This window comes from Brevundimonas sp. 374, from assembly GCF_900102995.1.
GTDB lineage: Bacteria > Pseudomonadota > Alphaproteobacteria > Caulobacterales > Caulobacteraceae > Brevundimonas > Brevundimonas vesicularis_C.
This window is the reverse complement of record NZ_FNKT01000008.1, coordinates 1-54,795: the sequence shown is the minus strand read 5'-3', so window position 1 is coordinate 54,795 and position 54,795 is coordinate 1. Positions and strand designations below refer to the sequence as shown.

The 54,795-nt window shown below is 66.0% G+C and carries 55 protein-coding genes, 4 tRNA genes and 3 rRNA genes (1 of these 62 only partly in view); 31 read left to right on the top strand and 31 right to left on the bottom strand.

The genetic code is table 11. The annotated features are described in order from the left end of the window. A protein-coding gene (locus BLR19_RS14230; protein ID WP_066625151.1) for a sensor histidine kinase crosses the window boundary here: on the top strand, positions 1-102 show its final stretch. 1,371 nt of this gene lie to the left of the window's left edge; only the last 102 of its 1,473 coding nucleotides appear in the window; its start codon lies beyond the left edge, outside the window; it ends in the stop codon at positions 100-102. Positions 103-106: 4 nt separating this feature from the next. Here BLR19_RS14230 and BLR19_RS14225 read toward each other — a convergent pair whose 3' ends face one another. Both BLR19_RS14225 and BLR19_RS14220 read right to left on the bottom strand, forming a co-directional pair. Continuing rightward, positions 107-1,198, bottom strand: a complete 1,092-nt coding sequence (locus BLR19_RS14225; protein ID WP_066553790.1) for an NAD(P)-dependent alcohol dehydrogenase — start codon at positions 1,196-1,198, stop codon at positions 107-109. Between the two features lie 66 nt (positions 1,199-1,264). Continuing rightward, positions 1,265-1,528 (bottom strand): hypothetical protein, encoded by a 264-nt coding sequence (locus BLR19_RS14220; protein WP_091752379.1) that lies wholly within the window; start codon positions 1,526-1,528, stop codon positions 1,265-1,267. Positions 1,529-1,674: 146 nt separating this feature from the next. On the opposite strand from BLR19_RS14220, the gene BLR19_RS14215 reads away from it, so the two are divergent. Next, positions 1,675-2,178 (top strand): hypothetical protein, encoded by a 504-nt coding sequence (locus tag BLR19_RS14215; RefSeq protein WP_091752426.1) that lies wholly within the window; start codon positions 1,675-1,677, stop codon positions 2,176-2,178. A 6-nt stretch (positions 2,179-2,184) separates the two neighbouring features. On the opposite strand, the gene BLR19_RS14210 is transcribed toward BLR19_RS14215, so the two are convergent. Continuing rightward, positions 2,185-2,820, bottom strand: a complete 636-nt coding sequence (locus BLR19_RS14210; protein ID WP_091752376.1) for a glutathione S-transferase family protein — start codon at positions 2,818-2,820, stop codon at positions 2,185-2,187. 312 nt (positions 2,821-3,132) lie between these two features. Here BLR19_RS14210 and BLR19_RS14205 point away from each other — a divergent pair, with 312 nt between their 5' ends. Continuing rightward, a complete protein-coding gene (locus tag BLR19_RS14205; protein ID WP_055809387.1) occupies positions 3,133-3,549 on the top strand; it encodes an ester cyclase in 417 nt (138 codons plus the stop codon). A gap of 22 nt (positions 3,550-3,571) precedes the next feature. Here BLR19_RS14205 and BLR19_RS14200 read toward each other — a convergent pair whose 3' ends face one another. Together BLR19_RS14200 and BLR19_RS14195 are read right to left on the bottom strand one after the other, a co-directional pair. Then, positions 3,572-4,621 (bottom strand): ribonucleotide-diphosphate reductase subunit beta, encoded by a 1,050-nt coding sequence (locus BLR19_RS14200; protein WP_091752373.1) that lies wholly within the window; start codon positions 4,619-4,621, stop codon positions 3,572-3,574. Between the two features lie 173 nt (positions 4,622-4,794). After that, positions 4,795-6,918 (bottom strand): response regulator, encoded by a 2,124-nt coding sequence (locus BLR19_RS14195; protein ID WP_255366702.1) that lies wholly within the window; start codon positions 6,916-6,918, stop codon positions 4,795-4,797. Positions 6,919-7,050: 132 nt separating this feature from the next. Between BLR19_RS14195 and BLR19_RS14190 the strand changes: the two genes are divergently transcribed. The 6 genes from BLR19_RS14190 (at position 7,051) to BLR19_RS14165 (ending at position 11,376) form a co-directional block, all read left to right on the top strand. Then, the gene (locus BLR19_RS14190) at positions 7,051-7,839 is read left to right on the top strand and encodes a nucleotidyltransferase family protein (RefSeq protein WP_055754649.1); all 789 of its coding nucleotides are present in this window, start codon (positions 7,051-7,053) and stop codon (positions 7,837-7,839) included. Positions 7,840-7,852: 13 nt separating this feature from the next. Next, positions 7,853-8,626, top strand: coding sequence for a metallophosphoesterase family protein (locus BLR19_RS14185; RefSeq protein ID WP_176758363.1), 774 nt, complete (start codon positions 7,853-7,855; stop codon positions 8,624-8,626). Between the two features lie 79 nt (positions 8,627-8,705). Then, the gene (locus BLR19_RS14180; RefSeq protein WP_091752367.1) at positions 8,706-9,167 is read left to right on the top strand and encodes a hypothetical protein; all 462 of its coding nucleotides are present in this window, start codon (positions 8,706-8,708) and stop codon (positions 9,165-9,167) included. A gap of 80 nt (positions 9,168-9,247) precedes the next feature. Next, complete coding sequence (locus BLR19_RS14175) at positions 9,248-9,874, top strand: hypothetical protein (protein ID WP_091752363.1); 627 nt, start codon at positions 9,248-9,250, stop codon at positions 9,872-9,874. A gap of 197 nt (positions 9,875-10,071) precedes the next feature. Then, a complete protein-coding gene (locus BLR19_RS14170) occupies positions 10,072-10,704 on the top strand; it encodes a LysE family translocator (RefSeq protein ID WP_091752360.1) in 633 nt (210 codons plus the stop codon). 99 nt (positions 10,705-10,803) lie between these two features. Beyond that, complete coding sequence (locus BLR19_RS14165) at positions 10,804-11,376, top strand: CC0125/CC1285 family lipoprotein (RefSeq protein ID WP_091752421.1); 573 nt, start codon at positions 10,804-10,806, stop codon at positions 11,374-11,376. A 43-nt stretch (positions 11,377-11,419) separates the two neighbouring features. Here the strand turns inward: BLR19_RS14165 and BLR19_RS14160 are convergent, their stop codons facing one another. Then, entirely contained in the window at positions 11,420-12,187 is a 768-nt protein-coding gene (locus BLR19_RS14160) for a DUF6065 family protein (protein ID WP_156146787.1), read from the bottom strand. A 37-nt stretch (positions 12,188-12,224) separates the two neighbouring features. On the opposite strand from BLR19_RS14160, the gene BLR19_RS14155 reads away from it, so the two are divergent. Further along, positions 12,225-12,737, top strand: a complete 513-nt coding sequence (locus BLR19_RS14155; protein WP_091752357.1) for a prolyl-tRNA synthetase associated domain-containing protein — start codon at positions 12,225-12,227, stop codon at positions 12,735-12,737. 129 nt (positions 12,738-12,866) lie between these two features. Here the strand turns inward: BLR19_RS14155 and BLR19_RS14150 are convergent, their stop codons facing one another. After that, the gene (locus BLR19_RS14150) at positions 12,867-13,385 is read right to left on the bottom strand and encodes a hypothetical protein (protein WP_091752354.1); all 519 of its coding nucleotides are present in this window, start codon (positions 13,383-13,385) and stop codon (positions 12,867-12,869) included. A 317-nt stretch (positions 13,386-13,702) separates the two neighbouring features. Between BLR19_RS14150 and trxA the strand changes: the two genes are divergently transcribed. The 7 genes from trxA to BLR19_RS14115 all read left to right on the top strand — a co-directional run bounded on the left by trxA (position 13,703) and on the right by BLR19_RS14115 (position 21,685). Further along, entirely contained in the window at positions 13,703-14,608 is a 906-nt protein-coding gene (trxA, locus tag BLR19_RS14145; protein ID WP_091752351.1) for a thioredoxin, read from the top strand. 55 nt (positions 14,609-14,663) lie between these two features. Then, entirely contained in the window at positions 14,664-15,320 is a 657-nt protein-coding gene (locus BLR19_RS14140) for an LON peptidase substrate-binding domain-containing protein (protein WP_026108391.1), read from the top strand. Positions 15,321-15,345: 25 nt separating this feature from the next. Beyond that, the gene (locus BLR19_RS14135; protein WP_017505027.1) at positions 15,346-15,540 is read left to right on the top strand and encodes a Trm112 family protein; all 195 of its coding nucleotides are present in this window, start codon (positions 15,346-15,348) and stop codon (positions 15,538-15,540) included. Positions 15,541-15,631: 91 nt separating this feature from the next. Continuing rightward, positions 15,632-16,588: a glutathione synthase gene (gene gshB / locus BLR19_RS14130; RefSeq protein WP_091752348.1), complete on the top strand. Its 957-nt coding sequence runs from the start codon at positions 15,632-15,634 to the stop codon at positions 16,586-16,588. A gap of 60 nt (positions 16,589-16,648) precedes the next feature. Further along, positions 16,649-18,265, top strand: a complete 1,617-nt coding sequence (locus BLR19_RS14125; RefSeq protein ID WP_091752345.1) for a YifB family Mg chelatase-like AAA ATPase — start codon at positions 16,649-16,651, stop codon at positions 18,263-18,265. A 71-nt stretch (positions 18,266-18,336) separates the two neighbouring features. Next, positions 18,337-19,875, top strand: a complete 1,539-nt coding sequence (locus tag BLR19_RS14120; protein ID WP_091752342.1) for a response regulator — start codon at positions 18,337-18,339, stop codon at positions 19,873-19,875. 43 nt (positions 19,876-19,918) lie between these two features. Next, positions 19,919-21,685, top strand: a complete 1,767-nt coding sequence (locus tag BLR19_RS14115) for an AmpG family muropeptide MFS transporter (protein ID WP_091752339.1) — start codon at positions 19,919-19,921, stop codon at positions 21,683-21,685. 4 nt (positions 21,686-21,689) lie between these two features. On the opposite strand, the gene BLR19_RS14110 is transcribed toward BLR19_RS14115, so the two are convergent. Continuing rightward, on the bottom strand, positions 21,690-22,121 hold the full coding sequence (locus tag BLR19_RS14110; RefSeq protein ID WP_255366700.1) for a YidB family protein: 432 nt from the start codon (positions 22,119-22,121) through the stop codon (positions 21,690-21,692). A 67-nt stretch (positions 22,122-22,188) separates the two neighbouring features. Continuing rightward, entirely contained in the window at positions 22,189-22,326 is a 138-nt protein-coding gene (locus BLR19_RS14105; protein WP_039247129.1) for an entericidin A/B family lipoprotein, read from the bottom strand. A gap of 190 nt (positions 22,327-22,516) precedes the next feature. Between BLR19_RS14105 and BLR19_RS14100 the strand changes: the two genes are divergently transcribed. From BLR19_RS14100 to rplS, 4 genes are read left to right on the top strand one after another with little or no spacing between them, the layout of a single operon-like run. After that, on the top strand, positions 22,517-24,352 hold the full coding sequence (locus BLR19_RS14100; RefSeq protein ID WP_091752334.1) for a DUF885 domain-containing protein: 1,836 nt from the start codon (positions 22,517-22,519) through the stop codon (positions 24,350-24,352). Continuing rightward, positions 24,349-24,759, top strand: a complete 411-nt coding sequence (locus BLR19_RS14095; RefSeq protein ID WP_091752331.1) for a GNAT family N-acetyltransferase — start codon at positions 24,349-24,351, stop codon at positions 24,757-24,759. Before BLR19_RS14100 ends, BLR19_RS14095 begins: the two co-directional genes overlap by 4 nt. 38 nt (positions 24,760-24,797) lie before the next feature. Then, positions 24,798-25,523 (top strand): tRNA (guanosine(37)-N1)-methyltransferase TrmD, encoded by a 726-nt coding sequence (gene trmD, locus BLR19_RS14090; RefSeq protein ID WP_091752329.1) that lies wholly within the window; start codon positions 24,798-24,800, stop codon positions 25,521-25,523. Between the two features lies 1 nt (position 25,524). Beyond that, on the top strand, positions 25,525-25,947 hold the full coding sequence (rplS, locus tag BLR19_RS14085; RefSeq protein WP_017505017.1) for a 50S ribosomal protein L19: 423 nt from the start codon (positions 25,525-25,527) through the stop codon (positions 25,945-25,947). A gap of 114 nt (positions 25,948-26,061) precedes the next feature. On the opposite strand, the gene BLR19_RS14080 is transcribed toward rplS, so the two are convergent. From BLR19_RS14080 to trmB, 12 genes are all read right to left on the bottom strand, one after another. Next, positions 26,062-26,547: a PA2169 family four-helix-bundle protein gene (locus BLR19_RS14080; protein WP_091752418.1), complete on the bottom strand. Its 486-nt coding sequence runs from the start codon at positions 26,545-26,547 to the stop codon at positions 26,062-26,064. A gap of 73 nt (positions 26,548-26,620) precedes the next feature. Then, positions 26,621-27,418 carry a tryptophan 2,3-dioxygenase gene (locus BLR19_RS14075; protein ID WP_091752326.1) on the bottom strand — a complete coding sequence of 266 codons (798 nt, stop codon included), beginning with the start codon at positions 27,416-27,418 and terminating at the stop codon, positions 26,621-26,623. Between the two features lie 36 nt (positions 27,419-27,454). Continuing rightward, complete coding sequence (locus tag BLR19_RS14070; protein WP_017505014.1) at positions 27,455-27,985, bottom strand: CHAP domain-containing protein; 531 nt, start codon at positions 27,983-27,985, stop codon at positions 27,455-27,457. 36 nt (positions 27,986-28,021) lie between these two features. Then, positions 28,022-29,176, bottom strand: coding sequence for an acyltransferase family protein (locus tag BLR19_RS14065; protein ID WP_091752323.1), 1,155 nt, complete (start codon positions 29,174-29,176; stop codon positions 28,022-28,024). 66 nt (positions 29,177-29,242) lie between these two features. After that, a complete protein-coding gene (locus tag BLR19_RS14060) occupies positions 29,243-30,721 on the bottom strand; it encodes a carotenoid oxygenase family protein (protein ID WP_091752415.1) in 1,479 nt (492 codons plus the stop codon). A 23-nt stretch (positions 30,722-30,744) separates the two neighbouring features. Further along, positions 30,745-31,170 (bottom strand): DUF2141 domain-containing protein, encoded by a 426-nt coding sequence (locus BLR19_RS14055; protein WP_091752320.1) that lies wholly within the window; start codon positions 31,168-31,170, stop codon positions 30,745-30,747. A gap of 244 nt (positions 31,171-31,414) precedes the next feature. Beyond that, the gene (gene infB / locus BLR19_RS14050; protein WP_091752317.1) at positions 31,415-34,447 is read right to left on the bottom strand and encodes a translation initiation factor IF-2; all 3,033 of its coding nucleotides are present in this window, start codon (positions 34,445-34,447) and stop codon (positions 31,415-31,417) included. Between the two features lie 108 nt (positions 34,448-34,555). Further along, on the bottom strand, positions 34,556-35,215 hold the full coding sequence (locus tag BLR19_RS14045) for an RNA-binding protein (RefSeq protein WP_091752314.1): 660 nt from the start codon (positions 35,213-35,215) through the stop codon (positions 34,556-34,558). 18 nt (positions 35,216-35,233) lie between these two features. Continuing rightward, a complete protein-coding gene (gene nusA, locus BLR19_RS14040) occupies positions 35,234-36,967 on the bottom strand; it encodes a transcription termination factor NusA (RefSeq protein WP_066553711.1) in 1,734 nt (577 codons plus the stop codon). Beyond that, the gene (gene rimP, locus BLR19_RS14035) at positions 36,967-37,566 is read right to left on the bottom strand and encodes a ribosome maturation factor RimP (protein ID WP_066555243.1); all 600 of its coding nucleotides are present in this window, start codon (positions 37,564-37,566) and stop codon (positions 36,967-36,969) included. Before rimP ends, nusA begins: the two co-directional genes overlap by 1 nt. A gap of 140 nt (positions 37,567-37,706) precedes the next feature. Beyond that, positions 37,707-38,201: a DUF1993 domain-containing protein gene (locus BLR19_RS14030; protein WP_066553704.1), complete on the bottom strand. Its 495-nt coding sequence runs from the start codon at positions 38,199-38,201 to the stop codon at positions 37,707-37,709. Between the two features lie 35 nt (positions 38,202-38,236). Beyond that, positions 38,237-38,953, bottom strand: coding sequence for a tRNA (guanosine(46)-N7)-methyltransferase TrmB (gene trmB, locus BLR19_RS14025; protein WP_091752311.1), 717 nt, complete (start codon positions 38,951-38,953; stop codon positions 38,237-38,239). A 136-nt stretch (positions 38,954-39,089) separates the two neighbouring features. On the opposite strand from trmB, the gene BLR19_RS14020 reads away from it, so the two are divergent. From BLR19_RS14020 to arfB, 4 genes are all read left to right on the top strand, one after another. After that, the gene (locus BLR19_RS14020) at positions 39,090-40,568 is read left to right on the top strand and encodes an amidohydrolase (RefSeq protein ID WP_091752308.1); all 1,479 of its coding nucleotides are present in this window, start codon (positions 39,090-39,092) and stop codon (positions 40,566-40,568) included. Beyond that, positions 40,568-41,908 (top strand): amidohydrolase family protein, encoded by a 1,341-nt coding sequence (locus BLR19_RS14015; RefSeq protein WP_091752305.1) that lies wholly within the window; start codon positions 40,568-40,570, stop codon positions 41,906-41,908. Before BLR19_RS14020 ends, BLR19_RS14015 begins: the two co-directional genes overlap by 1 nt. 83 nt (positions 41,909-41,991) lie before the next feature. Continuing rightward, positions 41,992-42,450: a YaiI/YqxD family protein gene (locus BLR19_RS14010; protein ID WP_091752301.1), complete on the top strand. Its 459-nt coding sequence runs from the start codon at positions 41,992-41,994 to the stop codon at positions 42,448-42,450. Further along, positions 42,447-42,851 (top strand): alternative ribosome rescue aminoacyl-tRNA hydrolase ArfB, encoded by a 405-nt coding sequence (gene arfB, locus BLR19_RS14005; protein ID WP_017505001.1) that lies wholly within the window; start codon positions 42,447-42,449, stop codon positions 42,849-42,851. The genes BLR19_RS14010 and arfB overlap by 4 nt, the downstream gene beginning before the upstream one ends. Positions 42,852-42,854: 3 nt before the next feature. Here the strand turns inward: arfB and BLR19_RS14000 are convergent, their stop codons facing one another. The 4 genes from BLR19_RS14000 to BLR19_RS13985 are packed head-to-tail and all read right to left on the bottom strand — an operon-like array spanning position 42,855 to position 46,452. Further along, positions 42,855-43,313 (bottom strand): hypothetical protein, encoded by a 459-nt coding sequence (locus BLR19_RS14000; RefSeq protein WP_255366694.1) that lies wholly within the window; start codon positions 43,311-43,313, stop codon positions 42,855-42,857. Positions 43,314-43,342: 29 nt separating this feature from the next. Continuing rightward, positions 43,343-44,923, bottom strand: coding sequence for a 2-polyprenylphenol 6-hydroxylase (ubiB, locus tag BLR19_RS13995; protein ID WP_066553687.1), 1,581 nt, complete (start codon positions 44,921-44,923; stop codon positions 43,343-43,345). Next, on the bottom strand, positions 44,911-45,699 hold the full coding sequence (locus BLR19_RS13990; RefSeq protein ID WP_066553684.1) for a class I SAM-dependent methyltransferase: 789 nt from the start codon (positions 45,697-45,699) through the stop codon (positions 44,911-44,913). The genes ubiB and BLR19_RS13990 overlap by 13 nt, the downstream gene beginning before the upstream one ends. A gap of 51 nt (positions 45,700-45,750) precedes the next feature. Continuing rightward, entirely contained in the window at positions 45,751-46,452 is a 702-nt protein-coding gene (locus BLR19_RS13985) for a Crp/Fnr family transcriptional regulator (RefSeq protein ID WP_055754686.1), read from the bottom strand. Between the two features lie 157 nt (positions 46,453-46,609). Between BLR19_RS13985 and BLR19_RS13980 the strand changes: the two genes are divergently transcribed. From BLR19_RS13980 to BLR19_RS13960, 6 genes are all read left to right on the top strand, one after another. Further along, a complete protein-coding gene (locus BLR19_RS13980; RefSeq protein WP_017504996.1) occupies positions 46,610-46,915 on the top strand; it encodes a 4a-hydroxytetrahydrobiopterin dehydratase in 306 nt (101 codons plus the stop codon). Beyond that, positions 46,912-47,709 (top strand): SDR family oxidoreductase, encoded by a 798-nt coding sequence (locus BLR19_RS13975; RefSeq protein ID WP_091752295.1) that lies wholly within the window; start codon positions 46,912-46,914, stop codon positions 47,707-47,709. Before BLR19_RS13980 ends, BLR19_RS13975 begins: the two co-directional genes overlap by 4 nt. Before the next feature lie 175 nt (positions 47,710-47,884). Next, positions 47,885-47,961, top strand: a tRNA-Arg gene (locus BLR19_RS13970). A 155-nt stretch (positions 47,962-48,116) separates the two neighbouring features. Then, positions 48,117-50,150 carry a TonB-dependent receptor gene (locus BLR19_RS13965; protein ID WP_218119435.1) on the top strand — a complete coding sequence of 678 codons (2,034 nt, stop codon included), beginning with the start codon at positions 48,117-48,119 and terminating at the stop codon, positions 50,148-50,150. Between the two features lie 90 nt (positions 50,151-50,240). Continuing rightward, positions 50,241-50,402 (top strand): hypothetical protein, encoded by a 162-nt coding sequence (locus tag BLR19_RS14910; RefSeq protein WP_176758362.1) that lies wholly within the window; start codon positions 50,241-50,243, stop codon positions 50,400-50,402. A gap of 145 nt (positions 50,403-50,547) precedes the next feature. After that, positions 50,548-50,748, top strand: coding sequence for a helix-hairpin-helix domain-containing protein (locus tag BLR19_RS13960; RefSeq protein WP_091752290.1), 201 nt, complete (start codon positions 50,548-50,550; stop codon positions 50,746-50,748). A gap of 187 nt (positions 50,749-50,935) precedes the next feature. On the opposite strand, the gene BLR19_RS13955 is transcribed toward BLR19_RS13960, so the two are convergent. The 6 genes from BLR19_RS13955 to BLR19_RS13930 form a co-directional block, all read right to left on the bottom strand. Continuing rightward, positions 50,936-51,012: transfer RNA gene (locus BLR19_RS13955), tRNA-Met, on the bottom strand. 87 nt (positions 51,013-51,099) lie between these two features. Then, a 5S ribosomal RNA gene (rrf, locus tag BLR19_RS13950) occupies positions 51,100-51,214 on the bottom strand. Positions 51,215-51,301: 87 nt separating this feature from the next. Beyond that, a 23S ribosomal RNA gene (locus tag BLR19_RS13945) occupies positions 51,302-54,082 on the bottom strand. A gap of 199 nt (positions 54,083-54,281) precedes the next feature. Further along, a tRNA-Ala gene (locus BLR19_RS13940) sits at positions 54,282-54,357 on the bottom strand. Positions 54,358-54,441: 84 nt separating this feature from the next. Further along, positions 54,442-54,518, bottom strand: a tRNA-Ile gene (locus tag BLR19_RS13935). Between the two features lie 181 nt (positions 54,519-54,699). Continuing rightward, positions 54,700-54,795, bottom strand: a 16S ribosomal RNA gene (locus tag BLR19_RS13930); the annotation flags it as partial.

The window sequence follows — 54,795 nt, the reverse complement described above, 5'->3', positions numbered from 1 at the left end:
CTGACCATCTCGCGCGAGCTGGCCGCCCTTCACGGCGGCGACCTGCGGCTGGTCGAGACCGACGGAACAGGCGCAGCCTTCGAACTGCGCCTGCCCGGATAGGCGATCAGGCCGCCTTCAGGGTCGCCATGTCGATGACGTAGCGGTAGCGCGCCTCGCCGTTCTCGATCTTCACATAGGCGTCGTTGATCTCGGCGATGTCGATCATTTCGACCTCGGGGGCCACGCCGTTGGCGGCGCAGAAGTCCAGCACGTCCTGGGTTTCCTGAAGATTGCCGATCAAGGATCCGCCGACGGTCTGGCGTTTGAAGGCCAGTTTGGAGTTATCGACCCCGTCCACGACATCGAGATTGCCCACGACGATGAAGGCCGCATCGCGCTTCATCAGGTCCAGCAGGGCGCCGATCTCGTGCTTCTCGGGCACGGTGGACAGGATGAAGTCGAACGTTCCCGCCAGGGGCGCAAGGGCCGTCTTGTCCGTCTCGATATGGGCCGCGTCGGCGCCCAGCCGCTTGGCGTCCTCGATCTTCTCGGGCGTCGAAGTCAGGACGGTCACTTCCGCCCCCAGAGCCTTGGCCAGCTTGGCCGCCATATGGCCCAGACCGCCAAAGCCCAGGACGGCGACCTTGTCCCCCGCCTTGACGCCCCAGTGTTTCAGCGGCGACCAGGTGGTCACGCCGGCGCACAAAATGGGCGCAGCCGCCTTGGGGTCCAGGCCTTCGGGGATTCGCAACACGAAGTCCTCCGGCACGACCACCACATCGGAATAGCCGCCGTAGGTATTGTCCCGGCCGTACATGTTGGCGCCGTCTTCGGTCTCGGTCGCCGGCGTCATGGGACCGTTATAGGTCGCCAACCAGCTGTTCGGACCCTCGCAGTAGTTTTGATCGCCGGCGCTGCAGGCCTCGCATTGGCGGCAGCTGTCGATCATGCAGCCGACGCCGACCAGATCGCCTTCCTTGAAGCGCGAGGTCTCGGCGCCCGCCTGTTTGACCCGCCCGACGATCTCGTGGCCCGGCACGCACGGATAGACCGTGTTGGCCCATTCGTTTTTGACCTGGTGGATGTCGGAGTGGCAGACGCCGGCGTAAAGAACCTCGATCACCAGCTCGTTGGGCTTGGGATCGTCGCGCTCGAACGTCATGGGCTCGAGCTTCGACCGGGCGGTCTTTGCGCCGTAACCGATTGATTGGAACATGAAAGTCTCCGGGGGCAAGGGGATGTTGCCGCAATCCCCCGCGCTCGAAGACGTTCCAGCGTCGCCCTATTCCAGACCGTCGTCCGACACGACGAAGGGCCGATTCTCCGCCTTGGCCTGGGCCGCCAGCTCCTCCTGAACCAGATGCCAGCGCCGCAGCCGCTCATAGTCGATGGCGTGCTCGGGCGAGGCGTCCAGCCAGTGACGGAAGTCCTCGATCTGAAGCCGGGCGTCCGCGGCGGTCGTATCGGGCAGGGCCGGCACGTTCGGCAACTGGCGCGCGACCTCCGCGGGAATGGGGAAGTCGCCGGACGCGGTGCTCAGGATCATCGGTCTTCTCGGATAGGCTGCGGTCTGGAGAGATCGACCATGACGCGAAGCCGAGCCTTTCGCCACCTTTTCATCGCTGCGGCGTTGTGCAGCAGGATCACAATGGCCAAGCTGCGCAGAACGCCACGGCCTCGGGAGAGACAGTCATGATCGTTCGCACCGCCGCCATCGCCGCCGCCCTGCTGGTCGCCGCCCAGACCGCGCCCGTCGCCGCCCAGACGACGACGGCGCCGGCGACCGCCGACCCCTATCGCGATCAGCGCGCCCTGCCCGACCCGGCCGATCCCGCCAGCCGCGACGCCCTGCTGAAGGCGCGGGGCGAGGCCTATCATCGCGCAAGCGACGCCCAGCAAACCGAAGAGGAACTGCGCACCACCCGCGCTCTGAACGACGAGATCGCCGCCCAGAACGCCTTGGCCGACAAGACCGACGCCGCCAACCGTCTGGACTACGACGCCGCCCTGGCCCGTCATCAGATCGAGGTCAGCCAGGCCGAGGAACAGGCGCGCGCCGCCGCCGAGACCGCGCGGCTGGCGCAGGAGAAATACGACCGCGACTACACCGCCTGGCAGGAACAGGTGCGACTGTGCCGCACGGGCTTCCGCCCCGCCTGCACCGCCCGACCGGCGTGGGTCGCGCCGGCGCAGTAAACGTCATCAGTCCGCCTTGGCTTTCGCTTCGGCGATCAGGGCGTCGTCGATTTCGCGGGCGCGAACAGCGGCCGGTCGCGTCGTGATCCGTTCGGCATAGGCCGCGAAGGCCGGCCGTTCGGGCAGGCTCTTGAACATCAGCCCCCAGGCGATCTGGCTGCCGACATAGACATCGGCGGCGCTGAACCCCTCGCCAAGGATCCACGGACTGCGATCCAGCGCATGTTCCAGCCCGTCGATCGCCTGATCGAACGAGCCGTAGCCGACCATGGCCGACTTCTCGGGCGGCGGCAGTTGGCCCAGCGACTTGGCGGTCACCGCCGCCTCGACCGGTCCGGCGGAGAAGAACATCCAGCGATAATAAAGGCCGCGCAGCGGATCGTCCGTCGACGGCGCCAGGCCGGCTTCAGGAAAGGCGTCGGCCAGATAGGCGCAGATGGCGGCGCATTCGGTCACGACGACGCCGCGATGGGCGATGGCCGGCACCTTTCCCATCGGATTGATCGCCAGATAGTCCGGCGACTTCATCGCCGCATAGTCGACCACGACGGTGCGATAGGGTTGGCCTGCCTCCTCAAGCATCCAGCGAACGATGCGTCCGCGCGACATGGGGTTGGTGTAGAAGACGATCTCTTCGCTCATGGGGTGCTCTCCCTTTCGAGAGAGCCTACGCCCGAAATGGGAGATGTGTCAGCCCGCGGCCAGGCTCATGTCGCGCCGCGCCATCATGCGATCGAACGCGCCCCAGACGCCCTCGACACCGCGCCAGCCCGGAGCAATATGATCGCGACTACGCCCCTTGGCAGGAACAGGCGCGGCTATGCCGGTCGGGCCTCTGCAAGGCCTCATCGCGCGACCGGCCTGGATCCGGCCAGCGCAATAAACCGTGCCGGCTGAAACCATAGAGGGATCGGGCGGTTGTCTCTATCGAACCCCAAGCGAAAGAGACCCTTCATGGCCGATGCCACCGCCAATATCGCCGCAACCAAACGCTTCGGCGAGATCGTCAACACGGGCGCTCTGGACGCCTTTCCCGAGGTCGTGGCGGAGGCTTGCGTCGACAACGATCCCGCACCGGGTCAGGGACCGGGGCCCGAAGGCTTCAAGGCCTTCTTCACCGAGATGCGGACCGCCTTCCCCGACCTGAAGGTCGAACCTCAGACCATGCTCAGCGAAGGCGATCAGGTGGCCTTCGCCTACACCCTGACCGGCACGCACAAGGGCGACTTCCAGGGCGTAGCCGCTACGGGCAAGTCCATCGAGGTTCGCGGGATGCAGATCGGCCGGTTCGAGGAGGGCAAGATGGTCGAACGTTGGGGCAGCTCCGACGAGCTGGGCATCCTCAAACAGATCGGCGCGGCCCCCGTCTGAGGCCGCGCCCCTGGTCGCGGGTTCAGCCCGCGACCAAGCTCATGTCGCGGCGCGCCATCATGCGGTCGAACTCGGTCCAGACGCCGTCGGCGCCGTGCCAGTTTCCTTGCGTCGCCGCCTTGGAATATTCGGTGGCGCGGGCCTCGAAGAAGTTGGCGTGTTCGACGCCCGACAGCAGCGACTGCAGCCAGGGCAGCGGGTTTTCCGTCACCCCATAGACTTCCGGCAGCTTCAGCTGACGCAGGCGCCAGTCGGCGATGAAGCGGATGTACTGCTTGATGTCGTCCGGCGTCATGCCCTGGACCGAGCCCATCTCGAAGGCCAGGTCGATGAACTTGTCCTCCATGCTCACCACCGTCTTGCAGCAGTCGACGATGTCGTCCGCGACCGACTTGGTGACGGCGCCCGTCTCCTTGTTGAAGGCGTGGTACAGCTTGATGATGCCTTCGCAGTGCAGGCTCTCGTCGCGCACCGACCAGGACACGATCTGGCCCATGCCCTTCATCTTGTTCTGGCGCGGGAAGTTCATCAGCATGGCGAAGGACGCGAACAGTTGAACGCCTTCCGAGAAGCCGCCGAACATGGCCAGAGTCCGGCAGATGTCGGCGTCTGAATCGACCCCGAACTGGCCCATGTAGTCGTGCTTGTCCCGCATGGCCTCGTATTCCATGAAGGCGCCGAACTCGCTCTCGGGCATGCCGATGGTCTCGAGCAGCAGGGCGTAGGCCGCGATATGGATCGTCTCCATATTGCCGAAGGCGGCCAGCATCATCTTGACCTCGGTCGGTTTGAAGACCCGACCGTAGCGTTCCATGTAGTTGTCCTGAACCTCTATGTCCGCCTGGGTGAAGAAGCGGAAGATTTGGGTCAGCAGGTTGCGTTCGCCGTCGTTCAGGGTCGAGGCCCAGTCCTTGACGTCCTCGCCCAGCGGCACCTCTTCGGGCATCCAGTGGACCTGCTGCTGCTTCTTCCACATGTCGAACGCCCACGGATAGCGGAACGGCTTGTAGGCGGCCGACGGGGTCAGAAGACCGGCGCGCTCGGGGAGGATGATCGGAGTGATGGCGTTCATCGAACTGGACCTGAGGGCGATTCTGAAGACGCGTTCACCATGCGGTTTGAAGACGTCGGCGCCAAGTCAAAATAGGTCTATGTTGCGATCACAATTTATCGCGACCGCTAGATGTTGTGTCCGTGCCGCACATTCCTGGGGACGGGCCTGGGGATGAAGCCGCGCCCGACGGCTCAGGCGGCTTGGGCGTCCAGTCGCGACGCAGCGGCTCTCAGCGTCTCGTCGATGGCGGCATAAAGCTTGGCCTGGGTCACCGGTTTGGCCAGATGACCGTCCATGCCGGCGGACAGGCACCGTGCGGCGTCTTCGGGCATGGCCTCGGCGGTGACCGCCAGGATCGGCGTCTGGCTGGCGGGATCGGCCAGGGCGCGGATCGCGCGAGTGGCGGCCAAGCCATCCATCACCGGCATGCGCACATCCATCAGGATCAGGTCGAAAGCTTCGGCCGAGGCGGCGTTCACCGCCTCGCGCCCGTCGCAGGCCTCGGCGGTGTCGCAGTCGGCGGCCTGCAGCATGATGCGCAGCAGATCCCGATTGGCCGGGTGGTCGTCGACGATCAGAACCTTCATGCGACGGCTGTCCAGCGGCGCGCCGCTCTCCGTCTCCACCGGAACCACGACCGGCGCCTCGATCTCCACGGTGAAGGTCGAGCCCTGCCACTGCACACTTTCGACGGCGATCGTTCCGTTCAGCCGCTCGGCGTGGCTCTTGGCCAGGGCCAGGCCGACGCCCGCCCCCTCATGCGCGCGGCTGGTGGAGGCGTCCGCCTGTTCGAACAGGCGGAACACGCCGGCCAGGGTCTCGGCATCCATGCCGCAGCCGGTGTCCGACACGGCGATCCGCAGCCGGTCATCGGTCCGATCGACCATGACGCCCACGCCTCCGTGCGAGGTGAATTTCGAGGCGTTCAGAGTCAGATGATGCAGAATCTGGCGAAGCCGCCGCATGTCGGTCAGCACCCAGCCCTCGGCCTCCGGCGCAATGTGCAGGTCGAACGTCAGGCCGCGGACCTCGGCCCACTCGCGCGCCGGCGCCACGGCGTCCTGGATCAAGGCGCGCAGATCGGCGGGCTTCAGCACGACCTCGTCGCCTCCGCGCGAAATCTCCAGCAAGTCCTCGACCAGACGCAGCATGGATTCGCCGCACTGGCGCACCGCATTGACCTGCCGATGGCCCTCGGCGTCCAGACTGGTGGAGCGCGACAACAGGTCGGCATAGCCGGTGACCCCGGTCAGGGGGGTTCGCATCTCGTGGCTCATCAAGGCCAGGAAGCGCGACTTCGCCTCATCGGCGCGCTTGGCCCGGGCCAGGGCGTCCAGCGCCGCCGCCGTGCGCGTCCGCAGACGCGCCGTCAGACGCCGACGCTCGGTCGACAGGGTGGTGATGGGCAGGACAGACCCGACGACGCACAGCAGGAACAGATGAAACACGTTCATCTGGCGCATCACCTCAGGCAGGGCGGCGAGAACCGGATCGGGCGGCAGGCGGGTCAGCACGACCGGCCCATGGCCGCCCAGCGTGGCGGCGCCGCCGATGGCCGCGACCAGCACCACCGCGCAGGCGGTGGTAGGCGGACCGAGCCGGAAGGCCAGAAGAATCAGCGGCGGAAGCACCGCGAACATCACCGGCGCCGACGACTGGGTAAACACCCACAGCGTGACGCCGCCGACCAGAACCAGCAGGGCGGCCGCCTCCGTCATCGTGGCCTGGGCGTCGTCCCTGAAACGATGGTTGCGCGCCAGCAGCAACAGGGACGGCGTGACGATCATCATCGCCAGCAGCTCCATGTCGAACAGGTGGTGCATCCGGAACGCCAGCGTGCCCGGCACCTTCCAGCTCATCAGCACCGCGACCGCGCCCGCCAGCAGGGTGCTGATCAAGACGGCCGGTACGGCGGCGAAGACGGCGAAACGGAACAGACGCCAAGGCCGGCGCATATCCAGCGCGGCCCCGCAAAAACGGCGCGCCAGCACGGCGGCGATGCAAACCTGCGTCAGGTTCAGGGCGACATTGGTGAACATCATCACGCCGGGGTCGCCGCGCACGATGTTGCTGGCGAGGTTGATCGCGGCGCAGGCGAGCATGACGCCGATGGCCTGGCGACGATGAAGCTGAAGGACGGCGGCCAGAAGCACCGCGTTGGCGGGCCACAGAACCGTGGCGCCGAAGGCATGCATGCTCCACTGAGCGACCGACAGACACAGGGCGAACAAGGCCACATAGGCGTAGGGCGACGGCCCAGCCGCGCGGCCGGCCTCGTGACGGAAAAACCGCCAGCGCCCGCCTTCTGCGTTCACCCACTTCAGCCCCATAACGGAACAGTGACACGCAGGGGTTAAGGATCCCGTAGCGGCCCACCTAGGTAGGATTGCGGAACCGCCGTTCAGCGTCGCCGTTTACTCGCCCTTGCCAGCAAAGGGCCCCAGCCGATGTCAGACGTGATCGCCGAACCGACCTTCGAGCCGCCGGCGGACGCCCTGGCCTTCTATGAAGAGAGCCTGCGCCTGCTGAAGGAAAGCGGCATCCCCTTCCTGCTTTCGGGCACCTATGCGGTAACGGCCTACACCGGCATCCGGCGTCCGACCAAGGATTTGGACGTCTTCTGCAAGCCTGGCGACTACCCCCGCATCCTGGCCTTCTTCCAGAAGCACGGCTACCGAACCGACGTCGAGGACGAGCGCTGGATCGCCAAGGTCTGGAAGGACGAGAAACACTTCTTCGACGTCATCTTCGCCATGTCCAACGGCACCATCGCCGTGTCCGACAGCTGGTTCAGCGAGGACCGGATCACCGTCTATGGCCATCAGGTCCAGATCACCCCGCCTACGGCCCTGATCCTGTCCAAGGTCTTCATTCAGGACCGCTATCGCTATGACGGGGCCGATGTGAACCACGTCATCCTGAAACAGTCCGACGCCATCGACTGGAAGAGCCTGCTGGACCAGATGGACCTGTATTGGGAAGTGCTGGCCGCCCATCTGCTGAACTTCCGCTTCGCCTATCCGACCGAGCGCGACCGGATTCCGCGCTGGCTGATGGAAGAGTTGGTCCAGCGACTGACGGCCCAGATCGATCTGCCGGCGCCGCGCGTGAAGGTCTGTCGCGGCCGGCTGTTCAGCCCGCGCGACTATGTCGCCGACGTCGCCGAATGGGGCTTCGGCGACGTGGTGGGCAAGGGGCTGGAGGAACGCCACGACCCCGTCAACCTGGGCCACTGAAAGGTAAGCCGCCATGACCGACGCCGTCCCCGATCCCCAGACGACCCAACCCGGCCTGGAGCCCGGCCCCGCCAAGACACTGCGCGTCGCCGCCGTCGGCGACCTTCACGTCGGCGAAACCACAGAGCATCGCTACCGCGACCTGTTCGAGCGGGTGTCGGACGACGCCGATGTCCTGTGCCTGTGCGGCGACCTGACCAACTACGGCAAGACGCCCGAGGTCGAGCGGCTGCTTGAGGATCTCAAGCTTTGCAAAATCCCGATGGTCGGCGTGCTGGGCAACCATGAGCACGAGTGCGGCCAGCCCGAGGTCGTCACCAAGATGCTGACCGACGCCGGGGTCAAGATGCTCACCGGCGAGGCCTATGAGATCGACGGCGTCGGCTTTGCGGGCGGCAAGGGGTTCGTCGGCGGCTTCGGCCGTTACATGCTCTCCTCGTTTGGCGAGGCCTCGATCAAGCGTTTCGTGCAGGAGGCGGTCGAGGACGCCAATCTGATCGAAAACTCGATCCGCATGCTGCGCACCGAACGCTCGGTCGTGCTGCTGCACTATGCGCCCGTGGTCGAGACGGTGATGGGCGAGCCGCCCGAAATCCACGCCTTCCTGGGTTCGTCGCGCCTGGCCGAAACCATCGACCGCTATGACAATGTTCGCCTGATCGTTCACGGTCACGCCCATCGCGGCGGACCGGAGGGACGCACCACCAAGGGCACGCCCGTCTATAATGTCGCCCTGCCGGTGCTGAAGACCCTGGGCGACAAGCCTTATCGGGTCTTTGAAATCTGACCGGACTGTAGGAGGGTGCGGCCGGGGCTGGGATGCAGCCTCGTTCGGGGCCGCAAGGCGGCCCATCGTGGAGTTTCCGATGCGCCTTCTGTCTTCCGCCGCGGCCGTCGCCGTCCTGGCCCTGACCACCCCCGCCTTCGCCGCCGGTCAGACCGCCGCCCCTGCCCCTGCGCCCCAAGCCGCTGCGGCGCCTGAACCGGCCGAAGAGGCGGACAGTCCCGAGGAAGCCGCCTTCGAGGCCAAGGCGGAAGCCTTCGGCCAAGTCATGGAGACGATGGCCAGCGAGATGCAGGCCGCCGCAGCTCAGGCCGACAAGACCAAGGCCAAGGCCGACCTGGACGCCATCCAAGCCAAATATCAGCCCCAGGTCGACGCCTTCGCCGAAGATGTCCAGACGTTCGCCGTCAGCAGCGGCCAGGCGACGCCCGAACAACTCGCGCCTGCGATCCAGCAGATCAAGGGCATCCCTGCTGATGTCCGAGGCAAGATCGACGCCGCTGTTGCAGCCCCTGCCGCCTCTGCGCCGGCGACGCCGCAGTAAGCCAAGCCTTACCGCGATTTCACTTGAGACGGGGCGGCTGAGGGCGGAGTTTGCGCGGGTCATTCAACGGGAGCCGTCCCATGATCCGCCTGCTCAGCCTGACCGCCGCCCTTGCGCTCGCGCCCGTGTCCTCCGCCCTGGCGCAGACCCCGGGGCCTGCGCCCACGCCGGCTCCGGCTCCGGCTTCCGCTGAAGCCGCCGAAGCCCGCATGGAAGCCGCCGCCGAGGCCTTCGAAGCGCGCATGGAGACCTTTGGCGAACGCGCCGAGGCGATTTCCGAAGACGAGAGCCTGAGCGAGGCCGAACGCGGCCGTCGCATCGCCGCCCTGTGGTCGGACTATGCGCCCGATGTCGCCGCCTTCACCGCCGAGACCACGGAACACGCCACCGAAATGGCCGCCCAGGCCCTGAAGGACATCGACGTCGACGCCATTGTCGCTGAGGCGCTGAATGACCCCGAGGTCAAACAGGCGATGGAAGAGGGAATGCAGAAGGGCGTCGTCACCGCAGAAGGCATCGCCCGCAACAGCGCCTGGACCAATCCGACGCCCGAGCAGATGGAGACCTACAGCCTGGTCGCCCAATACGCCCTGGACCAGGCCGCCGACGCCGTCGTCGAGGACGAAGCGGCCGACGAGGTTCCCGAAGCGCCCGAGGCGCCTGAGGCCCCCGAACCGCCCGCTCCGCCGGCTCGTCCGGCTGCCTAACATCCTTGTCCCCTCCCCATGAAATGGGGAGGGGGACCGCGCAGCGGTGGAGGGGTTCTTTGATCCCTACGGACGCCGATGAATGGGTGAAGAACCCCTCCGTCACGGCGCGAAGACGCGACGCGCCACCTCCCCACGACGTGGGGAGAAGACAGAGTTTCTTGACCGCGCTCGACTAAGCAGCGACATCGCGCCGCATGTCCGCCCTGCCCGTCGATCCGCACCTCTATTCGACCTTCCTCGGCGTCATGGCGGTGATGGCGATCACGCCCGGCCCCGCCAATCTGTTCGCCGTCGCGACCGGCGTTGAAAAGGGTCGCGCCTCCGCCCTGATCGGCGTGCTGGGCATGAATGCCGCGACCCTGGTGTGGTTCGGCGCCGCGGCCCTGGGTCTGGGCGCTCTGGTGAAGGCCTTTCCCGCCGCCTTCAAGGTCATCGCCGTCCTGGGCGCGCTTTATGTCGCGTGGCTGGGGATCAAGGCGCTGCGCGGCGCCTTCGCCACCGCCGCCGATCCCGATGAGGTCGTCGTCAAAAAAGGCCGCAGCGCCCTGATCGACGGGTTCGCCGTCCAGATCGCAAACCCCAAGGCCATCCTGTTTTTCACCGCCGTTCTGCCGCCCTTCATCGACGTGAACCGCCCGGTCGCGCCGCAGATGGCGATGTTCGCCATGGCGGCCATCGGCATGGATATGGTGTCGATGAGCAGCTACGCCCTGTCGGGCGCCGCCTTGTCGCGACGCATGCAGCAACCGCGCTTTCGAAAGGGCTTCGGCGTCTTTGTCGGCCTGCTGCTGATGGTCGCCGCCGTGCTGATCGTTCTTCGGCTCTAGACGCCGCGACGCTTCGTCATACAGTGGTCGGGAACGCCTTCGTTCATGCTCCGTTCAGCCGTCAGAGCGCCCGAATGGGCGATCAAGGAGTTTGATGTCATGAAAACCCTCCCCTTCAAGACCTTGGCGGTGACCGTCGCCGCCGGTCTGGCCTTGGCGGCCTGCGCCACCGCCACCCCGTATCAACCCGCAGGCTTCAACGGCCAGCGCGGGGGCTATGCCGAGCAGCGCCTGGAGAACAACCGTTTCCGGGTCAGCTTCTCGGGCAATTCGCTGACGTCGCGCGAACAGGTCGAACAGTCGCTGCTGCTGCGTTCGGCCGAGCTGACGGTCGAGAGCGGTTACGACTGGTTCTCCACCATCAACCGCGCCACCGACCGCGACACCCGCTTCGTCGGCACGCCCGATCCGTTCTATTCGGGCTATAACCGCTTCTACAGCCCCTACTGGGGTCCGTCGTGGCGCTACTACCGCAGCGGCTTCTGGAGCCCGTGGGACCGTTACGGTCCGTGGGGCGTCAATGACTTCGACGTCCGCCAGGTCGACCGCTTCGAGGCCAATGCCGAAATCGTTCTGGGCCGCGGCCCCAAACCCGCCAACGACCCTAACGCCTTCGACGCCCGCGAGGTGATCCAGAATCTGGGTCCGCAGGTCACCCGCCCGGCGGCTTGATGATAAAAGCCCCTCTCCACGGCGTGGAGAGGGGCTTTTTCTTTCATCCCACGCGCGGCGACTTCAGCCGGCGCTTGTTGGAGTGGGTCGCCGGCGCCGTGCCCAGATCCTCCGGCACTTCGCCCTTGAAATAGTAGCGCTGCCACGCCTCCTTGGCCGCATCCGGATCGCCGCCGGCCAGACGCTGGTTGAAGTCGGTGCGGGCGCGGTTCCAGGCCTCGAACTGACCCTTCATCACCGGGTTGGATTCCAGGGTGCGGATGATCGGCTGGAACTGCTCGACCTTCTTGTGCTCGATCAGATTGATGAAGCAGAAGGGCTCGCCCTTCTCGAAGGTGATCCGCCCCGGTCGGGTGAAGATCCAGTTCATCGTGAAGGGGAAGGGCAGCCAGTCCGTCTCGATCAGGCCGACCAACGGTTGGATGCCGTCCTTCACATGGTTGGGCGACCCCGAACACATCATCCCCCAGCCGGGCGGCGTGCGGAACAGATATTGCGGATGCATGGTCAGCACCCCGCGCGAGAAGTGCGAGGTGACGAAATGGGCCAGATCGTGCTGGGGCCGATCCGGCGTAATAACGATGTCTTCCTGGCGCGGACCGCCGTTCCACTCGGCCGAGAAGCCGAAGGGGCACAGGATCTCCCACCCCGTGGTGTTGGCCATGTTCAGCGGCAGACAGCGATAGGGGTGGCGACTGATGAAGGCGTCCATCCAGTTGCGCGACTGGCGGCCGGGGACCAGGTCCGGCGGCCGGGCCGTCATCGGATAGCATTCCAGTTCCAGAGGGCGCGTGTTGACGGTATCGACCATGACCATGTCCTAACGCCCGAAACCCGACGGCTCAACCATGACTGACGCACCCGCTTTCGACCGCGAGACCCTGACCGTCTGGCTGAAGGCGAACGGCGTCGATCACCTCACCCACGACCACCCGGCCGTCTTTCGCGTCGAGGAAGGGCTGGACCTCAAGGCCGACCTGCCCGGCGCCCACACCAAGAACCTGTTCCTCAAGGATCACAAAGGCCGGCTGTGGCTGATCTCGGCGCGTCAGGACACGGTCATCGACCTGAAACGCGCCGCCGCCGTCATGGGGTCGGGCCGCCTGTCGTTCGGCAATGAGACCCTGATGTGGGAAACGCTGGGCGTCCGCCCCGGCTCGGTCACGGCGCTGGGCCTGATCAACGACATCGACCGCCGCGTCACCTTCGTCCTGGACCGGCGCCTGTGGGACGCCGACATCGTCAACTTCCACCCCCTGACCAATACGGCGACCACCGCCCTGGATCAGTCGGCCTTCCGGCGAGTGCTGGCGCTGCTGGAGCGGGAGCCGATCGTTGTGGATTTCGAGGCGCTGTGCTGATCGAAGGCACCGTGTCGCCTCCGCATTTGGATCTCTTGATGTAGCCTTCGGTTGGAAAGGCCATGACGCTCTTAGACATTCAAGCGTCCGCTCAGAGAGATTTGGATCATCTAGGGGCCGAGGGGGGCATCAGGCGGGAGGCACGTCCTTCTCAGACCAAGCCCTGCATTCTCGGAGCAGGCGGTTCCTCTTTGCGCCAGACGACACCACTTCCGCCGAAACGCACGCCGCCAGCGCGATGACAGCGTAGAATCCGACTTCGACGGAGACCCCGGAGCGGATCGTTGAATAGACCCCCATCAACCCGCATACCGTGCAAAGAAGGCTCGCGATCGCATACGCGTATGTTGACCACTGAAACCGATAGCCGGCTGGATGCAGCGTCTTGGTCTCCCAGTCTCTAAATGCTTTCAAATCGACCTCGGTAAAGCGAAACTCGATCGATCCGAGATGATAGACGCCGTCTGTATACAGCCAGTGCATGTAAGCGCCGATCATGAGCACGATAGCTGCCGTGTAGAGAGGCGCTCCAGGTGCCGAGGCTGCTGCATCATCACCAAAAACCAGGGCCGCCGCAGGCAGAGCCCCTATCGCCCCCAGGACGGACTGAATTCTCTGCCCCTCTAACGCCTTCCATTCCATGCTCACTGTATTCCCTCCATCCGTTATCGGTGGACCAGTGATCGTTCGGTTCGACTTAGACGTCCAGCTACAGAGTTCCCGCTAACCAACCATCGGTAGAAGCGCCTACCCCGCTTGACGATCCGCGCCGCCGCCCCATCTCGTGGATCACTGTCAACGGGCAGACGAGCAGCGGGGGAAGTCAGACGAATTAGACGAATTAGACGGTGTTTTTCACGACTGCCGTCTGAAATCCCGGCGCGACCTTTTCCCGGCTTGATGCCGACGCATCCCGACGCCATCTGAACCGTTGAACCTGACCGATCTCTGCGCGGACCTCGCCCATGACCCTGCTCGACCCGACCCTGACCCCCGACGCCGCCGGCGACCTGATCAAGGAAGGCACCGACGCCTCCTTCATGACCGACGTCATCGAGGCGTCGAAACATCAGCCGGTCATCGTCGACTTCTGGGCCACCTGGTGCGGGCCGTGCCGGACCCTGGGTCCGGCGCTGGAGAAAGCCGTGCGCGCCGCCAAGGGGGCGGTGAAGATGGTCAAGATCGATGTGGACGCCAACCCGGCCTATGCGGGCCAGCTGCGGGTGCAGTCGATCCCGACCGTCTACGCCTTCGTCAACGGCCAGCCGGTCGACGGCTTCCAGGGCGCCATTCCCGACAGCCAGATCAAGGCCTTCATCGACAAGCTGACCGGCGGTCAGGGCGGCTCGACCGAGACGGCGCAGCTGCTGGAGCTGGGCGAGGAATCGCTGGGCCTGAACGACTTCGGCGGCGCGGCCCAGGCCTTCGCCCACGTTCTGTCGATCGAGCCTGAGAACGAAAAGGCCATCGCCGGCATGGCGCGGGTCTATCTGGCGGGCGGCGACCCCGAACAGGCGGCCCAGACCATCGCCATGGCGCCGCAGGATTCCAAGGAGCCGGCGGTCCAGAGCGTGCGCGCCCAACTGGCCCTGGCGTCAAAAACCCCTTCCGGCGCCTCGGCCGAACTTGAGGCCAAGGTCGCCGCCGATCCGAACGATCATCAGGCGCGTTTCGACCTGGCCGAGGCCCAGAGCGCGGCCGGCGACTTCAACGGCGCGGTCGACAATTTGCTGGCCATCATCCAGGCCGACCGCGAGTGGAACGATCAGGCGGCCCGCAAACAGTTGCTGGTCATCTTCGAGGCGGCGGGGCTGACATCGGACGTATCCAAGGATGGTCGTCGCCGCCTGTCGTCCATTCTGTTTTCGTGATCCAGAACAAGCGGGCCTCAAGCAGCGCGAAGCGCGGTAGGCCCCAGGAGAAGTGATGCCTCAAGGCTATGTCCGCGCCCTCGACCTGCCCCAGGTGATCCCGGTGTTCCCGCTGGGCGGGACCATCCTGCTGCCGCGCGGACAGCTGCCGCTGAACATCTTCGAGCCGCGCTATCTGAACATGGTGGACGACGCCATGGCCGGCGACCGGATCATCGGCCTGGTCCAGCCCAAGGGCGGCACGCCGGCCCTGCCCGGCCTGTCGCCGGTCGGCTGCGCCGGTCGGATCACCAGTTTCGCCGAGACTTCCGACGGGCGCTATCTGATCACCCTGACCGGCGTGTCGCGTTTCCGCATCGCCGCCGAGATGCCGTCCAAGACCCCCTACCGCCAGGTTCGCGCGGCGTTCGAGGCCTATGAGGACGATCTCGTCTCCCCGCCCGAGGAGCCGGACTTCGACAGGGACGCCTTCCTCGACGCCCTGCGCGCCTATATGGCCCACCGGCTCCTGGACATCGATTGGGAGACGGCCGAGACCGCGCCGATGGAGGCCCTGGTCAACAGCCTGTCGATGGCCCTGCCGTTCGAACCCGCCGAGAAACAGGCTCTGCTGGAGGCCATGGGCCTGATGCCCCGCGCCGAGGCCCTGACCGCCCTGATGCGCATCGACGCCGCCGACGGCGGTGACGACGCTGCGCCGTCCATGCAATAAGCGGCTACGCTTTCAGGAACCCGCCATGAGTGACGCCTTCAATACGCCCGTGTCCGTCGATCCCCGCCTGTTGGAGGTGCTGGTCTGCCCCGTCACGCGGGGCAAACTGACCTACGACCGCGACGCCAACGAGTTGATCTCGGCGGGCGCCAAACTGGCCTATCCGATCCGCGAGGGCGTGCCGATCATGCTGGCAGAAGAAGCGCGTCAGATCGACTGAGCCGCCGCACCGACACCGAACATCCACTGGCCCGGAGCGCGGCGCGCCCAATGGGCCTCAAGTAGCGCAACGCGCGATAGGCCCAAGAAAAATGACCCTCAGAGTCGCCATCCAGATGGACCCGATCGAGGCCGTCGACATCGCCGGGGACACCACCTTCCTGATGGCCGAGACGGCGCAGGCGCGCGGTCATAAACAGTGGGTCTATGACTTCCGCACCCTGGCGCTGGAAGAGGGCCGGCTCTTCTGCCGCGCCCGCCCGATCACCGTGCGGCGCGAGGTCGGCAACCATGTCGACTTCGGCGACTGGGAAAAACTGGATTTGGCCCAGGACGTGGACGTGATCCTGATGCGCCAGGATCCGCCGTTCGACATGGCCTATGTGACCGCCACCTATCTGCTGGAGACGGTGCATCCACGGACCCTGGTGGTCAACGACCCGGCCCAGGTGCGTTCGGCCCCCGAAAAGCTGATGGTCACCGCCTTCCCCGGCCTGCAACCGCCGACCCTGATCTCGGCCGACCCCGTCGCCCTGGACGCCTTCCACAAGAAGCACGGCGAAGTTGTGCTAAAGCCCCTGCACGGCAACGGCGGCTCGGGCGTGATCAAGCTGCGCGCCGACGACCCCAACCTGGACGCCCTGATCGAGATCCATGCTGCGGGCAGCCGCGATCCGCTGGTGATCCAGAAGTTCATTCCCGCCGTGTCCAAGGGCGACAAGCGCATCCTTCTGATCGATGGAGAGCCCGTCGGCGCCATCAATCGCGTCCCGGCGGCGGGCGCGGTGCGCTCGAACCTGCATGTCGGCGGCACGGCCATGCCGGTCGAGCTGACGCCGCGCGACCTGGAAATCTGCGCCGCCATCGGCCCGACGCTGAGGGAACGCGGCCTGATCTTCGTCGGCATCGACGTGATCGGCGACTATCTGACCGAGATCAACGTCACCTCCCCCACCGGCGCCCAGCAGTTGAAGGCCTTCACCGGCATCGACGCCACGGCCCTGATGTGGGACGCCGTCGAGGCCACACGCGCCGCACAGGTTGCGTGATCGCCACTTGAATTAGATTTCGGTTCATGGTTCGTTCTCTTGCTCAGCTGGGAGAACGACATGGTCGCGCGGGTTGTCACGGTCGCCTTTGACGGGGTCGAGGCCCGGCGCGTGGACGTCGAGGTCCAATTGATCGGCGCTGACGGGCCGACGATCTTCAACATCGTGGGCCTGCCGGACAAGGCGGTGGCCGAAAGCAAGGAGCGGGTGCGCGGGGCCTTCGCCGGCATCGGTCTGGCCCTGCCCGCCAAGCGGATCATCGCCAACCTGGCGCCGGCCGACCTGCCCAAGGAAGGCAGCCATTTCGACCTGCCCATCGCCCTGGCCCTGATGGCGGCCATGGGGGTGATCGCGCCCGATGCGCTCGACGGCTGGGCCGCCATCGGCGAGCTGGGGCTGGACGGCCAGATCGCGCGGGTCGGCGGCGCCCTGCCCGCCGCCGTCGCAGCAGACGCCATGGGCCTGGGTCTGATCTGCCCCGAGGCGACGGGACCGGAGGCGGCCTGGGCCGGCGGCGCCCGCATCCTCGCGCCGCGCTCGCTGATCAGCCTGGTCAACCATTTCAAGGGAACCCAGGTTCTGCGCGCGCCCGAGCCCGGACCGCTGGCGGACGGCAAGGCCGTGCCCGACCTGCGCGAGGTCAAGGGTCAGGAAAGCGCCAAGCGCGCGCTGGAGATCGCGGCGGCCGGCGGCCACAACCTGCTCTTCATCGGCCCGCCGGGGTCGGGAAAGTCGATGATGGCGCAGCGGCTGCCGGGCCTCTTGCCGCCCCTGACCTCGCAGGAACTGCTTGAGACCTCGATGGTCTGGTCGGTCGCCGGCCTGATCGAACGCGGCGCCCTGACCCGCAATCGCCCGTTCCGCAGCCCGCACCATTCCGCCTCGATGGCGGCCCTGACCGGCGGAGGTCTTCGCGCCAAGCCGGGCGAGGCGTCGCTGGCGCACAATGGCGTGCTGTTTCTGGACGAACTGCCGGAATACTCGGCTCAGGCTCTGGACTCGCTGCGGGCGCCGCTGGAGACCGGCGAGATCGTTGTCGCCCGCGCCAACGCCCACATCCGCTATCCCGCGCGGTTCCAACTCGTCGCGGCGATGAACCCGTGCCGCTGCGGCATGGGCGGGGCCGGACGCGGGGCCTGCGGCAAGGCTCCGCGTTGCCAGCGCGACTATCAGAACCGCGTCTCGGGTCCGATGTTCGACCGGATCGACCTGACGGTGGAGACACCGCCGGTCACCGCCGCCGACATGGCCCTGCCCCCGCCTGCTGAAGGCACGGCCGAAGCCCGGGCGCGCGTCGCGACCGCCCGCGCCATGCAGGAGGACCGGGTGCGCGAGGCGGGGCTGGACGCCGCCCAAGGCCTGAACGCCCGCGCCTCCGGCGCCACGTTGGATCGGTTCGCCACGCCGGACGAGGCGGGCCGGATGCTGCTGATGCGGGCGGGCGAGGCCGGCGGCCTGACCGCGCGCGGCTGGACCCGCACCCTGCGCCTGGCGCGCACCATCGCCGACCTTGAGGGCAGCACCGGCGTTCTGCGTCGCCACATCGCCGAAGCCTTGATCTATCGCCGCACCACCATCGGGGCCGAGGCGGACTTCGACCGCCGCGTGGCGCAGCGCCATGAAGGCTTCGGCCTGCGCGAAGGCGATGACGAGCAGACGCCCTTCCTGCACGCGTGAGGCGCCCGCGTCATGGTGGAGACATCCTTAACCGTCCGCTTTTAGTCTCCGTGCCTGACGGGGAGGCGGCCATGACGCGACGGACGGCGACGAAGCGGATCGAGGAGCGGACGAGCGCGCCCGTCGACCCCGCCCAGCAGTTCCTGCGGCTTATGAGCCACGAGATGCGCACGCCGCTGAACGGCGTCATCGGCATGATCAACCTGTTGCAGCGGACCCGGCTGGACGGCGCCCAGCGCGCCTATGCCGAGAACGCGCGTCAGTCGGCCGAACATCTGCTGGGTCTGGTCAACGATCTGCTGGACTATGCACGGCTGGAGGCCGGGGCGCTGGAGTTCGACCTGGCGCCCGTCGATCTGGAAGGTCTGGTGCGCGGCGTCGCCGAGTTGCTGAGCCCGCGCGCCCACGACAAGGGGTTGGAGATCGTCTGGTCGGTCGCCGCCGACGCGCCCGACGTGCTGGCGGACGAAGGCCGGCTGCGTCAGGTGCTCTTCAACCTGGCGGGCAACGCCGTGAAGTTCACCGAAACCGGCGGCGTGCGCATTTCGGTCGAGCGCGTCGGCGGCAGCGCGGCGCGCCCGCGTCTGGCCTTCCTGGTCGACGACACCGGCCCCGGCGTCGCGCCCGAGGCGCGTACACGGATCTTCGAGGAATTCGGCCATGCCGACAGTTCCGACGCGGTCCGTCAGGATGGGGCGGGCCTGGGTCTGGCGGTCGTGCGCAAGCTGGCCGCCGCCATGGACGGCTCGGTGAAGGTCGAGAGCCGGCCCGACGGCGCCGCAACCGGCGGGGGCGCCCGCTTCCGCTTCGAGGCCGCCTTCGCCGCCGTCGCGGTGGCGCGCGACAAGCCGTTGCGCGGCCAAACGGTCGCGGTGCGCGCCATCGACCCCTTTGTCCTGTCGGCGGCTCGCGCCCAGATCGAGGCCTCGGGCGGCGTCGTGGCGGATGCGGCCCCGGTGACCCTGGTCGATCACGCCGACGCCCCGGCGGGCGCGCTGGCGGCCCTGCCTTCGAGCGGTCGCGGCATCGTCCTGCTGAAACCAGCCGAGCGCGACCTGATCGCCCGCTATCGCGCCGTCGGCTTCCACGGCTATCTGATCAAGCCCTTGCGTCGCGCGTCCCTGGCCGAGCGCGTCCTGGCCGCCATCGGCGCGGAGGCGCCGGACAAGGCCAGCGCCCACTGCGCCGCCCCGGTCGAAGACGACCGTGTCGCTCCCGTGCAGTTCGCCGGAATCCGCGTCCTGCTGGCCGAGGACAATCCTGTCGGCGCGCTTCTGGCCCGCACCCTGTTGCGCCGCGAGGGCTGCACCGTCGAGACGGCCGCCACCGGCGACGAAGCCGTCGCAGCGCTGAAACGCGCGCGCTATGACGTGGTCTTCATGGACATGCGCATGCCCGGCATGGACGGCCCCGCGGCCGCCCGCGCCATCCGCGCGGCGGGCGATACGACGCCGATCCTGGCCCTGACCGCCAACGCCTTCGCCGAGGACCGCCGCGCCTGTCTGGAGGCTGGCATGAACGACCATATCGTCAAGCCGCTGGACGCCGAGGCCCTGCGCGCCGCCCTCGCCCGCTGGACGAAGCGCGACATCCGCGCCAAGGTCGGCTGAGTTACAGGCGCCCGCGTTTCCGGCCGCCGCGCCGGAGCCGTGCATGACCGACCAAGCCCATCCCCCCGCGAACGGCAAGCCCGCCGGCCGTTTCGGCGGCCTTGCCGTCTATGGCGAGCGGCGCGTCTTCATCATGCTGTTGCTGGGCTTTTCGGCAGGCCTGCCGAACCTGCTGATCTTCGACACCCTGACCACCTGGTTGCGAGAGAGCGGCCTGACGCTGGAAGTGATCGGCTTCTTCGCCCTGGCCACGCTCAGCTATTCTTTGAAATTCGTCTGGGCGCCGTTGATCGACCGAACGGCCGTGCCGCTTCTGACGCCTCTGCTTGGTCATCGACGCGCCTGGATGCTGGTCACGCAGGGCGTGATCATCTTCGGTCTATGGTCGATCTCGACCCTGAACCCCTCCAACGCCTTGATCGCCGTGGCCGGATTCGCCGCCCTGGTCGGCTTCTTCGGCGCGACCCAAGACATCGTCATCGACGCCTGGCGAATCGAGGCGGCCGACGACAGCCGCCATGGCGCCATGGCCGCCGCCTATCAGCTGGGCTACCGCGTCGCCATGATCGTGGCCGGGGCCGTGCCGCTGGTGCTGGCCGATCTCTATAACTGGAACCTCTCTTACGCGGTGATGGCCGCACTCATGGGCATCGGTATCGCCGGGGTGCTGTTTGCGCCGCGAGAGAAGGCGCACTCGATCCGAGCCATCCCGGTTGGGGACGTCCCCTCGCGACCAAAGCTGGAAATCTTCGAGTGGATCGCGCGTCTGGCGGTCATCGGCGTCGCCGCCATGTTCCTGGGTTCGGGCCTGACGGGACAGTCGGCGCCCTTGAACGCCCTGTTTGGGCTCTTCGGCCTCGGCCCGGACGGCAAGGCTGCGGTCGCAGCAGCGCTGGCGGCGAAGCCGGAGGGCGTCTATCTGCAGTTCGCTCTGGTGCTCATGGGGCTGGCCGTCATGGTCATGGCCTGCTGGCCGCTGCCGGGAACCAAGACGCGGCCGGGCGCCTATCTCGCCGGATCGTTCGGCCAGCCCCTCGCCGATTTCTACAGGCGTTTCTCGGGTGTAGCGACGCTGATCCTGGCGCTGATCTGCGTCTATCGCCTGGCGGATTTCGTGCTGAACATCATGCCGCCCTTCTACATCGACCTCGGCTTTTCCAAGACGGAGCTGGCCGAGGTGCGCAAGGTGTTTGGCGTGGTCATGACCAGTCTGGGCGTGATCATCGGCGGCTGGTCGGTCGCCAAGCTCGGCCTGATCCGCACCATGGTGATCGGCGCTTTCATGAGCCCTGTGTCCAACCTGATCTTCGCCTGGCTGGCGACCCAGGGGCATAGCTTGTCGGCCCTGACCGTCGCCATCGGCGTGGACAACGTCTCGAGCGGATACGCCGGGACCGCCTTGATCGCCTATATGTCCAGCCTGACGTCGATCGGCTTCACCGCGACCCAGTACGCCCTGTTCACATCGTTGTACGCCCTTCCCGGCAAGCTGATTGCGACGCAGTCGGGGCGGATCGTCGAGGCTTCGGCCCGAGCCGCCGAGGGCACCGGGCCTTTCGCTGGCCTGCGGGCGCTGTTCGCCAATCTGCAACCCGGCGTATTGACCACCGGAGCCGCGACAAGCGGCGTGACGCCAGCGGCGCTGGGCGCGGGCTACGTGGCCTTCTTCCTGTACTCAGCGATTATCGGTGTCTTCGGGATCGTTCTGGCTTTCATCGTGGCTTCCAAGCAGACCGCGCTTCAGGCGCGCCAGAAGGCCGCGATGGAAGAGGAAGCTGCGATCGCGGCGACCGAGGGCCAGCCGTCCTGAGGCTTCAGCGCTTCAGAAAACCGCCGATCATGTCGCCCAGGCCGCCCGGCAATTTGCCAAGCAGGTCGTCGGCGCCGTCGATCTGACCGCCGGGGGTCAGGCGATCGATGGCTTCGGGCAGAAGACCGGCCAGGGTCTCGCCGGCCTGTTCGGGGGTCACGCCCATCTTGGCGGCGATGTCGGCGATGGGGCCGTGGCCGAGGACGGCCGTGATCTGCTCGGGCGAGATGTTGGCGTTCGGACCCGTGCCGACCCAGGAGCCGATCACGTCACCCAGCCCTGCCTGATCGAACTTCTCGGCCAGTCCGCCGACACCGCCCTGACCCTTGAGCAGGTCGCTCAGACCGCCTGCGGCGTCGTCGCCGAGACCCTTCACCACATTGTCCAGAAAGCCCATCGCCGTCTCCCGAATGATGACGCACCGTAACACCGTCATGCGACGGATACGAGAAAGGCCCGCCGGGATCCGGCGGGCCTTTCCAACATCGGCTTTTAAGAAAGCCTTAGTTCTTGGCGTCGTTGGCGCCTTGCGTGACGGCCGAACCGGCGGCCGAGACGTCGCGGCCGGCGCCGGCGATGGTGTTGCAGGCCGACACGGCCAGAGCGGCGGCGACGATGGACAGGGTGATGATCTTGCGCATGGTGTGAACCCTTGTTGGTATGGTCAAGTTTCGTCGAAACGCCGACCCTGAACTTGGGTTGCATCAAGCGACGCCGTATCGAAAATTTTGCCGTCGGCGTGTCCGATCGCCGCAACGGCGGCGGCATTGAGCGCTTGCGCCGCGCCCATGCGACCCCGAAGGTGCGTCCCTGTTTCACGAGGGGTTGTTCATGCGTCGTCTTCTGATCTCGTCCGCCGCCATGATGGTGGCGCTGTCCGCCGCGCCCGCGCTGGCGCAGACCTCCGCCCCCGCACAGGCAGCCGCGGCTGAAAGCGAGGATGCGCGGCTGAACGCCTTCTTTGAACAGGCCTTCCAGGCGCGGATCGCGCTGAGCCCGCAGCAGATGACGTCTCTGGGCATCAAGACCGACTACGACAAGCTGGACGATGTGTCGGACGCCGCCGCCGACCGGGCCCTGGCGCTTCAGGAGGCGCAGCTGGCGCAGATGAAGGCCCAGTTCGATCCGCAGAAGCTGGGGCCGCAGGCAGCGCTGTCGTGGCGGATGTTCGAATATGGCGTCCAGCAGGCGCGGCTGTCGAACCAGTGGCGCGACTGGGGCTTTCAGTTCGCCGCCAACGGCAATCCGACCACCAGCCTGCCGGTCTTTCTGATCAACAACCACCGGGTCTCCAGCGTGGCCGACGCCGAGGCCTATGTCGCGCGGATCAAGGCCGCCGAGACGCAGATGGATCAGGTTGCCGAGGAACTGCGTCAGCGCGCGGCGGCGGGCGTCGTCTCGCCGCGCTTCGTCTTCGCGCCGTCCATCGCCAACACCCGCAACGTCATTACCGGCGCGCCGTTCGACGACGGGGCCGACAATCCGGTCTGGGCCGACTTCAACAAGAAGGTCGCGGCGCTGGAGACCGATCAGGCGACGAAGGACCGGCTGCTGTCGGAAGGCCGCGCCGCCCTGACCGGCCCCTACAAGGCCGGGTTCGAGACCGTTCTGACGGCCCTGGCCGAGGTGCAGCCGAAGGCTGACAGCGATGCGGGCGTGTGGCGCCTGCCGCAGGGAGAGGCCTATTACAACGCCCGGCTCCAGCTCTCGACCACCACCGACCTGACCGCCGAACAGATCCATCAGATCGGTCTGGCCGAGGTCGCCCGCATCCAGGCCGAGATGGAGACCATCAAGACCCAGGTCGGCTTCACCGGCTCGCTGCAGGCGTTCTTCACCTTCCTGAAGACGGATCCTCGGTTCCAGTATCCGAACACGCCCGAGGGCAAGGAGCAGTATCTGACCGACGCGCGCGGCTTCATCGCCCAGGTGATGGCGGCGGCGCCGCAATGGTTCTCGACCCTGCCCAAGGCGGCGTTGGAGGTGCGGGCGGTGGAGCCGTTCCGTGAGGCGACAGCCTCGATCGCCTTCTACAACTCGCCCGCGCCGGACGGATCGCGGCCGGGCATCTACTACGTCAACCTGTCGGACATGACCCAGGTGCTGAAGCCCCAGATCGAGGGCATTAGCTATCACGAGGGCGCGCCGGGCCACCATTTCCAGATCGCCTATGCGCAGGAGATCGAGGGCCTGCCGCGCTTCCGCCGGTTCGGTGGCTACGGCGCCTATGCGGAAGGGTGGGGGCTGTATGCCGAACAGCTGGGCAAGGAGATGGGCTTCTATCAGGACCCCTATTCCGACTTCGGCCGGCTCTCGACAGAGCTGTGGCGCGCGGTGCGTCTGGTGACCGACACCGGCCTGCACGCCAAGCGCTGGAGCCGCGAACAGGCGATGGACTATTTCCGCCAGAACTCCCTGCTGTCGGAACGCGACATCGAAAAGGAAGTCGAGCGCTACATCACCAACCCCGGCCAGGCGACCAGCTACAAGATCGGCGAGCTGAAGATCGAGGAATTGCGCGACCGGGCCAGGACGGCCTTGGGCGACCGGTTCGACATCAAGGACTTCCATGCGGTCGTGCTGGGTTCCGGCTCGGTGCCGCTAGACGTGCTGGAGGATCAGGTGGACAGCTGGATCGCGGCGGGCGGCGGGGCGCCGAAAGCATGATCGCCGGCTATGAGTTGACGGCCGAAACGCCTTCGGTCGCCGATTATCTCCGCCTCCGGATCAACGCCGGCCTGAGCCCGAAAGCTGAGGCGAACGCCATCGCCGGCCTGCCGCACACCTGGTTCGCCGTTGTCGTACGACGGGATGATCGGGTGGTCGGCATGGGTCGGATCATTGGCGACGGCGGTCTGTTCTTCCAGATCGTCGACATGGCCATCGAGCCTGCACATCAGGGGCGCGGCCTGGGAAAGGCGATCATGACGGCCTTGATGGAGCGGCTGCGCAGTCACGCGCAGGGCGCCTACGTCAGCCTGATCGCGGACGGAGAGGCGAACCGACTGTATGCACAATACGGCTTTGCGCCGACCATGCCGAAATCCATCGGCATGGCCCAGGTGATCCGCTGACGCGCATTTCCTGCGCGTTTGGTGTAAGAGCCGCCGCCATGCCGTTCACCGCCACCGTCCTGACCATGTTTCCCGAGGCCTTTCCGGGCCCGCTCGGGGTGTCTCTGATCGGCACGGCTTGGCGCGAGAAGGGCTTGTGGAGCCTGGAAACGGTTGACATTCGCGCCTTTTCCACAGATACGCGCGGCTTCCTGGACGACACCCCTGCGGGTGGCGGCCCGGGAGCTGTGCTGAAGGCGGACGTGGTGGCCCGGGCGGTGGATAGCCTGCCGGGACGCAAGCGGCCGCTTTTGTACATGAGCGCCAGGGGTCGGCCCCTGACCCAGGCGCGCGTCAAGGAATGGGCCAAGGCGGACGGGATCGTCGTGCTGTGCGGTCGTTTCGAGGGGGTGGATCAGCGGGTGCTGGACGCACGCGGGTTCGAGGAGGTCTCGGTCGGAGACGCGGTTCTCGCCGGCGGCGAGGCGGCGGCGATGGTCGCGATCGAGGCGTGCGTAAGACTGATCCCCGGCGTGCTCGGCTCAGGCGACAGCCTGTCGTCCGAAAGCTTCGAGGATGGGCTCTTGGAACACCCGCAGTACACGCGACCGCGGACGTTCGAGGGGCTTGAGATACCCGAGGTGCTGCTGTCGGGCGATCACAAGAGGATCGCGGGATGGCGTGAGGCGCAGCGGGCGACGACTACGCGGGAGCGGCGGCCGGACCTCTGGCAGGCGCATCTCGCCAACTCACAGCTAAAGGGCGCAAAGCCCGAGGAGAAATGACATGAACATCGTTCAACAGCTGGACGCCGAAGAAAAAGCCCGCGTCCTAGGCGAACGCAAAATCCCGGAATTCCAGCCCGGCGACACCCTGCGCGTCAACGTGAAGATCAAGGAAGGCGAGCGCGAGCGCGTTCAGGCCTTCGAAGGCGTCTGCATCGCCCGTGACGGCGGCGGCATCAGCGAAACCTTCACGGTCCGCAAGATCTCGTTCGGCGAAGGCGTCGAGCGCCGCTTCCCCATCCTGTCGCCGAACATCGAGTCGATCGAAGTGAAGCGCCGCGGCGTCGTGCGTCGCGCCAAGCTCTATTACCTGCGCGATCGTCGCGGCAAGTCGGCCCGTATCGCCGAACGCCAGACGGTTCGTCCCGCCAAGGGCGTCGTCGTTCCGGAAACCGGTTCGGCCGCCAAGACCGAAGAAGCCTAGGCCACTTTGTGGTGCGCTAACGCGCTTCGCGCTGCTTGAGCGTGGGCCAAATGATCAAATGACGAAGGCCCCGGCGGTGACGCCGGGGCCTTTTTCTATTCCGTCAGTCCGGGATTACTGCGGGAACAGGGGGTTGGCGGCGTCGCGCTGGCCTTCAAGGCTGTGTTTCAGGGCCTCCATCTGCTCATGCTCGGTCTTCACCGCCGCATAGGCCCGCCGGATCGTCTCGCGCGTGGTGGCGGAAATGCCCGTGTCTTCCAGCGCCTTTTCATATTTGTTGGCGATGAACCCCTCGCCCGAGTTGATCGAACCGACGACGGAATCGTCGTTGCGCAGCAGGGCGTGTTTCACATCCAGAAATGCGCGGTGGGCCTTAGCCAAGATCGATCCATCGGATTCCGGATCGCCGCCCAGACCGCGCACGGCGGCCGAGAGGTCGTCGACGACCTTCTGGCGTTCGCTGCTGCGGCGCTCGAACAGCGTGCGGTAGTGCGGGTCCTGCGTCTGGTCGGCGGCTTCGCGATAGCCGTCCGCGCTGTCCAGCGTCGTTTCGATCAGGCCGTTCAGAACCTTGATGTCGTGGGCGTTGGGGTTGCTCATCTCGTCCATTCCTTCCGCTGTTGCGGTCAAACGGCGAAATGGTCCGGCGCAGCGAAGGTTGCCGCCTGCGACATCAAAGTTTGGTGCGAAGCGACCACAGTTCGGGGAAGCAGCGCTTGGTCAGGGTCGAGGCCAGATAGGCGGCGCCTTCGGTTCCGCCCGTGCCGCGACGCCGACCGATGATGCGTTCGACCGTGACGACATGCTTGTGCCGCCAGGTCAGCAGGGCGTCGTCCAGATCGACCAGCTTCTCGGCCAGCTGATACAAGATCCACCACCGCTCCGTGTCTCGATAGACCTCCAGCCAGGCCGCCTCAACGGCTTCGGACGGCGTATAGGGTTGGGTCACGTCGCGGTTCAGCACCTCGGCGGGCACCGGCAGACCGGCCTTTGCCAATTGGGCCAGGGCGTCATCGTAAAGGCTGGGCGCGGCGATGGCGGCCTGAAGCGCGGCCAGGGCCTCGGGGCGGTCTTCGTGGAACTTCAGGAAGCTGGCGTCCTTCAGGCCCAGCATGGCCTCGAAACGTCGGAACTGGTCGCTCTGGAAGCCGGAGGACGATCCCAACGACCCCCGGAACCGCAGATAGTCCGACGGCGTCATCGTCGACAGAATGTCCCAGCTATGGGTCATCACCGCCTGGATGCGGGAAACGCGCGCAAGGCTCTTGTAGGCCGGGACCAGGTCACCGGCGCGCACCATCGACTGGGCCAGGGCCGTCTCATGCAGGATCTGCTTGAGCCACAGTTCCTTGGTCTGATGGATGACGACGAACAGCATTTCGTCGTGCTGGTCCGACAGCGGGTGCTGGGTCGAAAGCAGGTCGTCCAACGCCAGATAGCCGGCGTAGGTGATGTCGCTGGATTGGGTCATGCCCGCCTATCGCCCGCGATGGCGGGCGGTGCAAGCTTAGTGCTGGCCTTGGGCCGAGACGTTGGCGGCGATCTGACGGCCGGCGTCGAAGGCGTCGCGGGCGCCTTTGTAGATGAAGCCGTAGGTCGGATAGACCGTCGTGCCCAGATCGTTGATCGGATTGTACCAGACCTTGACCTGCGACCAGTCGTTGGAGGGCGAGACATCGACGACGGTGACGTTCTCTTCGACCTTGCCGCGGCTGCCGCCCCAGTTGGCGTGGGTCACGCGCACGACGCGGTCGGTCAGGATGTCGGAGACGACGGCGACGTGGCCCCGGCTCATGCGGCCCTCGGGGCGGAAGACCAGAACCGAGCCGGTCTCCGGGGCCTTGCCGGTGCGGAAGTTGGCGGCGGCCTGACGCCACCAGGTCCAGGCGTCGCCGAAGATGTTGATGCCGGAGAACATGCGCGCGAAGGTCACGCACTGCCAATAGGGCTCATCAGCCTTTGCGGTGGAGGGGACGGCGCCCAGCGCAAAAAAACCGAGGGTCGCCGCAACCGCGGCGGCTTTGAGCCGTTTCAGCATGCTTGGGGTATCCCGACCCGCCTTTGGAAGCGCCCTTTAGGCCACGGGATCACGCCCTGTCGCAAGTTGTTTCGGCATATCGCCGTGCTTCATATTTCCTTCTGAAACCTTGTCGTGACGCTTGGCGCGCTTGTCGGCCATGTCTCTGAGAGCCTTGCGCGCCGGGCGTTCTACCAGATGGTACGACAGGGCGGCGACGACCGGCAGAAGGGCCAGGATCGCCACCCACACGAAAATTTGAAGCTGCTTGTCCGGCGCGTCGAACAGTTTGGCGGCCAGACCGACCGCCAGAAGCTTCCACGGCACGCAGACCATATAGACCGAATAGCTGATCTCGCCGAGGTAGACGGCCGGCTTGGAGGCCAGCCATCCGGCGCGCGCGTTAGGCAGCGAGGCGAGCGACAGGATCAGGGCGCCGGCCAGCAGAACCGTGACGCTGTCCCATAGGGCGAGCGCGGCGCTGAGCACCATCAGCCCGAACGAGACGGCGGCGCACAGCCACGGCGCCTTCAACGGCGCGCGGCGATAAACGAGATAGAGGGCGCAGCCCAAGGCGAAGCACGGCACGATCCTGAGCGCGCCCCAGCGGATCGTCGCCTCGGTCAAGGCGAAGCCGGCCAACTGCTCGAACGCGAAATACAGGATGACGAGGAAGGCCGCCGCCCCGACCACTGCCGCGATCGGCCGATGACGCAGGCGCCAGAAGACGAAGGCGAACAGCGGGAAGCACAGATAGGCGAACCACTCCGCCGAGATGGACCAGGACGGATGGTTCCAGCCCGCGACCGGCGCCAGCCCCCAGGCGTGAACCATGAAGAGGTTGGCGGGCAGCGACGCCCAGCTCAGCACATTTGCGTCCACGCTCATGCCGGCGAAAAGGGCGGCGGCCGCCAGCAGCCCCACGCCGATCAGGGTGGCGATATGCAGCGGATAGACGCGCGCGATCCGCGCCCACAGGAAGCCGCGATACGAGAACCGCTTCTCGCCCGCCGCCGCCAGATAGACGTGACTGAGGATGAAGCCGGACAGGACGAAGAACAACTCGACCCCCAGATAGCCCTTGGCGACGAGACCCGACTGACCTGCGCCCGCCAGGTTCTCCCAGAAGCTGTAGACGGCGACCCACATGGCCGCGCCGAAGCGCAGGGCGGTGATGGGGCGAAGGTCGGCGGGCGTTTGGACGGGGGTCATGGTCTCACCTTGGCACGTCAGCCTTTTCGAACCGTGAAGGCCCGCAAAGGTTGTGCCCGGGCGGCCCTATCCTGCCCACACGCCGTGGAAGCCGGCCGGCAGGGCCACGTCCGCCTGCCAGGTCGCGACCGGGCCGTCCTCGATCCGCGCCACGTCGAAGACGTGCAGTTCCGTCCGCCCATCCTTCAGATTGACCGACGGTCCGACCAGCCAGGCGTCCCGTTCCGCCGTCGCGCCGGGCTTGGGCACGAAGACCGCCTCCTCGACCACCTGATGCACGCCGAATTCGAAGGTGTGCGAGCGACCGCTGTCCCAGTCGTGGACCGCCAGTCCCGTCGGCAGGGGCCGGCCGCGAGTCTCGCCGGAGGTATGGGCGGTCAGGCTGCGCTTCAGTCCTGCACGACGCGGGTCCGCTTTCGGGAATTCGCCGACGACATCGCTGTCGGTCATGTCGGCGCGTCCATCCGGCCGCAGGGTAATCAGCGCCAGTTTCGCCGGATCGCCCGAAACGACCCCATGCCCGTCCACCAGAACCCGCGCGCCATCGACCGCGAAGCGCGGATCGCCGCTGGCCGCGACATCGAAGCGGATCGTGCCGTCGCGCTCGGCCCAGGCGTCGCCCAGGTGGAAGTGGAAGAAGCCCGGCAACTCATAAAGGCGGCGCTTCGACAGGTCGTCCTTGTCCAGCACAAGGACCTGCGTCCCCATCTCGGGTCGCCAGGTCAGGCCTGCGGTCACCGGCATGGCGTGGGTCGCGAACACCCAGGGCTGGAGCACCAGGATCACGTGCCGGGCGGTGGCGGTGAAGTCGTGCATATAGCTGGCGCGCGGCAGGGGCACGACCTGCGCGTCGCTCAGGCTACGGTCAGCGCGCAGATGCCAGATGACGGCCTGACCGCCCGCCGACCCAACGTTCCAGATCAAGCCGTCGGGGGCGTAGCGCGGGTGGGCCTGGAACGGCATGCCTTTCAGGTCATCGCGCAGGGTGACGAAGTTGCCCGTCGACAGGTCCGACGCCGACAGAGCGAGAGGCGATCCCCCCTCCCACAGCGCCCAGACCTGATCGCCGGCGACCATGACGGCGGTGTTGGCCGCGTTGGCGTCGTCGTTCGAGCCAATGCGGGCGCGGCCGTCGCCCTTGGTGCCGAAGCCCGGCGTAACCACCGCGTCCAGCTCCGTCTCCGTGCGGCGCTTGGGCGTGTCGGCGAACCGCGCTTCCAGCGTCGCCTGGCCGTCCTGGATGCGGAAGGCGCGCATCATGCCGTCGCCGTCGAACCAATGGGTCGCCGACCCGCCCGGCCGCCGGAACTTGGCCGGTCCGTTGCGATACAGCGCGCCCTGCAACCCCGCCGGCGCCCGGCCGTGGACCAGGCGCATCGTTTGGCGCGCGATGTCGCCTTCGATGTCCTGGGTCGCCAGCGCCCAGTCGGCCTTCGTCGCGGCGACGGCGTCCAGGGCGGCGGCGGCGCGCACCATTTCAGGCGTGGCGACTGCGGCCGAGAGGGCGGCGGCCCCCATCAGGAAGGAACGGCGGGAGGGGGTCATGATCAAGCTCCGGCTTTCGTCGCTTACTTCAGGTCGATCGACTGGGTCGTCGCGCCGGCGGCCGCGAACTTGGCGCGCTCCCAAGACGCCGGTCCCATATTGCCAACGGCGTTGTTGGAGAAGGCGAAGGGCTCGACCGGCATGCCGAAGGGATTGGTGTTCATCTTGCCGTCGCCGTTCAGGTCGTGGAAGGCGCGCACCGCATAGTCGCCGTCCGGCAGGCCGTCGAAGGTGACGCTAGTCTGGCCGGCGGCGGCATCCAGCATGGCGACCTGGGCCGGCTGGCCCTCGCCGCCATAGTTGGCCTCGCTGTTGAAGACGGCGACCATGATCTGGCCTTGGGGCGCCGCGCTCGGGAAGGCGACGGTCAAGTCGGCGGCGAAGGCGGGCGCGGCTGTCAGGGCGGCGGCGAGAGCGAGAACGGGAGCGATGGCGGCGACGGTCTTCATGACGGCGTGTCCTGTGTCAGTGGAAGGACCGACGACCGGCCCTCGATGACCAGACCGTGCCGTCGTGCCCTGCCCTTCACCACCGCGCTTGCGGCGATGAACGGCCGCCGTTCGCCAACGACCACCCTCGTTCATTCGCGAAGCGCGAACGCCCACTGTCGAAAGCATCACGTCCGGACCGCAAAGAAAAAGGCCCGGAACCTGGAGTTCCGGGCCTTAAACTCTTCGTGCTCGCGACGAGGAACTAGTCCAGCGTGCGCTTGATCTCTTCGACCGTGAAGCACTCGATGTAGTCGCCTTCCTTGATGTCCTGGAAGCCCTGGAACTGCATGCCGCATTCCTGGCCGGCCGTGACCTCGTTGACCTCGTCCTTGAAGCGCTTGAGCGTGTTGAGCGTGCCCAGCTCCAGCACCACGACGTCGTCGCGGATGATGCGGACGCGCGCGCCCTTGCGGACCACGCCTTCCGACACCCGGCAACCGGCGATCTTGCCGATCTTGGAGATGTCGAACACCTGAAGGACAGCAGCGTTGCCCAGGAAGGTTTCGCGTTGCAGCGGCGCCAGCATGCCGGACAGCACGCCTTTGATGTCGTCCAGCAGGTCGTAGATGATCGAATAGTAGCGGATCTCGACGCCTTCGCGCTCGGCCAGATCGCGCGCCTGTTTCGAAGCCCGGACGTTGAAGCCGAGGATCGGCGCGCCGGCCGACTTGGCCAGGTTGACGTCGCTCTCGGTGATGCCGCCGGCGCCGGAATAGACCGTGCGGGCGCGCACCTCGTCGGTGCTCATCTTGTCCAGCGAACCCATGATGGCTTCGGCCGAACCCTGCACGTCCGCCTTGATGACGACCGGCAGTTCCGAGGCCTTCTTGGAGCCCAGCTTGGCCATCATGTCGACCAGCGACACCGAGCCGCCCGAAACCTGGGCCTTCTCGCGCTTCACCCGCTGACGATATTCGGTCAGCTCGCGGGCGCGGGCTTCGGATTCCACCACGGCGAAGACGTCGCCCGGCGAGGGCGCCTCGTCCAGGCCGAGGATCTCGACCGGGACCGACGGACCGGCTTCGGTCAGCTGTTCGTTGCGCTCGTTCAGCAGGGCGCGAACCTTGCCCCACGATCCGCCGGCGACGACGATGTCGCCGCGCTTCAGCGTGCCGCGCTTGACCAGCACGGTGCCGACCGGGCCGCGACCCTTGTCCAGCTTGGCCTCGATGACCACCCCCTCAGCTGAGCGATCGGCGTTGGCGCGCAGGTCCATAACCTCGGCCTGGATCAGGATGGCTTCCAGCAGGCCGTCGAGGTTCATCCGCTCCTTGGCCGAGACCTCGATGATCTGGGTCTCGCCGCCCAGGCTTTCGGCGATGACTTCGTACTGCAGCAGCTCGTTGACGACCTTCTGCGACGTCGCGCCGGGCTTATCCATCTTGTTGACCGCCACGATCAGGGGCGCGTTGGCCGCCTTGGCGTGTTGGATGGCTTCGATGGTCTGCGGCATGACGCCGTCGTCGGCGGCGACGACCAGAACCACGATGTCGGTCACATTGGCGCCGCGCGCCCGCATGGCCGAGAAGGCGGCGTGGCCCGGGGTGTCCAGGAAGGTGACCTTCTGGTCGTCCGGCAGGCGAACCTGATAGGCGCCGATGTGCTGGGTGATGCCGCCGGCTTCGCCGCCTGCGACGTCGGTCGTACGCAGGGCGTCGAGCAACGAGGTCTTGCCGTGGTCGACGTGGCCCATGATGGCCACGACCGGCGCGCGGGTGTCGGAGGCGTCGGCATCGTCGGCCTCGCCCAGGAAGCCGGTTTCGATGTCGGATTCCGAGACGCGCTTGACGGCCATGCCGAACTCTTCGGCCACCAGTTCGGCGGTGTCGGAATCGATCACGTCGTTGATCTTCATCATCAGGCCCTGCTTCATCAGGAACTTGATGATGTCGACGCCGCGCACGGCCATCCGGTTGGACAGCTCCTGCACGGTGATGACGTCGGGAATGACGACTTCACGCGGACGGTTGGGCGCATCGGTCGAGCCGCCCTTGCGCTTTTCCTTCTCACGTTCGCGAGCACGGCGGACCGAAGCCAGCGAGCGCATCCGCTCGGCGGCGTCGCCGTCGCCGACCACGGACTGGATGGTCATGCGGCCTTCGCGGCGCTTGGGCTCGCCACGCGTGCGGCTGACGGCCTTACCGGCGTCGGAGAAACGCTTCTCGCGATCGTCGTCACGACCGGCCGGGCGACCGAAGCCGGCGCCGGGCGCACGAGCTGGACGCAGAACATTGGCCTCGGCCGGCGGGGCGTTCGGGGTCGGACGACCGCCAGGGCCGGTGCGCGCGCCGCCGGGACGGGCAGCGCCGGGCGCCGGACGCGGATTCAGGGCCGAATAGCGGACGGGCTCGGCCGGCTTGGCGCCTTGCGGACGCTGACCGCCAGGTCCGGGACGGGCGCCCTGCGGACGGTCGCCTTGCGGGCGATCGCTCTGGGGGCGGTCCGAATAGGCGCGATCGCCGCCGCCCATCGCCTGCTCGCGGGCCGAACGGCCGCCAAAGGCCGGACGCTCGGGTGCGGCGCGTTGGGGATTGCCGGGCTTAGGCACACGTTGGCCGAAGTTGACCACCGGGCGGGCCGGAGCGGCCGGACGGGCGGGCGCAGCCGGGGCCGGAGTCGCAGGCGCCGGGGTCGGCGCGACAGGCGCAGGCGCGGCGGCCACGGGCGCGGCCGGCTTGGGTGCGGGCTTGGCCGGCGCGACAGGCGCAGCCGCCGTCAGCTTGGCGGCTTCGGCGCGTGCAGCTTCTGCGGCGGCCTTGGCGGCGGCGGCCTCGTCGCGAGCGGCCTGGGCGGCGCGTTCGGTGGCGGCGGCCTGTTCGCGGGCTGCGGCGTCTGCGGCGGCCTTGGCGGCGGCGGCTGCGTCAGCCTTGGCGGCGTTCGCTTGCGTGGCCAGGGCGATGGCGCGACGGCGGGCTTCCTGCTCCTCGGCCGACAGGGCGCCGCCGGCGGGTTGCGACGGACGCGGACCTTGCGGACGCGGCGCCTGAGCAGCCTGTTGAGGACGTGCGACATCGAAGCCCTGCGGACGTTGCGGTCCGCCGGCGCCGGCGCGGCGCTTGGTCTCGACCACCACCGTCTTGGATCGGCCATGGCTGAAGCTCTGCTTCACGGTGCCGGTCGGCACCGATCCCACAACGCGCGGCTTCAGGCTCAGCGGAGCGCGCGGCCCCGTCTGGGACGGCGTGCCGCCCGTGTTGCCCTGGCCTTGGTTGGTCTTGTCGTTTTCGTCGCTCATCCGGTCGCTTTACTCGGGGCGGAAAGGCCCGCCGTCCTCATCTAATACCCATGAACGACCGTGAGCCCGTCTCCGCCCTTGGAGACAGGCCCTCGGCCGCTAAAATCCTCAGCTCGCCCCTGTAAGGGGTGCTCCCGCCGATCCGTCCTCGACACTGGAAACGTCCCAGTGAGGGGGGCGAAGCGGCCGAAATCCAGCCAGTCGTTCGACCTCGATGGTCCACCGATCGGCGCGTCCGCCCGCAAGCAGGACGGCGTGTATCGCATTTTCCAGCCCAAGGGCCAAACTCAAATCGTCCGCCGTGAACGCGCCGCAGATCTTGGCGGTCTGATGACGGGCCAGGGCGAGGATCTTTCCGCGCCCGTCGGCCGAGCCATCGGCGGCTTCCAGCACCCAGGCGGCCTTGCCCGCACGCAGGCTCGCCGCGGTTTTCTCGAAGCCGGATATAAGAACGCCTTCGCGCCGGGCAAGACCCAGCTGGTCGAGACAGCGCCTTGCCAGCAGCCGTTCGACGACATCGGCCAGGTCGGCCGGGGCGGTCAATTTGGTCTTGGCCGCGCGGGTGAAGCCGTTCTTCTTGACCGCCGCCTCGACCGAGGCGCGGCTGGCTTCGACCCACAGGCCGCGTCCGGGCAGCTTCCTGCCCAGGTCGGGGACCACCTGGCCATCGGGCCCGGCGACGAAACGGATCAGGCGAGATTCGTCCATGACCTCGTGAGAGACGAGGTCCCGGCGTTCCCTATCGATCGTTGCGTCGCGCAAGCTCATATGTGGCCAGGTCTCCCATCACGCGTTCGACGGTTCGGCGTCGGACTCTTCGCCCTCAGCCGTGTCGTCTTCGGCAGGCGCGTCGCCGAACACCTGGTCCGGATCGTATTCGCCCTCGGCGTAGTCGCCCTCTTCTTCGTACTCTTCCGGCTCGGGCTGCGGCAGTTCCGAAGCGTCGATCCAGCCGGCGGCCACGCGCGCCTGCAGGATCAGCAGCTCGGCGTCTTCTTGCGCCAGGTTGAAGCTTTCCAGCACGCCGGGGACCTTCACCCGCTCGCCGTTCTTGACCTCATAGCCGCCGCGGATTTCGTCGGTGGCCAGGTCGGCCAGATCCTCGACCGTCTTAACGCCGCCTTCGCCCAGGGCGACGGCGATGGGCAGGGTGACGCCCGGCACCTGAAGCACGCCGTCCTCGACGCCCAGTTCGACGCGCTTGGCGTCCAGCTCGGCGGCCTTCTTATCCAGATATTCGCGGGCGCGGGCCTGAAGCTCTTCAGCGGTCTCTTCGTCGAAGCCTTCGATCTCGGAGACTTCGTACGGATCGACGTAGGCCAGGTCTTCGACCGTGGCGAAGCCTTCGGTGACCAGGAGCTGGGCGATGACTTCGTCGACGTCCAGGGCTTCCTGGAACAGTCCGGTGCGCTCGGCGAACTCGCGCTGACGACGCTCGGAGTCCTGAGCCTCGGTGATGATGTCGATCTGCCAGCCGGTCAGTTGCGAGGCCAGGCGGACGTTCTGGCCGCGACGGCCGATGGCCAGCGACAGCTGCTCGTCCGGCACGACCACTTCGACGCGACCGGCTTCTTCGTCCAGCACGACCTTGGAGACTTCGGCGGGGGCCAGGGCGTTGACGATGAAGGTCGGCTCGTCCGGATTCCACTGGATGATGTCGATCTTCTCGCCCTGCAGTTCGGCGACGACCGCCTGAACGCGCGAGCCGCGCATGCCGACGCAGGCGCCGACGGGATCGATAGAGCTGTCGTTCGACAGGACGGCCATCTTGGCGCGCGAACCCGAGTCACGGGCGGCGGCGCGGATCTCGATCACGCCGTCATAAACTTCCGGCACTTCCTGGGCGAACAGCTTGGCCATGAAGCCGGGGTGGGCGCGCGACAGCATGACCTGCGGCCCCTTGGCCTCGGGCCGGACGTCGTAGATATAGGTGCGGATCCGGTCGCCGATGTTGAACACTTCGCGCGGGATGGACTGGTCGCGGCGCATGACGCCTTCGCCCCGGCCCAGGTCGACGATGGTGTTGCCGTATTCGACGCGCTTGACCGTACCGTTGACGATCTCGCCGACGCGATCCTTGAACTCTTCGTACTGGTTGGCGCGCTCGGCCTCGCGGACCTTACCGGTCACGACCTGGCGGGCCATCTGGGTTTGCACCCGACCGAATTCGAACGGCGGCAGGTTCTCGACGTATTCCTTGCCGACCACCGCCTCCGGATCGCGCTTGGAGGCGTCCTTCAGGCGCACCATGGCGCTGTCGTTGAACTCTTCCAGCTCGTCTTCCGGCATCCAGTCGTCCTCGACGATGGTGACGTGACGGGTCAGCGACAGCTCGCCGGTCTTGTGGTCGATCTTGGCGCGGATATCGTGGTGCGCGCCGTAGCGCGACTTGGCGCCCTTCTGGATCGCTTCTTCGATCGCCTCGATGACGATTTCGCGCTCGATGTTCTTCTCGCGGGCGACGGCCTCGGCGATCTGCAGCAGTTCGAGGCGGTTGGCGGAAATACCGGTGACGGCCATCAGGCGTTGTCCTCAGAAGGGGTCGTGGTGTCGGTTGTCAGGTCGGAGGCTTCCCCTTCGGGTAGGCCGTCGTCTTCGGGTTCGCCGCGTGCGGCGCGAATGGCGGCGCCCCGTTTCATCAGGGCGTCGGTCAGGACCAGCTTCGCGTCGCTCAGCCAGTCGAAGGGGATCAGCGCGGTGTCGTCCTCGCCGTCCAGGTCGATCAGGACGTTGCCGTCTTCATAGCCGGCCAGCACGCCCTTGAACCGCTTGCGGCCCTCGATCATCCGGTCCGTTTCCAGACGCGCCTCCTCGCCCTCGAACAGGTCGAAGTCGATGGGACGGGTCAAGGGCCGGTCGATGCCGGGCGACGACACCTCCAGCATATATTCGCCGGGGATGGGGTCGGCGGCGTCGAACACTTCCGACACCGCGCGGCTCAGCTTGGCGCATTGTTCGACCGAGATGTCGTGGTCGGACGGCCGCTCGGCCATGATCTGAAGGCGCTGGCGCTTGGAGCCGGTCATCAGGCGCACGCGCACGACGTCCAGGCCCAACGACTCCGCGATGGGGTCGATCAGGTCCAGCAACTGGCGATCCTGGGCGGTTCTTGCGCGCAAGCGACGAATATCCAAAACAAAAGCGGCGGTCCGTCCGGGCCGCCGCTTGGAACGACGCCGTTGGACGCCGGTCTAACGATGTGAGCGCCATATAGGCCAACCGAAAGGGGTTGTCAGCCCCCCCACGATCAAACCCGCCGTCAGCGCGGCCCCAGATAGTCGCGCTTGCCGATCTCGACGCCCGCCGCGCGCAACAAGGCGTAGGTCATGGTGACGTGGAAAAAGAAGTTCGGCAGCGCAAACCCGGTCAGATAATCGACGCCGTTGAACTCGTGCTGCCCGCCGGGGAATTTCAGCACCACTTCGCGTGTCTCGGCGCCCTCGAACGCATCGCGGGGCACGCTTTCGATATAGGCGATGGACAGAGCGATGGTGGCCTTCAGCTCGGCGAACGACGCTTCGGTATCGTCGGTCTTGGGCCAGTCCTGTCCGACCAGCCGGGCGACGCAGGCCCGCGCCGAAAACGCCGCCGTGCGCACCTGGGCTGGGAACGGGTTCATGTCCGGGGCGAGACGCGCCTCCATCAGGGCCGCCTCATCGAACCCCTGAGCAAGCGCCTTGTCGAGCAAGGCCGACAGATTGTTCAGCGTACGCACGAAGACGGGCGCCGAGGCGTCGTAGATCGAAAAGGCCATGGAGGTCAGGTCCGGTTGGAACGACCCCTTAGCTGCTAATCAACGCGCCGATATTCAAGGAAGACCGGGGTCGTGTCGCCCAGCTTCTTTTCTTCGTAGCGCGTCACGACGTGATCGGCAGGCGGGACGAACCAGTCCTGATCCGCGGAGCCGATCCGCTCCAGTCCCGGCGTGCGGTTCAGCCGCTCGAGCGCCCATTCGGCGTAGTCCAGCCAATCGGTGACGAAGCGCAGCGTGCCGCCGGGCTTCAGGATGCGGGCGAAAGCCTGGGCCGTCTCGTCCTGCAACAGACGGCGTTTGTTGTGGCGCGCCTTGTGCCAGGGGTCGGGGAACAGGATCAGCACCCGGTCAACCGAGGCGTCCGGCAGGGCGTCGACCAGGTCGCGCGCGTCGTCGGCATGGATGCGGACGTTCTTCAGTCCGCCCTCTTCGACATGACGCAGGGCCGAGGCCACGCCGTTCAGGAAGGGTTCGCAGCCGATCACCAGCGCGTCGGGCCGCGTCGCCGCCTGGGCGGCCATATGCTCGCCGCCGCCGAAGCCGATCTCCAGCCAGACATCGGTCGCCTTGGGCATCATCGTCTTGGGGTCCAGCGGCCCGGCCTTGGGATCTGGCACGGCGATCTCGGGCAGCAGGGTCTCCATCAGCGCCGCCTGGCGGGGCTTGATGGGGCGGGCCTTGATGCGGCCGAACGACCGCAGCGGGCGGTCGAGATGCGGGTTTTCGTCCTCGGGACGGTCATCGGCGTTCATGCGCCTGCCGTTAGCCGTCGCGGCTGCGGGCGTCCAGAAGACGAACGCCGAAACCTTTTGACGGTCGCGGCCGAACGCCCTTCTATGCCCATCGTAAGCGGCGTCGGGGCTGACGCTTCGCGGGAGAGGGATTTCGATGATCGGACATCATCTGCGGGGCGTCAGCCTCGCGGCCATTACATGCGCCGTGCTGGGCCTGTCGGCCTGCGCCACCACCGGCCAGACGCCTGATGATACGGCCTCGAAACCGTCGAAGGAGCGGACATTGGCCGCCGGTCTGGATCCCGCGACGACGCTGGATCCCTATCCCTCCACCTATCAGCCCTTGCCGCGCGAGAACTTCGCGGTGGTCGGCGCCACCGTCCTGACCGGCACGGATCGCAAGATCGAGAACGGCGTGGTCGTGGTCACGGACGGCAAGATCGCCGCCGTCGGCGACGCCTCGACCCCCGTCCCTGCCGGCTATCGCGTCGTCGAGGCGCGCGGCCGTTATGTCACCCCCGGCGTCATCGACGTGCACAGCCACCTGGGCGTCTATCCGTCGCCCGGCGTCAGCGGCATGAGCGACGGCAACGAGGCGACCAGCCCGAACACCGCCCAGGTCTGGGCCGAACACTCGCTGTGGCCCCAGGACCCTGGTTTCAACACCGCCCGCGCCGGCGGCGTGACCACGCTTCACATCCTGCCCGGCTCGGCCAATCTGTTCGGCGGACGCGGCGTCACGATCCGCAACGTGCCCTCGATCACCATGCAAGGCCTGAAATTCCCGGCCGCCCCCTATACGGTCAAGATGGCCTGCGGCGAGAACCCGTCGCGCGTCTATGGCGGCCGCAACCAGAGCCCGGCGACGGGCATGGGCAATATGGCCGGCTATCGCGCCGCCTTCATCGCCGCACGCGACTACAAGGCCAAATGGGACAAGTGGCGCGAGGACGGCGAAGGCGCCGCCCCGACCCGCAACCTTCAGAACGAGACCCTGATGGGCGTTCTGGACGGTTCGATCCTGATTCAGAACCACTGCTATCGCGCCGACGAGATGGCGCTGATGATGGATATGGCCAAGGAGTTCGGCTACCGCATTACAACCTTCCACCACGCGACCGAGGCCTACAAGCTGGCGCCGCAACTGGCCGCCAACGGCATCTGCGCGGCCATGTGGACCGGCTGGTGGGGCTTCAAGATGGAGGCGCTGGACGCCATCGAGGAGAACGCAGCCCTGGTGGACGCCCAACAGGGATCGTGCGCCGTCATCCACTCCGACGACGCCGAGCTGACTCAACGGTTGAACCAGGAGGCCGCCGCCGCCCTGTCGGCCGGTCGCCGCGCCGGGCTGAACATTTCCGAGGAACACGCGATCGGCTGGATCACCTCCAACGCCGCCAAGGCCATCGGCATCGCCGAACAGACCGGGTCGCTGGAGCCCGGCAAGCGCGCCGACGTGGTGATCTGGAGCGCCGATCCCTTCTCGATCTACGCCCGCGCCGATCAGGTCTTCATCGACGGCGCCCTGACCTTTGATCGCAGCAACCCCGCCTATCAGCCGACCAGCGACTTCGAACTGGGTCAGCCGGGCTATGGCCTGACCGCCGCCAATGTCACGGAAGGAGCCCGCTGATGCGCCTGTCTCACATCCTCGCGGGCGCCGTCGCGGCCCTGTCTCTCGCCGTTCCTGCGATGGCGCAGGAAACCGTCGCCATCGTCGGCGGGCGCATCCTGACCGGAAACTCCGTCATCGAGAACGGCACGGTCGTCATGCGCGACGGCAAGATCGTCTCGGTGGGCTCAGGCGGCGCGCCGTTCGGCGCGCGCGTCATCGACGCGGCGGGCAAGACGGTCGCCCCTGGCTTCGTCGCCGTGGACTCCGGCCTGGCCGGGACCGAGGTCGGCTCGGTCAGCGGCACCAACGAACTGCGCAACAGCGCCAATACGCTCAGCGCCGCCTTCGACATCTCTTACGGCCTGGACCCCTGGTCCTTCACCCTGCCGGTCGCGCGGCTGGGCGGCATCACCCGCGCCATCGTCGTGCCCCAGCATCCCGGCTCGTCCGGCGGCCACGTCCATGAGGACGAGACGGCCGGCGCCGGCGACGGCGGCTATCAGACGCCGGGCCTGTTCGCGGGTCAGGCGGCGATCATAAACCTGGGTCAAGGCTCGAACATCCTGGTCAAGCCGCGCGTGGCCATGGTCGCCCCCTTCGGCGAAGCGGGCGCCGACATCGCCGGCGGCGCGCGCGGGGCGCAGTTCGTCCTGTTCAAGGAGACGCTGTCGGAGGTCCGCTTCTATGCCCGCAACAAGTCGGCCTATGAGCGGGCGGGCCTGCGCGATCTCAGCCTGTCGCGGGCCGATCTCGAGGCTCTGATCCCCGTCGCCCACGGGACGATGCCGCTGATCGTCACCGTCCACCGCGCCTCGGACATTCAGCAGGTGTTGCGCCTGGCGCGCGAGGAAGGGATCAAACTGATTCTGGACGGCGCCGAGGAGGGCTGGCTGGTCGCCGGCGACATCGCCGCTGCCGGCGTGCCGGTGCTGCTGAACCCCATCTCCAACCTGCCCAGCGATTTCGAGATGCGGGCGGCGCGGGCGGAAAACGCAGCGGCTCTGAACGCGGCGGGCGTCGTCATCGCGATCAAGGGCAACGAGGGCTCGACCCACCGCGCACGCGAGGCCCGTTACAACGCGGGCAACGCCGTCTCGCACGGCTTGCCCTATAGCGCAGCCATCGCCGCCCTGACGGTCAATCCGGCCAGGATCTTCGGCATGGCCGGTCAGTTCGGCCAGATCGCGCCGGGCGCAGCGGGTGACGTGGTGGTCTGGTCCGGCGATCCGCTGGAGCCGCTCAGCCAGCCGTCGGCCGTTTTCGTCAATGGCGTCGAACAGCCCCTGACCAGCCGACCGCTGATGCTGCGCGACCGCTATCGCCAGCAGACGCCGATGCCGCCGGCCTATCGCAACTAAGGACCGCTTTGGTCTGAACGGAAAGGGCGGGGCCGCACGGTCCCGCCCTTTTTCATTGGCCGCGTCCGCGCTAGGTCACGCCCATGCCCACGGTTCTCTACATCGACGCCGACGCCTGCCCTGTGAAGGAAGAGGTGTATCGCGTCGTCCGCCGCTATGGGCTGAAGACCTATGTCGTCTCCAACACTTGGATGCAGGTTCCGCGCGAGGCGCTGATCGAACAGGTGGTGGTGGACGCCGGCCCCGACATCGCCGACGACTGGATCGCTGAGCGGGCGGGCGTAGGCGACGTGGTCATCACCGCCGATATTCTCCTAGCGGACCGCTGTCTGAAGTCGGGCGCCCAGGCGCTCAAATCGAACGGCCAGCCCTTCACCCCGGACTCCATCGGCTCGGCCCTGGCGGGACGGATGGTGGGCGAGCATCTGCGGTCGATGGGCGTGGCCACATCCGGTCCGCCGCCGTTCTCGGCCGCCGACCGTTCGCGTTTCTTGCAAGCGCTGGACCAGGCCGTGGTCAAGGCGCGCAAGGCGGCGACATGACCACCGTCATCCCCGAGGACGAGCTGGAGTTTCACTTCTACCGCGCGGGCGGTCCGGGCGGGCAGAACGTCAACAAGGTCTCGACCGCCGTCCAGATGCGGTTCGATGTAAAGAACTCGCCGTCGCTGACCGATCCGGTCAAGGCGCGGCTGATGAAGCTAGCCGGCAGCCGGCTGACGCTGGAAGGCGTGATCCTGATCACCGCCGTGCGTCATCGCACTCAGGAGCGCAATCGCGCCGACGCCATCGAACGGCTTCAGGCGATGGTGGACGAGGCCTCGATCCGCCCCGTCTATCGCGTGCCGACACGCCCGACCAAGGCGTCAAAGGAACGCCGCCTCAAGGCCAAGACGACCCGCGCCTCGATCAAGTCGGGGCGCGGCAAGCCTTCGCTGGACTGACGATCAGCTCTCGGCCGGGCGGAACAGCAGGGCCGCGATCTTGTCCTCGGCGTCGAAGCCGATCAGCCATTCGGTGACCTGATTGTCGAAGGTGACCTTGAACATCTGGGCCTCGCCTTCCTGCTTGACGTATTCGACCGTCTTGACGGCGCCGAAGCCCTTGATCAGCGGGACCACCTGGGCCTCCTGCTGACGGATCTGGGTTCCGAGGCCGGTCGTGAAATCCGAATAGTCGAAGCCGGTCCCCTGGGCGCTGGCGATCACGGCGCGCAAAGCCTCTTCCGAACGCGCGATGTCGGGAGCCTGGGCGACGGACGCCGTTGCGGGCGCAGCGGCGGGGCGGGCTTGAGGCGCTGCGGCTTGAGCCGGGCGGTCGAAGCCGTTCGGCACGGCGCCGGCGGCGGCCTGAGCCAAGGCGGGCACGGGCGCCAGCAAGACGGCGGCTGCGATAGCGGTCTTCATCAAGGTCGGCTTCATAGCGAAAGCTCCGGTCAGGTCAGATAGGGCCAGAGCGAAAGGCCCAGGGCCGCCAAGGCCGCGATGACCGCGACCGTGACTGAAGCCGTCACCCAAGCCGGAGTTCCCGACTTTTCGATGACCACCGCCGCCGGGCGCGGCGGCTCCTGAACCAGGCGCGAGATGGCGCGGGCGGCGGCGATCATTTCGTTGATCGCATCACGCGCCTGGGCCTGCGGTCCCAGCTCGCGGCGGATCCAGCGTTCGACCACCGGCTGGGCGGCCTTCCACAGATCGTGATCGGGTTGCAGCCGCCGCGCCACGCCCTCGACCGAGACCATGGTCTTTTGCAGCAGGATCAGTTCGGGCCGCAGCCGCATGTCGAACAGGGCGGTGATCTCGAACAACTGGCCCAACAGCCGGCCCATCGACACCTGGCTGGCGGCGCGGCCGATCACCGGCTCGCCGACCGCGCGCAGCGCCTGGGCGAAGGTTTCGACCGAGTGGTGCGGTGGGACGTAGCCGGCCTCGAAATGCACGCGCGAAATCCGGTCGTAGTCGCGGCTGATGAAGCCCCACAGAATCTCGGCCAGATAGCGCCGCTCCGCCGGTCCCAGCCGCCCGACGATGCCGAAGTCAATCGCCGTCAGATGGGCCGGCGCGCTGGCGAACAGATTGCCCTCGTGCAGGTCGGCGTGGAACACCCCGTGGTCCAAAGCCTGGACCAGGAAGGCGCGCACGACATTGTCGGCCAGCTGATCCTTGTCCAATCCCGGCAGGTCCAGCAGCGCCGGATCCGTCATGGGCACGCCCTGCGCCCACTCCAGCGTCAGCACGCGCTTGCCCACACCGTCCCAGATCACGGCTGGCGCGGACATATATCCGTCCTTGGCCAGCACCTCGGCCATCTCGCTGGCGGCGGCGGCCTCAAGCCGCATGTCCAACTCCAGATCCAGCGAGTTGGCGATGGTCTCGACAAAGGCGGACGGCTCGAGCCGCCGCGCCATCGGCACGAGCCGCCAGACCAGCCGGGCGGCCAGACGCATCGAATCCAGGCCATTGGCGACCCGCCGCTCGACTCCCGGCCGCAGCACCTTGACCGCGACGGCCCGCCCATCGGCCAGGGTCGCGCGGTGCGCCTGGGCCAGGGAGGCGGCGGCAACCGGCGGGCTGAGGTCGATGAACAGACTTTCGGCCGGTCGCCCCAGCGACTTCTCGATCTCGCGACGCGCCTCTTCCAGAGAGAACGGCGGCAGAGCGTCCTTCAATCGGCCAAGGTCGCGCGCGAATTCCAGCCCGAAGATATCGGCGCGCGTGGCCAGAACCTGACCCAGTTTGATCGCCACGGGGCCCAGATGTTCGAACGCCTTGCCCAGCCTCTGGCCCGGCCGACCCTGGCGGCCAGCTCGACCTGAGAACAGTTGCACGAACCGAGCAAACGGTCGCGTCCAGGCCGGCAGCAGATGGGTCACCTCGCGCGGGATCAGGGCGTCATGACGCGCCAAGACCCAAAGCCAGCCCAGCAGGCGCAGGAAGGACGCAACCGGGTTCTGGACCGCGACCGTCGCGGGCGGCGGCGGGGCCGTGCGATAGATCCGGCTGGTCAGATCGCCCACCCGTGATGGATGGCGGCGATCCCGCCCGACAGATTGGTGACGGACACGCGGCGGAAGCCGGCGTCCTCGATCATGCCCTTGAACGTATTCTGATCGGGGAATCGACGGATGCTCTCGACCAGATACTGATAGCTGTCGCGATCCTTGGCGACCCAGCCGCCGATGCGCGGAATTGCGTGGAAGGACCAGGCGTCGTAGACCTTGCGGATCGGCGTGGTGGTGGGGCGCGAAAACTCCAGGCACAGGAACCGACCGCCCGGCTTCAGCACCCGGCGCGCCTCGGCCAGGGCCTTGTCGATATGGGCCACGTTGCGGATGCCGAAACTGATCGAATAGGCGTCGACCGAGGCATCCGGCAGCGGCAGGTTCATGGCATCGCCGACGCTCCACTGCATCTCCGGTTCGCCGCCCTTGTGGACGCCGGCCAGGATCATCTCGGCGTTGTAGTCCAGCACGATGACATTGGCGTCCTCGCCGCCGCGCCGCTCTTGGGCTGCGCGCGCCATCTTGGAATAGCGACGCGCCATGTCGCCGGTGCCGCCGGCGACGTCTAGAATGGTCTCGCCGGGACGCGGATTCAGCTTGGCGGCGGCGATATCCTTCCAGATGCGGTGGACGCCGACGCTCATCAGGTCGTTCATCACATCGTAGTTGGAGGCGACGGAATCGAAGACCCCGCGCACCATCTTCACCTTCTCGCGCGCATCCACGTCGCGAAAGCCGAAGGAGGAACGATCGCCCGACGAATGCGGGCCGTGGGAGGAGGCGTCGGTCATAGTCGTCGTCTAGCGCGTCGCAGCGCCCCCGTCATCCGATGAGACACCCGATCAGGCCGCTTCGGGCTGCGGCAGTTTCAAATCCTTCATCACGTCGCGCATCAGGCCGTAACAGCCGCACGAGGCCGCCTCCAAGCCGTCGCGATCCAGCACCCTGACCCAGCCGCGTCCCCGCTGGATCAGCGACTTGCGCTCCAGCACTGTGCCGACCTCCGACACCGTGGCGCGACGCACGCCCAGCATGCCGGCGATATCGGCCTGCGTCAGATCGATCCGGTCATCCTCGGCCCGGTCGTGAAGCATCAGCAGCCAGCGGGCCAACCGTTCGTCCAGCCGATGCTGGGCGTTGCAGGCGGCCGCCTGCTGCACCTGCGCCATCAAACCTTCGGTGAAGCGCGACAGGGCCGAGCGCAGCGTCTCGCTGTCTTCCAGCGCCTCGCCGAACACCTCGGCCGAGCAATGGGCCGCGATCCCGTCGCGTTGCGAAATGGCCCGACTAGCGGCGCGGGCGTTGAACGGTCCGCAGGTCACGCCGATCAGGCCTTCACGCCCGATGGCGGCCGTCTCCACCATCTTGTCATCCGGCAGGATGGTCATCAGCGACACCACGCCCTTGATCGGAAACCAGACCTGATCGACCGCCTCGCCGGCGTCATAGAGCATCTGGCCGCGCGTGATCTCGCGCTCTTTCAAATGCGGTTCGATCCGCTTGCGGTCGGCCGCATCCAAAGCGGCGATCCAGAGATTTTCCATCCTAACCCCGCTGGCGACCGATGACGCCGAAGAGCGACGATCGCTGCTCGATCAATGCACAAGCTTGACCATGGGTTCCCTGGACGGATCCGCGCGTCTTCGCCGCTTGCCGCCATCCATCAGGCGCCCTACGCAAAATGGAAAAAGAGGAAACGCGATGACCGACACACGGCTTGACGTAGCGGAAACGCTGAAGGATTTGCCCGCCTGGCGCGCGCATGACGGCGATCGCCCGGCCATCACGCGGACGCTGAAGTTCGCGGATTTCAACGCCGCCTTCGGCTTCATGACCCGCGTCGCCCTGATGGCCGACAAGATGGACCACCATCCCGAATGGTCGAATGTCTATGACCGCGTCGAGATCCTGCTCACCACCCACGACGCCGATGGCGTGACGGACAAGGACGTGACCCTTGCCCGCTTCATTGACGACGCCGCGGCCGGCATGGGGGTGAAGTCGTGAACGGCGCCGCGCGTCCCGGCCGCGTCGCCGGCAAGACGGCCCTGATCACCGGCGCGGCCGGCGGCCTGGGCGAGGCCATGGCCTTCATGCTGGCCCGCGAAGGCGCCCGCGTCGCCGTCACCGACATCGACGTCGCTCGCGCCCAGGCCCTGGCGAGCCGGATCAATGCGGAAATCCCGGACGCCGCCTTCGCCTATGCTCACGACGTGGCCAGCGAGACCGAATGGGAAGGCGTGATCGCCGCCGCCGTCGCCGATCTCGGCGGTCTGTCGGTGCTGGTCAACAACGCCGGCGTCGGCGGCCCGCTGGCCTTCGTCGAACAGGACACGATCGAGAACTGGCAGCGTCAGTACGAGATCAACCTGCGCTCCATCATGCTGGGCGCCAAACACGCCATGCCGCATCTGCGCGCCTCGGCTCCGGCCTCGATCATCAACATCTCCTCGATCGCAGGGCTCGCGGCCGCCCCCGGCATGGGCGCCTATAACGCCACAAAGGCGGCGGTCTGGATGTACACCAAGACCCTAGCGCTGGAGGCCGCCAAGGCCGAATGGAACGTGCGCTGCAACTCGGTCCACCCTGTCTTCATCAAGACGCCGATCCTGGATCCCTTCATCGCCATGGCCGGCGGGGACGAGGACAAGGCGCACGAACGCCTCGCGCGGGGCATTCCCTTGAAGAGGATCGGCGAACCCGACGACGTCGCCTACTGCGTCCTCTATCTGGCGTCCGACGAATCCAAATTCGTCACGGGGTCCGAGTTCAAGATCGACGGCGGCATGACGGCGCAGTAAGGCGCGAGCGCCCTACTGCTTTCTTTTTGGGCCTATCGCGCTTCGCGCTGCTTGAGGCCGTTGGCCTTCCTTGTCGGTGATTGATGGCGGCCATCCAGTCGTCATCCGCGCATTCGGGATTGAGGCCGCTTGCGCCATGCTGTAAGCGGCCTGTTCCGGCGTCGCGCCGGCCGACGCACCCGTAGCTCAGCTGGATAGAGTGCTGCCCTCCGAAGGCAGAGGTCACAGGTTCGAATCCTGTCGGGTGCGCCATTTTCCCCTTCAAGATTGTCCACGACTCTTCTCCGGCCGGCGGCGCCGCTAGAGACACGCCCGACACAAAATCGTCGTCGGGTTCTTGATTGCGCAAAGCCTATGTGACGTTATCTCGTAACAAGTCACTTCCTCCCTAGGCTGAGAGTTTTTCCATGCGTCCCTCAAGCGTCTCGCGATCCCTGCTCATGGCGGCCGCAGGCTCCACGATTCTGGCAGGCGCCGCCGCCGCGCAGTCCGCTCCGCAAGCCCCGGCGGAGTTGGGCGATATCATCGTCACAGGCGCGCCCTATGGCATCAGCCAGCGGGCCTCGGTAATCGCGACGGACGTCGTGGACGAACAGACCCTGGCCACGGCGCCGGCGGCCTCGCTCGGCGACATGCTGAGCGGGCGTCCGGGCATCCGTTCGACCGACTTCGCGCCCGGCGCCAGCCGACCCGTCATTCGCGGCCTCAGCGGGCCGCGCGTCCAGGTGCTGACCAACGGTATCGGCCTGATCGACGCGAGCTCTGTCTCGCCCGACCACGCCGTGGCCACCGATCCGGCCGAGGCCAATCGTATCGAGATCATCCGCGGACCCGCGACCTTGGTCTATGGCGGCTCGGCCATCGGCGGCGTGGTCAATGTTCTGGACGATCGCATCCCCACCGAAATCCCCGAGGGCGGCGTGTCCGGCGTGGTCTCCACCCAGGCGTCCAGCGTCGATGACGGCCGCAGCGCTTTCGGACGCATGACCGTCGGCAGCGGGAACTTCGCCTTCAACGTCGATGGGGTGAAGCGCAAGACCGACGACTATGACATCCCGGCCCCGGCTATTTCCGCCAGGCGCGCCGCCGCCGAAGGCCTTGCGCGCGAGGACACCGGAACCCAGCCCAACAGCTATACCGACCTGGAAGCCTGGGGCGTCGGCGGTTCCTACATCGGCGACAAGGGCTTCGCCGGCGTTTCCTACAAGAACACCGACAGCGAATACGGCACGGTCGCCGAGGAGTCGGTCTTCATCAAGCTGAACCAGAAGCGCTGGGACGCGCGCGGCGAATACCGTTTCGACAGCGGGCCCTTCTCGGCCCTGCGCGGCTCCTACGGCCATGCCGACTACACCCACACCGAGTTCGAGGCCGTGGGCGAGCCGGGCACCATCTTCAACTCCGACGGCTGGGAAGGCCGTGCGGACCTTGTCCAGCGCGAACGCAACGGCTGGAACGGCGCCGTCGGCGTCCAGGCCTTATCGCGCAACTTCGAGGCCATCGGCGAGGAGGCCTTCGTGCCCTCCGTCAAGATCGACGAACTGGGCCTCTATACGGTGCAGCGTCTGGACCTTGGCAACCATGGCTTCGAGGGCGGCCTGCGCTATGACCGGCGCGAACTCAGCGGCACGCCCATCGGCGGCGCCAGCGAAGTCACGCGCGAGTTCGACAACTGGTCGGCGTCCGCCGCCGCCTTCATCCGCCCGACCGCCGGCCTGTTCCTGGGCCTCAGCCTGGCCCACAACGAACGCGCGCCCAGCGAGGTCGAGCTGTTCGCCGACGGCGTCCACATCGCCACCGCCGCCTACGAGACCGGCGACCTGACGCTGAACTCCGAAAAGGTGACGACGCTGGAGGGCACCGCCCACTATGATCGCGGCCGGTTCACCGGCGATCTGCACGTCTATCACTCTTGGTATAACGGCTTCATCGACGAACGGCCGACGGGCGACCAGTTCTATTTCGAGGAAGAGGACGAGTTCTTCCCCATCTATCGGTTCGTCCAGACCGACGCGAAGTTCTATGGCTTCGAGCTGGAAGGCGCCTATGCGCTTTGGCAGGACGGCGATCGCAAACTGTCGCTGGAAGGCGCGGCCGACTATGTCCACGCCCAGACGGACTTCGGCCCTGCCGCGCGGATCCCGCCCTACTCCGTCACCGGACGTCTGGCCTGGACATCGACCAAGTTCGACGCCAGCGCCGAGGTTCGCCACGTCGGAGAACAGGACCGGGTCGCTAACGAATTCGAACTGCCGACCGACGACTACACCCTGGTCAACGCCTCGGTCGCGGTCCGTCCCTTCGCCCAGCAGAACGTCACCCTGTTCGCCGAGGCGCGGAACCTGACGGACGAGGAAGCCCGCGAACACGTGTCCTTCCTCAAGGACATCGCCCCTCTGCCGGGGCGCAACCTTCGGGTCGGCGTCGCCTACCGCTTCTGACGAACATCGAGAGCCTTCGGCGCAGCCTTGGTTGCGCCGAAGGCTCACACGCGTCGGCGAACGCGAACCGCCTCCGTGCGTTGATCGCCCATGACCGACAAAGAACCCCGTAAAGTCCCGATTGGCTACGAAGACCGGCCCGACAAGCCGACACGCGGCGCCTTTCGCATCACGGCTCTCGCCATAGCGGCCGCAGCCGTCGTCTTCCTGACGCTGATCGCAGTCGTCGTCGTGCGAAGCGGCGGGATCTAGGGGCCCAAGGCCTTCCGACCTGTATCGGGGCGTGGCTTGCTGCACGTCCTTTCCAATCGCTTGAACTTTATAACAGCCGGCGAAGTGGCCAGCCCGCGCAAACCCGCGGCCACCGGCCGTGAGGCTCTACTACGGACCGCGACAGATGATTGACTTGAACACCGCCACTTCGGCCGAACTTAATGGCGTTGAACTTTTGCGTGGCCATGGGTTTGAGATTGTCCGCTATCGTGAGGAACGCGGTCTGTTCACCAGCCTTCGCCAGCTCGACGAAGTGCCCGGCCTGGCCCAAAAAACGGATGGCGTCGAAACGCACCTTTACGTCGAACCTGCCGACGCCACCTAGGCGATGTCTTCCATCAAACGGGTGTCCATAACCTCGGTGACGTAACGCTGCCGCATGGATTTCTATCTGTTGGAATGCTTGGGCAGGTTCGGTCTTCAGGGACACGGCAGTTTGACCGCAACTCGGCATCTGGTCATCAAACAGCAGAAAGCCCCACGGCTTTTGGCGGTGGGGCTTTTTGGTATTTTGGGTGCGGGAGTAGGATTTGAACCTACGACCTTCAGGTTATGAGCCTGACGAGCTACCGGGCTGCTCCATCCCGCGGCAAACGGTAGTGTATCGTGAAGGAAGAACGGATCGAGAAGGACCGCGATTGCGGTGTTTGTTCATCATCGGCTGTCCGCCTGGTAGACCCGGCGGCGACCTACTCTCCCGCGCCTTGAGACGAAGTACCATTGGCTCTGGAGGGCTTAACGACCGAGTTCGGAATGGGATCGGGTGGGGAACCTCCGACATAGCCACCAGGTCAACCAGGGGGACAGCGGATGATGAGAAGACATTGTCTGAGATTGCTCTGGTCAAGGAGCAATCATCGAATGAGTTTTGCTGAGAAACGATCAAACCGATCGGATTATTAGTACCAGTAAGCTTCATGGGTCGCCCCACTTCCACACCTGGCCTATCAACGTGGTAGTCTTCCACGATCCTCAGCGAAGCCTTGTTTTGAGGTTAGTTTCCCGCTTAGATGCTTTCAGCGGTTATCTATTCCATACTTAGCTACCCTGCTGCACAGCTGGCGCCATGACAGGTACACCAGAGGTATGTCCATCCCGGTCCTCTCGTACTAGGGACAGATCCTCTCAAGCTTCGAACACCCACGGCAGATAGGGACCAAACTGTCTCACGACGTTCTGAACCCAGCTCACGTACCACTTTAAATGGCGAACAGCCATACCCTTGGGACCTGCTCCAGCCCCAGGATGTGATGAGCCGACATCGAGGTGCCAAACTTTGCCGTCGATATGGACTCTTGGGCAAAATCAGCCTGTTATCCCTAGAGTACCTTTTATCCGTTGAGCGATGGCCCTTCCACTCGGGACCACCGGATCACTATGGCCGACTTTCGTCTCTGCTCGACTTGTCAGTCTCGCAGTCAGGCGGGCTTATGCCATTGCACTCGACGACCGATTTCCGACCGGTCTGAGCCCACCATCGCGCGCCTCCGTTACACTTTAGGAGGCGACCGCCCCAGTCAAACTACCCACCACGCCATGTCCCGGGACCGGATAACGGCCCTCGGTTAGACGTCAACGACAGTAAGGGTGGTATTTCAAGGACGACTCCACCAGAGCTGGCGCCCCGGTTTCATAGTCTCCCACCTATCCTACACATACGGTCGCTAACGCCAAGGCGAAGCTATAGTAAAGGTTCATAGGGTCTTTCCGTCTGACCGCGGGAACCCCGCATCTTCACGGGGAATTCAATTTCACTGAGCCTATGCTGGAGACAGTGGGGAAGTCGTTACGCCATTCGTGCAGGTCGGAACTTACCCGACAAGGAATTTCGCTACCTTAGGACCGTTATAGTTACGGCCGCCGTTTACCTGGGCTTCAGTTCGACGCTTTCACATCTCCCTTTAACCTTCAGGCACCGGGCAGGCGTCAGACCCTATACGTCGCATTGCTGCTTCGCAGAGCCCTGTGTTTTTGCTAAACAGTCGCTACCCCCTGGCTTGTGCCACTCAGTCCTGCTTGCGCAAGGTGAGTCACGCTTATTCCGAAGTTACGCGTGCAATTTGCCGAGTTCCTTCAGCATAGTTCTCTCAAACGCCTTGGTATGCTCTACCTGACCACCTGTGTCGGTTTCGGGTACGGTCTCTGCTGGAGTTATTTCCTGGGACAACGCCCCCGCACACACAATCCAATAAGTGGGTACGAGTTAAGCCATCCGTCACTTCCAGCTGGTGCAGGAATATTTACCTGCTTCCCATCGACTACGCTTTTCAGCCTCGCCTTAGGGGCCGACTAACCCTGCGCAGATTAGCTTTACGCAGGAACCCTTGGTCTTTCGGCGAGAGTGTCTCTCACACTCTTATCGTTACTCATGTCAGCATTCTCACTTCCGATACCTCCAGCCAGGCTCACGCCTGACCTTCACCGGCCTACGGAACGCTCCGCTACCGCTTGCAGTAAACTGCAAACCCATATCTTCGGCGCACGGCTTGAGCCCCGTTACATTTTCCGCGCAGGATCGCTTGATCAGTGAGCTGTTACGCTTTCTTTAAAGGATGGCTGCTTCTAAGCCAACCTCCTGATTGTCAAAGCAATCCCACATCGTTTCCCACTTAGCCGTGACTTGGGGGCCTTAGATGATGGTTAGGGTTGTTTCCCTTTTCACGACGGACGTTAGCACCCGCCGTGTGTCTGCCCGATAGTTCTCTTGGGTATTCGGAGTTTGGTTAGTATTGGTACCGCTCGCGCAGCCCGCAACCATCCAGTGCTCTACCCCCCAAGGAATTCGTCGGACGCTCTACCTAAATAGATTTCGCGGAGAACCAGCTATGTCCAGGTTTGATTGGCCTTTCACCCCTATCCACAAGTCATCCCAGAATTTTTCAACATTCACGGGTTCGGTCCTCCAGTTGGTGTTACCCAACCTTCAACCTGCTCATGGATAGATCACCTGGTTTCGGGTCGTCATACGTCGAACTTAGCGCCCTATTCAGACTCGCTTTCGCTGCGCCTACACCTAACGGCTTAAGCTTGCTCGACACATGAAGTCGCTGACCCATTATACAAAAGGTACGCCGTCACCGCGCTTGGCGGCTCCGACTGCTTGTAGGCTTCCGATTTCAGGATCTGTTTCACTCCCCTTGTCGGGGTGCTTTTCACCTTTCCCTCACGGTACTTGTTCACTATCGGTCGTAGAGGAGTACTTAGGCTTGGAGGGTGGTCCCCCCATGTTCAGACAGGATTTCACGTGTCCCGCCCTACTCGAGTCTCTTGCTGTTTGATGACTACGGGGCTTTCACCCACTATGGCCGACCTTTCCAGATCGTTCGTCTTTATTTCACAAGAGCACTGGCCTGGTCCCGGTTCGCTCGCCACTACTACGGGAGTCTCGGTTGATGTCCTTTCCTCCGGGTACTGAGATGTTTCAGTTCCCCGGGTTCGCTTAATGAAGCCTATGTATTCAGCTCATTATACCTTTTAACAATCCGCCAATCGCTGCTTCCGAAGAAACAGAGTTGGAAGACTGTAAAGGTGGGTTTCCCCATTCGGAAATAACCGGATCAAAGGGTGCTAGCGCCTCCCCGGTTCTTATCGCAGCTTGCCACGTCCTTCATCGCCTCTCTACGCCAAGGCATCCGTCAGAAGCCCTTCAACGTTTGATCGTTTCTCAGCAAAACTCATGCTTGGTTTATTCCGCCCGACTGGAAAGATGCCGGGGGACCAAGCCTGATTTTTGTCAGACAATGTCTTCTTCTCGAACAAGACCTCAAAGCTCAGGGGAGCCGGTCACGTTCTTCCTTTACGATATCAATGCCAGCCGGCGAGCGCCGACGGGCAATTCTTGATGCGATCACAAGATCCTGGTGGAGCCAGACGGAGTCGAACCGACGACATCCTGCTTGCAAAGCAGGCGCTCTACCAACTGAGCTATGGCCCCATTCCATCAGGAATAGTGCGAAGCCCAGGAGAGCTGTCGGCGATGCCGTCTTGAGGCTGAGAACCCCCAGCGAACCAGAAGTCCTGGTAGGCCCGGGCAGACTCGAACTGCCGACCTTACGCTTATCAGGCGTACGCTCTAACCACCTGAGCTACGGGCCTATGGCAGCGACAGCCGGGTCATAAACACCCAGGCTCGCGATCGCGTCACCAACTCAACGACCCGTATGGTCGAGGCGTCGATGACGAAAGTGGAAAGAGAAACGGAGACGGCGGCGTTCCGCCGTTTATTGGAGCCTCAATAGACAGCCTCGTGAGAGACGGCCTGGAGAAGCATCCTTAGAAAGGAGGTGATCCAGCCGCAGGTTCCCCTACGGCTACCTTGTTACGACTTCACCCCAGTCGCTGACCCTACCGTGGTCGCCTGCCTCCTTGCGGT

Coding starts and splice junctions, on each gene's coding strand:
- BLR19_RS14015 (WP_091752305.1), top strand. CDS start 40,568: ATGCGCCTGTCTCACATCCTCGCGGGCGCCGTCGCGGCCCTGTCTCTC.
- BLR19_RS13965 (WP_218119435.1), top strand. CDS start 48,117: ATGCGTCCCTCAAGCGTCTCGCGATCCCTGCTCATGGCGGCCGCAGGC.
- BLR19_RS14110 (WP_255366700.1), bottom strand. CDS start 22,121: ATGACGGTGTTACGGTGCGTCATCATTCGGGAGACGGCGATGGGCTTT.
- BLR19_RS14125 (WP_091752345.1), top strand. CDS start 16,649: ATGGTCGCGCGGGTTGTCACGGTCGCCTTTGACGGGGTCGAGGCCCGG.
- BLR19_RS14030 (WP_066553704.1), bottom strand. CDS start 38,201: ATGGCCTTTTCGATCTACGACGCCTCGGCGCCCGTCTTCGTGCGTACG.
- trmD (WP_091752329.1), top strand. CDS start 24,798: ATGCCGTTCACCGCCACCGTCCTGACCATGTTTCCCGAGGCCTTTCCG.
- BLR19_RS14135 (WP_017505027.1), top strand. CDS start 15,346: ATGAGTGACGCCTTCAATACGCCCGTGTCCGTCGATCCCCGCCTGTTG.
- BLR19_RS14205 (WP_055809387.1), top strand. CDS start 3,133: ATGGCCGATGCCACCGCCAATATCGCCGCAACCAAACGCTTCGGCGAG.
- BLR19_RS14165 (WP_091752421.1), top strand. CDS start 10,804: ATGAAAACCCTCCCCTTCAAGACCTTGGCGGTGACCGTCGCCGCCGGT.
- BLR19_RS14220 (WP_091752379.1), bottom strand. CDS start 1,528: ATGATCCTGAGCACCGCGTCCGGCGACTTCCCCATTCCCGCGGAGGTC.
- BLR19_RS14115 (WP_091752339.1), top strand. CDS start 19,919: ATGACCGACCAAGCCCATCCCCCCGCGAACGGCAAGCCCGCCGGCCGT.
- BLR19_RS13990 (WP_066553684.1), bottom strand. CDS start 45,699: ATGACCGACGCCTCCTCCCACGGCCCGCATTCGTCGGGCGATCGTTCC.
- BLR19_RS13985 (WP_055754686.1), bottom strand. CDS start 46,452: ATGGAAAATCTCTGGATCGCCGCTTTGGATGCGGCCGACCGCAAGCGG.
- trmB (WP_091752311.1), bottom strand. CDS start 38,953: ATGAACGCCGATGACCGTCCCGAGGACGAAAACCCGCATCTCGACCGC.
- BLR19_RS14120 (WP_091752342.1), top strand. CDS start 18,337: ATGACGCGACGGACGGCGACGAAGCGGATCGAGGAGCGGACGAGCGCG.
- BLR19_RS14095 (WP_091752331.1), top strand. CDS start 24,349: ATGATCGCCGGCTATGAGTTGACGGCCGAAACGCCTTCGGTCGCCGAT.
- BLR19_RS14225 (WP_066553790.1), bottom strand. CDS start 1,198: ATGTTCCAATCAATCGGTTACGGCGCAAAGACCGCCCGGTCGAAGCTC.
- BLR19_RS14075 (WP_091752326.1), bottom strand. CDS start 27,418: ATGACCCAATCCAGCGACATCACCTACGCCGGCTATCTGGCGTTGGAC.
- BLR19_RS14140 (WP_026108391.1), top strand. CDS start 14,664: ATGCCTCAAGGCTATGTCCGCGCCCTCGACCTGCCCCAGGTGATCCCG.
- arfB (WP_017505001.1), top strand. CDS start 42,447: ATGACCACCGTCATCCCCGAGGACGAGCTGGAGTTTCACTTCTACCGC.
- BLR19_RS14060 (WP_091752415.1), bottom strand. CDS start 30,721: ATGACCCCCTCCCGCCGTTCCTTCCTGATGGGGGCCGCCGCCCTCTCG.
- BLR19_RS14190 (WP_055754649.1), top strand. CDS start 7,051: ATGTCAGACGTGATCGCCGAACCGACCTTCGAGCCGCCGGCGGACGCC.
- trxA (WP_091752351.1), top strand. CDS start 13,703: ATGACCCTGCTCGACCCGACCCTGACCCCCGACGCCGCCGGCGACCTG.
- BLR19_RS14080 (WP_091752418.1), bottom strand. CDS start 26,547: ATGAGCAACCCCAACGCCCACGACATCAAGGTTCTGAACGGCCTGATC.
- BLR19_RS13960 (WP_091752290.1), top strand. CDS start 50,548: ATGATTGACTTGAACACCGCCACTTCGGCCGAACTTAATGGCGTTGAA.
- infB (WP_091752317.1), bottom strand. CDS start 34,447: ATGAGCGACGAAAACGACAAGACCAACCAAGGCCAGGGCAACACGGGC.
- BLR19_RS14215 (WP_091752426.1), top strand. CDS start 1,675: ATGATCGTTCGCACCGCCGCCATCGCCGCCGCCCTGCTGGTCGCCGCC.
- BLR19_RS14020 (WP_091752308.1), top strand. CDS start 39,090: ATGATCGGACATCATCTGCGGGGCGTCAGCCTCGCGGCCATTACATGC.
- BLR19_RS14185 (WP_176758363.1), top strand. CDS start 7,853: ATGACCGACGCCGTCCCCGATCCCCAGACGACCCAACCCGGCCTGGAG.
- BLR19_RS14180 (WP_091752367.1), top strand. CDS start 8,706: ATGCGCCTTCTGTCTTCCGCCGCGGCCGTCGCCGTCCTGGCCCTGACC.
- BLR19_RS14105 (WP_039247129.1), bottom strand. CDS start 22,326: ATGCGCAAGATCATCACCCTGTCCATCGTCGCCGCCGCTCTGGCCGTG.
- BLR19_RS13980 (WP_017504996.1), top strand. CDS start 46,610: ATGACCGACACACGGCTTGACGTAGCGGAAACGCTGAAGGATTTGCCC.
- BLR19_RS14175 (WP_091752363.1), top strand. CDS start 9,248: ATGATCCGCCTGCTCAGCCTGACCGCCGCCCTTGCGCTCGCGCCCGTG.
- BLR19_RS14155 (WP_091752357.1), top strand. CDS start 12,225: ATGACTGACGCACCCGCTTTCGACCGCGAGACCCTGACCGTCTGGCTG.
- gshB (WP_091752348.1), top strand. CDS start 15,632: ATGACCCTCAGAGTCGCCATCCAGATGGACCCGATCGAGGCCGTCGAC.
- rplS (WP_017505017.1), top strand. CDS start 25,525: ATGAACATCGTTCAACAGCTGGACGCCGAAGAAAAAGCCCGCGTCCTA.
- BLR19_RS14070 (WP_017505014.1), bottom strand. CDS start 27,985: ATGCTGAAACGGCTCAAAGCCGCCGCGGTTGCGGCGACCCTCGGTTTT.
- BLR19_RS14055 (WP_091752320.1), bottom strand. CDS start 31,170: ATGAAGACCGTCGCCGCCATCGCTCCCGTTCTCGCTCTCGCCGCCGCC.
- BLR19_RS14160 (WP_156146787.1), bottom strand. CDS start 12,187: ATGGTCGATACCGTCAACACGCGCCCTCTGGAACTGGAATGCTATCCG.
- BLR19_RS14010 (WP_091752301.1), top strand. CDS start 41,992: ATGCCCACGGTTCTCTACATCGACGCCGACGCCTGCCCTGTGAAGGAA.
- BLR19_RS14100 (WP_091752334.1), top strand. CDS start 22,517: ATGCGTCGTCTTCTGATCTCGTCCGCCGCCATGATGGTGGCGCTGTCC.
- BLR19_RS14000 (WP_255366694.1), bottom strand. CDS start 43,313: ATGAAGACCGCTATCGCAGCCGCCGTCTTGCTGGCGCCCGTGCCCGCC.
- BLR19_RS14200 (WP_091752373.1), bottom strand. CDS start 4,621: ATGAACGCCATCACTCCGATCATCCTCCCCGAGCGCGCCGGTCTTCTG.
- BLR19_RS14045 (WP_091752314.1), bottom strand. CDS start 35,215: ATGAGCTTGCGCGACGCAACGATCGATAGGGAACGCCGGGACCTCGTC.
- nusA (WP_066553711.1), bottom strand. CDS start 36,967: ATGGCCGTCACCGGTATTTCCGCCAACCGCCTCGAACTGCTGCAGATC.
- BLR19_RS14910 (WP_176758362.1), top strand. CDS start 50,241: ATGACCGACAAAGAACCCCGTAAAGTCCCGATTGGCTACGAAGACCGG.
- BLR19_RS14065 (WP_091752323.1), bottom strand. CDS start 29,176: ATGACCCCCGTCCAAACGCCCGCCGACCTTCGCCCCATCACCGCCCTG.
- BLR19_RS14170 (WP_091752360.1), top strand. CDS start 10,072: ATGTCCGCCCTGCCCGTCGATCCGCACCTCTATTCGACCTTCCTCGGC.
- BLR19_RS14210 (WP_091752376.1), bottom strand. CDS start 2,820: ATGAGCGAAGAGATCGTCTTCTACACCAACCCCATGTCGCGCGGACGC.